This window comes from Gluconacetobacter tumulicola (assembly GCF_014174215.1).
Classification (GTDB): domain Bacteria; phylum Pseudomonadota; class Alphaproteobacteria; order Acetobacterales; family Acetobacteraceae; genus Gluconacetobacter; species Gluconacetobacter tumulicola.
On the sequence record NZ_JABEQL010000007.1, the window covers coordinates 57,239 to 114,909 of the forward strand.

General features: G+C 65.1%; 47 protein-coding genes, 1 pseudogene and 1 riboswitch (2 of these 49 running past the window's edge). Of the genes and pseudogenes, 26 read left to right on the forward strand and 22 right to left on the reverse strand.

Translation table 11 applies throughout. The annotated features are described in order from the left end of the window. The 7 genes from HLH29_RS07185 to HLH29_RS07215 form a co-directional block, all read left to right on the forward strand. Nucleotides 1-140: the final stretch of a heme-degrading domain-containing protein gene (locus HLH29_RS07185; RefSeq protein WP_182965263.1), read on the forward strand. 397 nt of this gene lie to the left of the window's left edge; only the last 140 of its 537 coding nucleotides appear in the window; its start codon lies beyond the left edge, outside the window; the stop codon is at nucleotides 138-140. Nucleotides 141-452: 312 nt separating this feature from the next. After that, entirely contained in the window at nucleotides 453-1,457 is a 1,005-nt protein-coding gene (locus HLH29_RS07190; RefSeq protein ID WP_182965264.1) for a Gfo/Idh/MocA family protein, read from the forward strand. Continuing rightward, nucleotides 1,454-2,881 carry an MFS transporter gene (locus HLH29_RS07195; protein WP_182965265.1) on the forward strand — a complete coding sequence of 476 codons (1,428 nt, stop codon included), beginning with the start codon at nucleotides 1,454-1,456 and terminating at the stop codon, nucleotides 2,879-2,881. The genes HLH29_RS07190 and HLH29_RS07195 overlap by 4 nt, the downstream gene beginning before the upstream one ends. Before the next feature lie 80 nt (nucleotides 2,882-2,961). Continuing rightward, complete coding sequence (locus HLH29_RS07200) at nucleotides 2,962-3,738, forward strand: 2-keto-4-pentenoate hydratase (RefSeq protein ID WP_220791419.1); 777 nt, start codon at nucleotides 2,962-2,964, stop codon at nucleotides 3,736-3,738. Nucleotides 3,739-3,932: 194 nt separating this feature from the next. Continuing rightward, complete coding sequence (locus HLH29_RS07205; RefSeq protein ID WP_182965266.1) at nucleotides 3,933-4,859, forward strand: 2-hydroxyacid dehydrogenase; 927 nt, start codon at nucleotides 3,933-3,935, stop codon at nucleotides 4,857-4,859. Between the two features lie 197 nt (nucleotides 4,860-5,056). After that, a complete protein-coding gene (locus tag HLH29_RS07210) occupies nucleotides 5,057-6,451 on the forward strand; it encodes a carbohydrate porin (protein WP_246373915.1) in 1,395 nt (464 codons plus the stop codon). A gap of 210 nt (nucleotides 6,452-6,661) precedes the next feature. Next, nucleotides 6,662-7,453 (forward strand): aldolase, encoded by a 792-nt coding sequence (locus HLH29_RS07215; RefSeq protein WP_182965267.1) that lies wholly within the window; start codon nucleotides 6,662-6,664, stop codon nucleotides 7,451-7,453. 27 nt (nucleotides 7,454-7,480) lie between these two features. On the opposite strand, the gene HLH29_RS07220 is transcribed toward HLH29_RS07215, so the two are convergent. Next, nucleotides 7,481-8,428 carry an NAD(P)H-binding protein gene (locus tag HLH29_RS07220; RefSeq protein ID WP_182965268.1) on the reverse strand — a complete coding sequence of 316 codons (948 nt, stop codon included), beginning with the start codon at nucleotides 8,426-8,428 and terminating at the stop codon, nucleotides 7,481-7,483. 89 nt (nucleotides 8,429-8,517) lie between these two features. On the opposite strand from HLH29_RS07220, the gene HLH29_RS07225 reads away from it, so the two are divergent. The 4 genes and pseudogenes from HLH29_RS07225 (at nucleotide 8,518) to HLH29_RS07235 (ending at nucleotide 11,704) form a co-directional block, all read left to right on the forward strand. Further along, nucleotides 8,518-9,420 (forward strand): LysR family transcriptional regulator, encoded by a 903-nt coding sequence (locus HLH29_RS07225; RefSeq protein ID WP_182965269.1) that lies wholly within the window; start codon nucleotides 8,518-8,520, stop codon nucleotides 9,418-9,420. 337 nt (nucleotides 9,421-9,757) lie between these two features. Continuing rightward, nucleotides 9,758-10,297, forward strand: a pseudogene (locus tag HLH29_RS19560) (FAD-dependent oxidoreductase); the annotation flags it as partial. 232 nt (nucleotides 10,298-10,529) lie between these two features. Beyond that, nucleotides 10,530-11,330, forward strand: a complete 801-nt coding sequence (locus HLH29_RS19565; protein ID WP_246373917.1) for an FAD-binding protein — start codon at nucleotides 10,530-10,532, stop codon at nucleotides 11,328-11,330. Then, nucleotides 11,327-11,704 carry a 4Fe-4S dicluster domain-containing protein gene (locus HLH29_RS07235; protein WP_182965270.1) on the forward strand — a complete coding sequence of 126 codons (378 nt, stop codon included), beginning with the start codon at nucleotides 11,327-11,329 and terminating at the stop codon, nucleotides 11,702-11,704. Before HLH29_RS19565 ends, HLH29_RS07235 begins: the two co-directional genes overlap by 4 nt. A 37-nt stretch (nucleotides 11,705-11,741) precedes the next feature. Here HLH29_RS07235 and HLH29_RS07240 read toward each other — a convergent pair whose 3' ends face one another. Then, entirely contained in the window at nucleotides 11,742-14,258 is a 2,517-nt protein-coding gene (locus HLH29_RS07240) for a TonB-dependent receptor plug domain-containing protein (RefSeq protein WP_182965271.1), read from the reverse strand. A gap of 416 nt (nucleotides 14,259-14,674) precedes the next feature. Between HLH29_RS07240 and HLH29_RS07245 the strand changes: the two genes are divergently transcribed. Continuing rightward, complete coding sequence (locus tag HLH29_RS07245) at nucleotides 14,675-15,763, forward strand: LLM class flavin-dependent oxidoreductase (RefSeq protein WP_182965272.1); 1,089 nt, start codon at nucleotides 14,675-14,677, stop codon at nucleotides 15,761-15,763. A 100-nt stretch (nucleotides 15,764-15,863) separates the two neighbouring features. On the opposite strand, the gene HLH29_RS07250 is transcribed toward HLH29_RS07245, so the two are convergent. The 4 genes from HLH29_RS07250 to HLH29_RS07265 form a co-directional block, all read right to left on the reverse strand. Continuing rightward, complete coding sequence (locus HLH29_RS07250) at nucleotides 15,864-16,913, reverse strand: ABC transporter substrate-binding protein (protein WP_182965273.1); 1,050 nt, start codon at nucleotides 16,911-16,913, stop codon at nucleotides 15,864-15,866. 32 nt (nucleotides 16,914-16,945) lie between these two features. Next, nucleotides 16,946-17,494, reverse strand: coding sequence for a flavin reductase (locus tag HLH29_RS07255; RefSeq protein WP_338030197.1), 549 nt, complete (start codon nucleotides 17,492-17,494; stop codon nucleotides 16,946-16,948). Further along, the gene (locus HLH29_RS07260) at nucleotides 17,484-18,182 is read right to left on the reverse strand and encodes a peroxiredoxin-like family protein (protein ID WP_182965274.1); all 699 of its coding nucleotides are present in this window, start codon (nucleotides 18,180-18,182) and stop codon (nucleotides 17,484-17,486) included. The genes HLH29_RS07255 and HLH29_RS07260 overlap by 11 nt, the downstream gene beginning before the upstream one ends. 98 nt (nucleotides 18,183-18,280) lie before the next feature. Further along, a complete protein-coding gene (locus tag HLH29_RS07265) occupies nucleotides 18,281-19,174 on the reverse strand; it encodes a LysR substrate-binding domain-containing protein (RefSeq protein ID WP_182965275.1) in 894 nt (297 codons plus the stop codon). A gap of 155 nt (nucleotides 19,175-19,329) precedes the next feature. Between HLH29_RS07265 and HLH29_RS07270 the strand changes: the two genes are divergently transcribed. The 5 genes from HLH29_RS07270 to HLH29_RS07290 are packed head-to-tail and all read left to right on the forward strand — an operon-like array spanning nucleotide 19,330 to nucleotide 24,509. Beyond that, on the forward strand, nucleotides 19,330-20,421 hold the full coding sequence (locus tag HLH29_RS07270) for an LLM class flavin-dependent oxidoreductase (protein ID WP_182965276.1): 1,092 nt from the start codon (nucleotides 19,330-19,332) through the stop codon (nucleotides 20,419-20,421). Between the two features lie 11 nt (nucleotides 20,422-20,432). Beyond that, the gene (locus HLH29_RS07275; RefSeq protein WP_182965277.1) at nucleotides 20,433-21,443 is read left to right on the forward strand and encodes an NAD(P)-dependent oxidoreductase; all 1,011 of its coding nucleotides are present in this window, start codon (nucleotides 20,433-20,435) and stop codon (nucleotides 21,441-21,443) included. A 36-nt stretch (nucleotides 21,444-21,479) separates the two neighbouring features. Further along, a complete protein-coding gene (locus HLH29_RS07280; protein ID WP_182965278.1) occupies nucleotides 21,480-22,310 on the forward strand; it encodes a class II aldolase/adducin family protein in 831 nt (276 codons plus the stop codon). 5 nt (nucleotides 22,311-22,315) lie between these two features. Next, the gene (locus HLH29_RS07285) at nucleotides 22,316-22,915 is read left to right on the forward strand and encodes a cysteine dioxygenase family protein (protein WP_182965279.1); all 600 of its coding nucleotides are present in this window, start codon (nucleotides 22,316-22,318) and stop codon (nucleotides 22,913-22,915) included. A 4-nt stretch (nucleotides 22,916-22,919) separates the two neighbouring features. Continuing rightward, nucleotides 22,920-24,509, forward strand: a complete 1,590-nt coding sequence (locus HLH29_RS07290; protein ID WP_182965280.1) for a rhodanese-like domain-containing protein — start codon at nucleotides 22,920-22,922, stop codon at nucleotides 24,507-24,509. A gap of 34 nt (nucleotides 24,510-24,543) precedes the next feature. On the opposite strand, the gene HLH29_RS07295 is transcribed toward HLH29_RS07290, so the two are convergent. From HLH29_RS07295 to HLH29_RS07320, 6 genes are all read right to left on the reverse strand, one after another. Then, entirely contained in the window at nucleotides 24,544-25,704 is a 1,161-nt protein-coding gene (locus HLH29_RS07295) for an acyl-CoA dehydrogenase family protein (RefSeq protein WP_182965281.1), read from the reverse strand. Between the two features lie 36 nt (nucleotides 25,705-25,740). Next, nucleotides 25,741-26,706, reverse strand: a complete 966-nt coding sequence (locus HLH29_RS07300; protein ID WP_246373919.1) for an ABC transporter substrate-binding protein — start codon at nucleotides 26,704-26,706, stop codon at nucleotides 25,741-25,743. Nucleotides 26,707-26,854: 148 nt separating this feature from the next. Continuing rightward, entirely contained in the window at nucleotides 26,855-27,850 is a 996-nt protein-coding gene (locus HLH29_RS07305) for an ABC transporter substrate-binding protein (RefSeq protein WP_246373921.1), read from the reverse strand. Nucleotides 27,851-27,861: 11 nt separating this feature from the next. Beyond that, a complete protein-coding gene (locus tag HLH29_RS07310) occupies nucleotides 27,862-28,656 on the reverse strand; it encodes a class II aldolase/adducin family protein (RefSeq protein WP_220791420.1) in 795 nt (264 codons plus the stop codon). Nucleotides 28,657-28,782: 126 nt separating this feature from the next. Next, on the reverse strand, nucleotides 28,783-30,936 hold the full coding sequence (locus HLH29_RS07315; protein WP_182965283.1) for a TonB-dependent siderophore receptor: 2,154 nt from the start codon (nucleotides 30,934-30,936) through the stop codon (nucleotides 28,783-28,785). A gap of 107 nt (nucleotides 30,937-31,043) precedes the next feature. Next, complete coding sequence (locus HLH29_RS07320; protein WP_338030198.1) at nucleotides 31,044-33,122, reverse strand: TonB-dependent receptor; 2,079 nt, start codon at nucleotides 33,120-33,122, stop codon at nucleotides 31,044-31,046. Between the two features lie 675 nt (nucleotides 33,123-33,797). Between HLH29_RS07320 and HLH29_RS07325 the strand changes: the two genes are divergently transcribed. Next, nucleotides 33,798-34,928 (forward strand): LLM class flavin-dependent oxidoreductase, encoded by a 1,131-nt coding sequence (locus HLH29_RS07325; protein WP_182965285.1) that lies wholly within the window; start codon nucleotides 33,798-33,800, stop codon nucleotides 34,926-34,928. Nucleotides 34,929-34,986: 58 nt separating this feature from the next. On the opposite strand, the gene HLH29_RS07330 is transcribed toward HLH29_RS07325, so the two are convergent. The 3 genes from HLH29_RS07330 to HLH29_RS07340 all read right to left on the reverse strand — a co-directional run bounded on the left by HLH29_RS07330 (nucleotide 34,987) and on the right by HLH29_RS07340 (nucleotide 39,656). Further along, complete coding sequence (locus HLH29_RS07330; RefSeq protein ID WP_182965286.1) at nucleotides 34,987-35,991, reverse strand: ABC transporter substrate-binding protein; 1,005 nt, start codon at nucleotides 35,989-35,991, stop codon at nucleotides 34,987-34,989. Next, entirely contained in the window at nucleotides 35,988-37,322 is a 1,335-nt protein-coding gene (locus tag HLH29_RS07335) for an LLM class flavin-dependent oxidoreductase (RefSeq protein WP_182965287.1), read from the reverse strand. The genes HLH29_RS07330 and HLH29_RS07335 overlap by 4 nt, the downstream gene beginning before the upstream one ends. Nucleotides 37,323-37,538: 216 nt before the next feature. After that, a complete protein-coding gene (locus tag HLH29_RS07340; RefSeq protein WP_220791421.1) occupies nucleotides 37,539-39,656 on the reverse strand; it encodes a penicillin acylase family protein in 2,118 nt (705 codons plus the stop codon). A gap of 384 nt (nucleotides 39,657-40,040) precedes the next feature. Between HLH29_RS07340 and ku (HLH29_RS07345) the strand changes: the two genes are divergently transcribed. Together ku (HLH29_RS07345) and ligD are read left to right on the forward strand one after the other, a co-directional pair. Then, complete coding sequence (gene ku / locus HLH29_RS07345) at nucleotides 40,041-40,880, forward strand: non-homologous end joining protein Ku (RefSeq protein WP_182965290.1); 840 nt, start codon at nucleotides 40,041-40,043, stop codon at nucleotides 40,878-40,880. A 3-nt stretch (nucleotides 40,881-40,883) separates the two neighbouring features. Next, nucleotides 40,884-43,397: a DNA ligase D gene (ligD, locus tag HLH29_RS07350; protein ID WP_182965292.1), complete on the forward strand. Its 2,514-nt coding sequence runs from the start codon at nucleotides 40,884-40,886 to the stop codon at nucleotides 43,395-43,397. 6 nt (nucleotides 43,398-43,403) lie between these two features. On the opposite strand, the gene ku (HLH29_RS07355) is transcribed toward ligD, so the two are convergent. Next, the gene (gene ku / locus HLH29_RS07355) at nucleotides 43,404-44,204 is read right to left on the reverse strand and encodes a non-homologous end joining protein Ku (RefSeq protein WP_182965294.1); all 801 of its coding nucleotides are present in this window, start codon (nucleotides 44,202-44,204) and stop codon (nucleotides 43,404-43,406) included. Nucleotides 44,205-44,299: 95 nt separating this feature from the next. On the opposite strand from ku (HLH29_RS07355), the gene HLH29_RS07360 reads away from it, so the two are divergent. Continuing rightward, a complete protein-coding gene (locus HLH29_RS07360; protein ID WP_182965296.1) occupies nucleotides 44,300-44,608 on the forward strand; it encodes a DUF3175 domain-containing protein in 309 nt (102 codons plus the stop codon). Between the two features lie 27 nt (nucleotides 44,609-44,635). Here the strand turns inward: HLH29_RS07360 and HLH29_RS07365 are convergent, their stop codons facing one another. Then, entirely contained in the window at nucleotides 44,636-44,941 is a 306-nt protein-coding gene (locus HLH29_RS07365) for a plasmid stabilization protein (RefSeq protein ID WP_182965298.1), read from the reverse strand. Nucleotides 44,942-45,396: 455 nt separating this feature from the next. On the opposite strand from HLH29_RS07365, the gene katE reads away from it, so the two are divergent. The 5 genes from katE to HLH29_RS07390 are packed head-to-tail and all read left to right on the forward strand — an operon-like array spanning nucleotide 45,397 to nucleotide 51,082. Beyond that, nucleotides 45,397-47,466 carry a catalase gene (gene katE, locus HLH29_RS07370; protein ID WP_246373955.1) on the forward strand — a complete coding sequence of 690 codons (2,070 nt, stop codon included), beginning with the start codon at nucleotides 45,397-45,399 and terminating at the stop codon, nucleotides 47,464-47,466. Continuing rightward, nucleotides 47,463-48,599: a glycosyltransferase gene (locus HLH29_RS07375; RefSeq protein WP_182965302.1), complete on the forward strand. Its 1,137-nt coding sequence runs from the start codon at nucleotides 47,463-47,465 to the stop codon at nucleotides 48,597-48,599. The genes katE and HLH29_RS07375 overlap by 4 nt, the downstream gene beginning before the upstream one ends. Next, nucleotides 48,596-49,732 (forward strand): acyl-CoA dehydrogenase family protein, encoded by a 1,137-nt coding sequence (locus tag HLH29_RS19980; RefSeq protein WP_220791422.1) that lies wholly within the window; start codon nucleotides 48,596-48,598, stop codon nucleotides 49,730-49,732. The genes HLH29_RS07375 and HLH29_RS19980 overlap by 4 nt, the downstream gene beginning before the upstream one ends. After that, nucleotides 49,726-50,475 carry a PIG-L deacetylase family protein gene (locus HLH29_RS07385; RefSeq protein WP_182965304.1) on the forward strand — a complete coding sequence of 250 codons (750 nt, stop codon included), beginning with the start codon at nucleotides 49,726-49,728 and terminating at the stop codon, nucleotides 50,473-50,475. The genes HLH29_RS19980 and HLH29_RS07385 overlap by 7 nt, the downstream gene beginning before the upstream one ends. Continuing rightward, a complete protein-coding gene (locus HLH29_RS07390) occupies nucleotides 50,468-51,082 on the forward strand; it encodes a class I SAM-dependent DNA methyltransferase (protein WP_182965306.1) in 615 nt (204 codons plus the stop codon). Before HLH29_RS07385 ends, HLH29_RS07390 begins: the two co-directional genes overlap by 8 nt. Before the next feature lie 64 nt (nucleotides 51,083-51,146). Here the strand turns inward: HLH29_RS07390 and HLH29_RS07395 are convergent, their stop codons facing one another. From HLH29_RS07395 to rfbD, 5 genes are all read right to left on the reverse strand, one after another. Next, complete coding sequence (locus tag HLH29_RS07395) at nucleotides 51,147-52,607, reverse strand: phosphomannomutase (RefSeq protein WP_182965442.1); 1,461 nt, start codon at nucleotides 52,605-52,607, stop codon at nucleotides 51,147-51,149. Nucleotides 52,608-52,857: 250 nt separating this feature from the next. After that, on the reverse strand, nucleotides 52,858-53,286 hold the full coding sequence (gene crcB / locus HLH29_RS07400) for a fluoride efflux transporter CrcB (protein ID WP_182965308.1): 429 nt from the start codon (nucleotides 53,284-53,286) through the stop codon (nucleotides 52,858-52,860). Further along, the gene (locus HLH29_RS07405; protein WP_182965310.1) at nucleotides 53,283-54,131 is read right to left on the reverse strand and encodes a universal stress protein; all 849 of its coding nucleotides are present in this window, start codon (nucleotides 54,129-54,131) and stop codon (nucleotides 53,283-53,285) included. The genes crcB and HLH29_RS07405 overlap by 4 nt, the downstream gene beginning before the upstream one ends. 147 nt (nucleotides 54,132-54,278) lie before the next feature. Beyond that, a riboswitch (Fluoride riboswitch) is annotated at nucleotides 54,279-54,359 on the reverse strand. A 69-nt stretch (nucleotides 54,360-54,428) separates the two neighbouring features. Beyond that, complete coding sequence (locus HLH29_RS07410; RefSeq protein WP_246373923.1) at nucleotides 54,429-56,741, reverse strand: TonB-dependent receptor domain-containing protein; 2,313 nt, start codon at nucleotides 56,739-56,741, stop codon at nucleotides 54,429-54,431. 242 nt (nucleotides 56,742-56,983) lie between these two features. Continuing rightward, nucleotides 56,984-57,671: the 3' portion of a dTDP-4-dehydrorhamnose reductase gene (gene rfbD, locus HLH29_RS07415; RefSeq protein ID WP_182965314.1), read on the reverse strand. It continues 221 nt past the right edge of the window; the window shows 688 of its 909 coding nt (coding positions 222-909); its start codon lies beyond the right edge, outside the window — the gene reads right to left on this strand; it ends in the stop codon at nucleotides 56,984-56,986.

Here is a 57,671-nt window from a genome sequence, read left to right on the forward strand (position 1 = left end):
CCCTGCGCGTGCGGGGGGTGGGGGTGGTCGGCACGCTGTGCGTTTCCGGCCTGCCGCAGCGCGAGGACCACCGGCTGGCGGTCGAGGCCCTGGCGGCGTTCATCGACATGTCGCCCGAGGCGATCCAGATCCCGCCCTGAAGCGGAACGGATGATCTTGCAGTGCACGAATACGAATTTGTGAAGTGGCTGAAGAGACAAGTTCTTGCTTGGACGAGGGTGATGGCTTCTATGATCGGATCTTGTGCCCTGCCGGGCTCAGCGGAGGCGCTGTGCGGGCACGGGCGGATCATCAGGGCAGCCGATCGTCCGGACGGGACATGCCGATGGAACATCGTTCCGTCCGCGCCGTTCCGTTTCGCCGCGCGGTGTCCTGCAGGTTTTTTATCCGATCTCTACGACAATCAATAAGACGAACAAGGGCCGGAGTCTCTGGCTCCGGGGGAGGGCGGAATGACGCATCCAACCGGGTGGGGTCTGATAGGTGCAAGTAATGTCGCGCGGGAATGGATCATCGACGCGATCCGTGCCCAGCCCGGCGGAGAGGTTCGCGCGGTACTCAGCAACGATGCCGGGCGCGGGGCGGCATTCGCCCAGGCCAACGGTATCGCCCATCACACGACGTCGCTACAGGATCTGCTGTCCAGGCGGGACATCGACGCGGTCTATATCAGCACCGGCAACCGGCTGCATGTCGAACAGACCATCGCGGCGGCACGGGCGGGCAAGCATGTCATGTGCGAAAAACCGCTGGCCCTGTCGGTGGAGGACGCAAGCGAGATGGTGCGCGTCTGCAACCATGCGGGCGTCGTCCTGGGGACCAACCATCATCTGCGCAATGCCGCCACGCACATGGCCATTCATGGCCTGATCGAGGACGGGCGGATCGGCGGGCTGATCGCGGCGCGGGTGTTTCATGCCAATTTCCTGTCCGCCGCCCTGCAGGGATGGCGCGTCAACGACCAGGATGGCGGCGTGATCCTGGACAGCACGATCCATGATATCGACACGCTGCGTTTCCTGTTCGATGAAAATCCCGTCAGCGCCTTCGCCATGACGCAGAGCGGGCGCCTGGCGCGGGACGGGATCGAAGACGGCATCATGGCCGTCCTGCGTTTTCCCGGCGATGTGCTGGTGCAGATTCATGGCGGCTATACCACGCCGTTTTCGCCCGGCGGCATCGAAATCATGGGCGAGCGGGGCATCATCGTCGGTCGCGACTGCATGAGCCAGCGGCCGATCGGCACCGTGTCGGTGCGCGACGCCGATGGCGAGCATGAAATCCCATTGAAGCATCATAATCTTTACCATCGCGCCTTCGGCCTGTTCACCAGCGCCATCCATGGCGATGGCCGGCCCGCCGCCACCGGCGAGGATGGCGTTGCCTCGCTTGCCATCGCGCTGGCCCTGCGCGAGTCCGCCCGGACCGGGCGCGAGATCGGGATCAATGTGCCATGAAGCAGCCAATTTTTGCCGGCGCCGCCCATGCTGGCGCCCCCGTTATCCGGTCGCGCGCGCCGCAGCGTGAGGCGGCGCTGGTGCACCCCGAGATCACGGTGGCGGACCTGCGCCGCGCGGCCTGGACCAGTTCGCTGGGCAGTGCACTGGAATATTACGATTTTGCGTTGTACAGCCTGGCGTCGGCGCTGGTGTTCGGCCCGCTGTTCTTTCCGCACCAGAGCAAGAGCGTCGGGTTGATCGCCAGCTTCGCGACCTATTTCCTGGGGTTTGCCGTCCGCCCCATCGGCGGTGTCGTGTTCGGCATGATGGGCGACCGTTTCGGGCGCAAGCTCGTCCTGCTGATCACGGTGACGCTGATGGGCGGCGCCAGCACCGCCATCGGCCTGATCCCCACCTACGCGAGCATCGGCATCTGGGCGCCGATCCTGTTGATCATGATGCGCCTGCTGCAAGGTCTCGGCGCCGGGGCGGAACAGGCCGGGGCCGCCGTGCTGATGACGGAATATGCCCCGACGGGCAAGCGGGGTTTCTATGCCGCCCTGCCGTTCCTGGGCATCCAGATCGGCACGGTCATTGCCGCCATCGTCTATTTCGCGTTGCTGTTCCATGTGTCCGACGTGCTGGGAAGCTGGCTGTGGCGCCTGCCGTTCCTGCTCAGTTCCGTCATCCTGCTCGTTGCCCTCTATATGCGTCTGACGCTCAAGGAATCGCCGACCTTCGCGGGGATCGAGGAGGAGGAACGCGCCCAGTCGATGTCCCTGCCCGAGGTGGTGCGGGAATCGTGGAAGACGATCCTGCTGGGCATGGGCCTGCGCATGGCCGAGAATGGCGGGTCTTCGATCTATCAGGTCCTGGCCGTCAGCTATTCGGTCAACGTGGTGGGGATGCGCAATGCCACCGGCGCGCTGTCGCTGCTGTGCGCGGCGGTCGTGGGGGCCTGCGTGATCCCGGTGGCGGGAATGCTGAGCGACCGGTTCGGGCGCATCGTCGTCTATCGCGGGTTCGCCATCCTGCAACTGGTGGCCGCCATTCCGGTCTGGTACGCGCTCAGCTTCGGCTATCTGCCGCTGACGATCGCGGCGCTGTCGCTGGCGCTGGGCTGCGCCACCTGGGGCATGTTCGGCACCCAGGGCGCGCTGCTGCCGGAAATGTTCGGCTCGCGCCATCGATATCTGGGCGTTTCGCTGACGCGCGAGGTTTCGGCCGTGCTGTCCGGCGGGCTGGCGCCGCTGGTGGGGTCCGTCATCATCGCGATGGTGAGCCGTCATGAGACGGCGGCGGCCCATCCCGGCCTGATCTCGTGGCTGCCGCTGGCGCTGTACGTGATGGTGCTGGCGGCCATCACGATCGTGACCACGCTGTTTGCCCCGGAACCGCGCAACCGCGACCTGCAGGACCGGCGGGACATGCTCAATAGCTGATAGTCGTGAGCTGATAGTCGTGCGCCGGTATCCGTGGGTATCGGCAGAGTGTGCGGGCGGGACATGCTGCCTTGGGGAGTATGGGCGTGAGCGTTTTCTCCGGTCGGTCGACCGACCTGTTGACTGAATCCTTCCTGCGGGTCCGTGCCGGTGCGCCCCTGCTGGAGCATGTGCCCGACGGGTGCGACGTGCCTTCGGCAGAGGCGGCCTATCGGGTGCAGCATGCGACCATTCGCGCCCTGGGCGGGCGGATCGCGGGGTGGAAGGTCGGCGCCCGCACGCCGGAATCCGAACCGTTCGCGGCCCCGATCCTGGCCGCGACGCTGTTCGATGGCGGGACCATCCTGCCGCCCGGCCTGTGCCGGCATATCGGGGTCGAGGCCGAAATCGCCTACCGGTTCGGACATGCCCTGCCGCCGCGCGACGTACCCTATACGACCGGCGAGGTCTGCGACGCGATCGTGTCGGTCCATACCGCCATCGAGATCATCGATACGCGCTTCGCCGTTCCCGGCAGCCAGCCCGCGCTGGACCATCTGGCGGACCAGCAGAGCCATGGCGCCCTGTTCGTGGGCCCGGGCACCACCGACTGGCGGTCCCTGGTGCCGCTGGAGGAACGGGTGGTGCTGGCCGTCGGCGACCGGGTGATGGCGGATCATGTCGGCGGCAATTCCGCCGGCGACCCGATCCGCACCCTGGTCTGGCTGGCCGGGCACGCGGCCCGTCATGCTGGGGGGCTGGCCGCCGGTACGATCGTCACGACCGGATCGGCCACCGGCACCCTTTTCGTCGACCCCGGCACGCATGTCCGCGCGACCTTCGCGCATCTGGGCACGCTGTCGCTGACCTGCGGCTGATCCTGGAGGCGGTTCAAAAGCCCCGCTGGTGGCGGCCTGACGGCGATTTTCCGTGCTTCGCGGCGGGCGGCCCACAAGGCCGCTCCGCTCCGATGCTTGAAAATCACCGCCAGCCGCGCGGCCGGCGCCGCGCTTCCCCTCGCCAGCGGGGCTTTTGAAGCAGCCTCTTATTCCACCTGAACTGGAGAGCCTGAATGAAACCTGACATTCTCTTGATCGAGCCGATGCTGCCGCAGATCGAAAAGGCCCTGGACGATGCCTATGTCGTGCATCGTTTCACCGATGTCGCGTCGCTGACGGGCGTGGCCGGGTCGATCCGCGGTATCGCGACCGGCGGTGCGACCGGCGTGCCCCCCGATGTGATGGCCGCGCTGCCCGAACTGGGGATCATCGCGATCAACGGGATCGGGACCGACGCGGTGGACCTGAACACGGCGCGCGCGCGCGGTATCCGCGTCACGACGACGCCCGGCGTGCTGACCGCCGATGTCGCCGATATGGCGCTGGGGCTGATCCTGATGGCGTGCCGGGGGCTGGGCACCGGCGACCGCTATGTCCGTGCCGGATCGTGGGGCAGGGAGCCGATCGCGCTGGGTCATGCGGTGACGGGGAAGCGGCTGGGCATTCTGGGCCTGGGGCAGGTCGGGCGCGCGATCGCCGCGCGGGCCAGGGCCTTCGACATGTCGATCGCCTATCACGACATCCGTGAAATTCCCGAGAGCGGCCATACATATTTCGCCGACCTGACCGAGCTGGCGCGGCATAGCGATATCCTGGTCGTCGCGGCATCCGGCGGCGCGCAGTCGCGCAACATCGTCGACAGGAGCGTGCTGGAGGCCCTGGGCCCCGACGGCGTGCTGATCAACGTCGCGCGCGGCAGCGTCGTGGACGAGGACGCGCTGGTCGCGGCGTTGCAGGCCGGCACGCTGGGGGGTGCGGGGCTGGATGTGTTCCAGCACGAACCGCATGTCCCCGACGCGCTGAAGACGATGGACAATGTCGTCCTGCAACCCCATCGCGCCAGCGCCACGGTGGAAACGCGCCTGGCGATGGGCGACCTGGTGGTCCGCAACCTGGCCGCCTGGTTCGGCGGGGAGGCGCTGCCGACCCCGGTCGTGTAGCCGTCATGGAGCCGCCAGGCCCGGCATGTTCTGCCGGGCCCGGCTGCCGTCCGGGATGGGGATATCGTTTCTATTGTTCCACGTGATCCGATGGACCGGCGCGGCGGCGAAGCGTCTGCCGCGCCGATCCGCATGGCGTTCATCCGATCAGAGAAAAAACAATGCGCTCCTCAATGTCGCATGCGTGCCGCTGCCTTATGCGGTCTATGTGGATCGTGGCGGCCCTGGCCGTCCTGTGCTGCCATCCGGCCCGCGCGCAGTATCGCGGTCCGGTCGCGCTGACCGCGCCGTCCTTCTCGCTCGATACACCTACGGCTTATGCGAACACGCCGTTCACCCCGCCGGTCGAACATATCGTGCCGGCCTGGGGCAATGTCATCCAGAATCTGAATCGCAAGGGGATTGGCCTGGTCATCGACTATACCAGCGAAAGTGCGCTGGCGCTCGATGGCGGCAACCCCGGCGACGCGGGTTATGCGCACCAGATCGGCGTGCAACTGGACCTGGACTGGCAGAAGCTGGTCGGCTGGCGCGGCTTCGTGACCCATGCGGTGATCGTCAATCGCGCCGGGCATAACATGGCGGCCGATTTCGGCGACAGGTCGCTCAACGGATTCCAGGAAATCTATGGCGGCGGCGGCAATACTGCCGTCCACCTGGTCTATGTCTACGGCACGCAGAACCTGTTCCAGGACCGCCTGCAGATTGCGATCGGCAAGATGCCGGTCAATATCGATTTCTCAGCGTCGCCGCTCTTCTGCACGTTCATGAACAAATCCATGTGCGGGAACCCCAAGTCGCTGACCCGCGGCGCCGCGGGGTTCGGTACTTATCCGGGTTCGACCTTGGGGACGCGGGTGCGATACTGGCCGATGCACGGGGTCTATGCGCAGGCAGGGCTGTACGGCGTCAATCCGTACCTCAATACCAACCGCTACGACCGCACCGGATTCAACTTCAACACGAACCTCTATACGGGCATTTATATTCCGGTCGAAGTCGGCCTGATTCCGTCCTTCGGAAAAAACCAGCTCGTCGGCCACTACAAGCTGGGCATAGCCTATGATTCGGCGAATTATGCCAATAATTATTATGACATCAACGGCAATCCGCTGGCGCTGACGCACAAGGCGGCGCAGATGGACAACGGCAAGACGCAGATCTGGCTGGAAGGCGACCAGATGCTGATCCGCAACGGTCATGGTCCACTCAACGGGTTCTATGTCATGGCCGGGCTGGTACGCAATACGCCGGAAAGCGGCCCGTATCTCTACGAATATTATTTCGGGGTGGTGGACCGGGGTTTCTGGCGCGCGCGGCCCGACGACACGTTCGGCATCGAGGTCTCGCGCACCACGGCCAGTCCCGAACTGGTCGCAACGCAATGGCTGGATTACGATGCGGGGCGTTCATTGCCCGCCAACGCAACCTATCCGCAAAGCCATATCAGCGTTCTGGAAGCCACCTATAACATCCATGTCTGTCAGGGGCTTTCGATCCAGCCCGACTATCAGCGGATCATGCGGCCCAACCTGCAACGCAACAAGCCCGTAATCGACGCGATCGGCCTGAAGATCCACGCGACGCTCTGACCCTGGCTGAGCGTGACCCGGAACGTGAACGGCCGCCGGGAGACCGTCACGTCCGGCACGCACGGCCGAGGCGGATTGTCCCTCGCTCGAGCCCGGGAGCTGTGCGTAAGCATGCAGTGCGTCGAACTCACCCGGCTGGACGACGGTCCCGCTTTGCTTTCGAATGCCGGCTGGATGTGATGAGGCGCTCATTCTGGCGGAGGTGCGATCGTGGCTCATGAACTCAATCGCGGGCGGGTGCCGCCGGCAATCCTGCGCAATGCCGATCTCGACACGGAAGAGATCTGGCGGGCCCGCGTAGACCTGGCCGCCTGTCTGCGGGCGGCGGCGCGGCATGGACTTGAAGAGGGGATCTGCAATCATTTTTCCGCCCTCGTGCCCGGACATGCCGATCTGTTCCTCGTCAATCGCCTCGGCTGGGCTTTCGAGGAGGCGACCGCGTCCAGCCTGCTGATCTGCGACTTCGACGGCAACGTCCTGTCGGGCGACGGCGAACCGGAGGCGACGGCCTTCTTCATTCACGCCCGGCTGCACAAGACGGTGCCGCGTGTCGGCGCCGCGTTTCATACGCACATGCCCAATGCGACGGCGCTCAGCATGATCGAGGGGGAACCGCTTCTCTGGGCCGGGCAGACCGCGCTGAAATTCTACGGGCGCACTGTGGTCGACGAGGATTATAACGGCCTTGCGCTCGATGAGCGGGAGGGTGATCGCATAGCCGCCGTGCTGGGGGACAACGACATTCTGTTCATGAGAAACCATGGTGTCATGGTCTGCGCGCCGAATGTCGCGGAGGCCTGGGATGACCTCTACTATCTCGAGCGGGCGGCGGAAGTGCAGCTCAAGGCCATGAGTGCCGGACGGCCCCTGGTTCCGGTCAGGCCGGATGTTGCCGCCGCCGCGGCAAGACAGATGCGGGCAGGCGATCCGGAAAGCGCGCGCCTGCATCTTGAAAGCATCAAGCGCGTGCTGGATGCCCAGGCACCCGCCTACAGACTTTGAACCCGAGATAGCAGCGAGGGGCTGCCGTCATGATGCGGCCAGCGTCGTGGCAACGGCCTGATCGAGATCCGTGTGTGGCTCCGTTCCCAGAAGTGTGACAAGACGGGAATTGTCCAGCCGTACCGCATGGTTCCAGAACGGGAGGACTTCCATGACCTCGCGCGGGAATCCGCCGAACGGCGAGAGCGCGCGCATCAGCCACCAGGGAAAGCGACGGACGGGCAGACGTGGCGCGTGGGCTGCCCGCCGGATCGCGGCGACCATGTCTGAACCGTCCGCATCCCAGAATCCGGCGAACTGGACACATTCAGCCGGCAGCAGGCGGCCGGCCGGTAATTCCAGCAGACGCACGATGGCCTCGGCCAGGTCCGGAACATAGGCCCAGGCGTGCCCGATGCCGGATGAGCCGGGATTGATGATCCGCTTCAGGGGCGGCTTTGCCATGGCCTGGGCGAACCAGCTCTGCCCGACATCCGGCCCGAAGAAATCGCCGGCCCTCGCGATCAGGCTCGGAACATCAGGCGCCGCATGGGTAAGGCGGCTTTCGAGTTCCACCCGGATCGCGCCCTTCTTGCCTTTGGGACGCTGCGGGGTCTCGCCATCGACCAGCGAGATTTCAGCCGGGTCGTAGTTGTAGATCGTGCCCGGCAGCACGATGCGCGCGCCTCCTGCCGCCCGTGCCGCGGCAATCGTGTTGTCGATCATGGGCAGGACCGTATTCTCCCAGTCCCGGTAGCCGGGCGGATTGACGCCGTGAAAGATGACGGAGACGCCCCGCGCCGCCCGGGTGACGTCGTCGCGCGACATGGCGTCCCCCTTGATCCAGTGCGGAGCCTGCGCGTCCTTCCATCCCGTCGCTGCCCGGTCGGGCGTGCGGACCAGTGCGCGCACCTGCCACCCCCGTTTCAGCATCGCACGCGTCACGGCGCCGCCCACCCCGCCGGTGGCACCGAGAACAAGCATTGTCTTCGTCATGTTGGAGACTCCCGTGTTTTCGGGAAGGATCAGTGATTCCGAGCCTGGTGGAAATTGACAGAAAAAATCATTCCGCTCATCAGAAAACGATGAGCAATGCGACACCAAACTGGGAAGACCAGCGTGCCTTCCTGGCCGTTCTCGACACCGGCAGCCTGTCGGCGGCGGCGCGATTGCTCGGGCTGACACAGCCGACGGTGCGTCATCGGATCGAGGCGCTGGAACAGGCCGTCGGGCAGCCGCTCTTCGTGCGCGGCGTGAACGGCCTGACGCCCACCGAAAACGCGCGGGACCTGGCAGGCTATGTCCGCCGCATGGATTTCGCTTCGGCCGCCTTTCATCGTGCGGCGGCCGGCGTTGCCGGAGAGGTGGCCGGAACCGTGCGGATCAGCGTGGCGGAGTTCATGGGCATAGAGGTGCTGCCGCCGATGCTGACGTCTCTTCGCGCACGCTATCCGGCGCTTGCCATCGAACTGGTGCTGAGCAACGAAACCGCCGATCTTCCGGGCCAGGAGGCGGACCTGGCCATCCGCATGCATCGTCCCCGCCAGGACGCGCTTGTCGCGCGGCATGCCGGCCGGATTCCTCTGGGTTTCTTTGCGACGTCCGCCTATCTGGAGCGGCACGGCACGCCCCGCGGCACGGCGGATCTGGCCCGTCATGCCCTGATCGGTTCCGACCGCTCACAGGCGGACCGGGCTTTTGCCCGTATGCTGGAAGAGAGGTTGGGCCAGACATTGCCCTTCACCTTCCGGACGGACAGCCATCCCGCGCAACTGGCGGCGATGCGCGCCGGCCTGGGGATCGGCGTGACGCAGATCCCGATCGGGGAGCGCGATCTCATTCGGGTGATGCCGGACCTGGTCGTCGCCGAACTCGACACCTGGATCGTCGCGCACGAGGATCTGCGTCACAGCCGCCGGGTTGACGCGGCGTTCCGGCATCTCGCCGGGGCTCTTGCCCGCTATTGTCGGGATGGCGTGGTTTCGTGATTCGGGGCGTGTTGGTGGCGCGCAGCAGGCCGATCAAGGCGTGCAAGGATGGCGCCCCGAGGGCAGGGCGGTCTGCACGGTCGCGGCCATGATCGCCAGCGGGGTCGGCAAGACCGGGAATGATTGCAATCGGTAAAGCCTTGCTGAGCAAAAACTCGTTTGTGCCTTGGTCGGCCCTCATCAAGAATTGGGGCGGCCCGACCTGCTGCCACAACCGGCCCGAGGCAGTCCGTTGCCGGATGTTCACGCCGGCTCCAATGGTCTCGCCCGAAAAAAAATGAAGGCAAACAGCCGCATGATGGAAATAGAGGCCGACGTGCTGGTCATCGGCGGTGGCATGGCCGCCGGTTGGGCGGCGGTTGCCGCCGCGAAGACGGGCGCGTGCGTGGTCGTGGTGGACAAGGGCTTCATGGGGGCCAGCGGTGTCACCGCCCCCGCCGGTCCGAACCATTGGTGGGTTCCCCCCGATGCGCCGCTGCGGCAGGCAGCGATCCGGCGCAGGCTGGAAACCGCGTTCGGGCTCGCGGACCCGGAATGGATGGAACGGATCATCGACGTGACGTGGCGATCCATTCCCGAACTCGATCCTTATTATCCGTTTTCGGGCGACGGCAGGGGCGGCGTATTCCGTTCCGGCCTGCGCGGGCCGGAATATATGCGCGCCCTGCGCCGTTATGCGACGGATCTGGGCGTGCGCGTGCTGGACCACCATCCGGTGCTGGAACTTCTGGCGCGGCCGGACGGTTCGATCGGCGGCGCGGCGGGCCATGACCGCCTGGGTGCCGCGCCGTGGCGGGCGCGCGCGGGGGCGGTGATCCTGGCGACCGGAGGCTGCGCCTTTCGTTCCGGCCTGATCGGCAGTTATTCCAACACCGGCGACGGTTACCTGATGGGTGTCGAGGCCGGTGCCGACCTGTCGGGCATGGAATTCTGCGTGTCTTATTCCATCTCGCCGGCCTGGCTGAGCACGCGCACGCTGCCCTATACCGGTGCGCGCTATTTCGATGCGGCGGGCACGCAGATCGACGTTCCGGGCTGGGACCAGCCACGGGCGTATCTGTGCGCGCTGGCCGACGCGTTTCGCGCCGGGCCGGTCCATGCGGACCTGCATGAGGCACCGAAGGGCCTGCCCGCCGTGGTGCGAGGCACCGAAGGGCCTGCCCGCCGTGGTGCGCCAGATCCAGCCGGCGACGGTCGCGGCCTTCGAACGCAGGGGGCTGGACATGTTCCGGGATCGGTTCGAGGTGAAGCTGTTCGGGGAAGGCACGATCCGCGGCACAGGGGGACTGCGGATCGTCGATGCGGGTTGTGCGACCTCGGTGCGCGGTCTGTTCGTGGCGGGCGACGCCGCGACGCGCGAGCATATCGCCGGCGCGACCAGCGGTGGCGGCGCGCAGAACGCGGCCTGGGCGTTGGCGTCGGGTGTCCTGTCCGGCCAGGCGGCGGCAACCCTGGCCCACCGTACGACGGGCCAGGGCGCGCGGACGGCCGCGTTGACGCCTCTGGGGCAGGCGGGGCTGCGGCCCGCTGCCGGCGCACGCCCGGTCGACCGGGCATGCGCGACGCGGGTGGCGCGGGAGGAGATCCTGGATCTGGACCGGGCCCTGTGGCGCCGCGCGGACCGGCTGGAGGCGGCGGCGCGTCGATTGGAGGACACGTGGAGAGAGGTCGGCGATCACCTGCACGGCGCGGGTGGCGACGCGGTCGCCGCCCGCGAGACGGCGGCGATGGTCGCCACGGCCCGCTGGTGCAATGCGGCGGCGCTGGGCCGGGCGGAAAGCCGTGGCATGCATGTGCGCGAGGATTGTCCCCATACCCTGTCGGGTTTCGCCCATCGGCAGGTCGTGGGCGGGCTCGAACGGGTTCTGACCCGGCTGGAACGTGCGCCGCTGGAGGAAGCTGCCCAATGAGCGTGGAAATCCTGTCGCAGCACTGCACCGGTTGCAACGAGTGCGTCGTTGCCTGTCCTGACCATGTCCTGGACCCTGGCGTGGCGGGCGCCGCGCCGGTCGTCGCGCGCCCGGAGCAGTGCCAGACATGCTTCATGTGCGAACTCTATTGCGCCCATGACGCCCTTTATGTCGCTGTGGACGGGCCGGGGGAGGGGGCTCCCCTGCGCCATCCCGGCGCATTGATCGGGCGTCTGCGCCATGATTATGGCTGGGATGGCGGCATGGACGATCCCCTGCGCGATTTTTGGCAATTGGGGCCGCTGCTGCGCGCAGGAGTGGAGATATCGTCGGCGCGCCATGCCCGCCAGGCCGACTCTCCGGACACGCCCTGAGCGCACCCACCGCGTGCACGCGGTGGGTGCGCCGCCGTCAGAAGCTGACGTTTACGCGGCCATAATAATAGCCACCCGTGATTGGAATGCCGGACGAGTTGACGTCATACATCCTGGGGCCAAGATAGTTATTGATCGGGTTCACGCGACGCGGGCGTACGTTGAAGATATTGTTGGCGCCGACGGCGAGGTGCCAGTGCGCATTGATCCGATAGCCGATTTCGATATCCGTCAGCCAGGCAGGGGTATTCGTGAACGGTGCGAACGTCGTCGTCGAATAGCGGATGGAGGACGGGGCCAGATCCGAATAAGACAGCATTCCTGACATCTGCCCGTAGCGCGTCTGGCGGATGTTCACGTCCCAGTCATGATACGTCCAGTACGCGTTCAGTACGATCTTGCTGCGGGGGGATTCCGTCGTCAGATAGGCAAGCGTCTGGGCATTGACCAGCGAATTGCCGTACGCATTCGTGTTGACGTGGTGAATGCGCGTCCGGTTCAGGTTCAGTTGTAGCGACAGGTTCAGATTGCCGTATCGATGCAGCCTGAAATCATAATCGGCGGAGATATCCAGTCCCTGCGTGCGCGTGCTGGCCGCGTTGGCGAAATAGTTCGCGGAGATGCCGCTGAGTTCGACCCCCGGTCCGCTCGGCACGGTCACGCCTGTCAGCGCGATCGCGTCATAGGCGGCCTGTCCGTTGATGCTGGCCGCGCCCACGATACGGTCGCGGATATTGATCTGGTATACATCGACCGAGACATGGAAACCGTCGACGGGTTCGACGATGATGCCGCCTTCGATGCTGGTCGACCGTTCGGGCTTGAGCGGCTGCGCCCCGATGGATCGGCCCGCGGCGCTGGTCGTGGAGAGCAGGCCGGACGCGCCGGTCGGCGATACGTTCAGGGCGCTGAAATGCTCTTCCGGCAGGGTGGGGGCGCGGAAACCGTTGCTGATCGTGCCGCGAACCGCGATCCGGCGGGTAATGTCGTAGCGCGTGGTGACCTTGCCGGTCTCGGTGTCGCCGGCATCGGTATAATGTTCGAAGCGGCCGGCGAAATCGAGGTCCCAGTGTTTCAGCGGATGGAAGTCGCCGTCGATATATCCGGCCCAGACATTGCGCTGCCAGTTCCCGGCATTCTGCGGGGTCAATCCCGCATAGCCCGCCGTGCCGCCCAGCAGATAGGAGGGCGGATTGCCTGCCGTGACGTCGTATATTTCCAGCCGATGCTCGGCCCCCATTGCGAATGTCACCGGGACGACATGACCGATGCTGAAATTGCGGCGCATGTCGAAATTGCTGGTCCATTGCGCGAGGCTGTAGCTTTCGGCCAGAACGGTCGTCGGCGACCAGCCATAGGCGGCATAGTAGTTGGGGTTGAAGGTGTTCTTGTTGCCGATCTTGTCGGCATCCTCGCCATAAAGCGTGCTCAGGTCCCAGTTGAACCCGAACAGATTGTCCCCCTTCAGCCCGATATTGGCCTGGAAATCGTTTTCCTCGATCGTCTCCAGCGGTGAAAAACCGTAAGGATAGGTGCTGGGGGCGATGGAAGGCAGGCGGTAGTTTTCATAGGCCTCCGAGTGACGGTGCGCATAGGTGATCAGGCCATAGGTCTCGATGCCCTCGGTTATAGGCTTGCCCCATTCGATCGAGAGATTCTCACGGGTTTCCTCTGGCGTCATCAGGCTCTGGTTCGAATTGGCGGGCCAGGCCGAGGCCGGGGTCCAGCGATGATCGTTCGTGCCGGTCGATTTCGATACGAAATGATCCGCGTGATAGACTTGGCCGCTGAGGTGCAGGAATCCGTCACTGCCCAGTTTCAGGCCGCCATCAGCGCCGACCAGGTACTGCCAGCCATCCCCGTTATAGGCATTCGCGCCGGTTTGCGCGACGGCATTGAGCCCATGGTCTCGCTTCCTGGTGATGATGTTGACCACGCCGGCGATCGCGTCCGAACCGTATAGGGCCGCCGCGCCGTCGCGCAGGACCTCGATATGGTCGATCGCACCGGCGGGAATCATGTTCAGGTCGACCGGGGTCGAGCCCTGCTGCGGTCCGCCATCGGCATAGATGTTCGCCGTCGTATTCCTGCGCTTGCCGTCGACCAGAACCAGGACCTCGTTCGGGTTCAGGCCGCGCATGCGGATGGACGAGGTCAATGCCCCCACATCGTTCCCCATGGCACCCAGCGTAATGGATGGGTCGATCCGGGCGATGGCGTCCGCCAGGTTGAGTTGTCCGGAACGCTGTAACTGGGCGTTGGAAATAACGGAAATGGGCGCCGAACTATCCCGTGCCCTGCGATTGAAGGCATGGGTGCCGGTGACGATCACCGCCTCTGCCGCGTCACCGGATGCGTCGCGGCGTGATGGCGCGGCGGCCACCGGTTTCACCGTGACGGTGGGAGAGGCATTGGCGCGCCCACGCGTCACCGGCTTCGCGGGCGTAGTCTTGCGGGGGGAATGCGCTCTGTCCGTCTGCGAAGTGGCCGCGTGCGCATGGGCGATGGAGCTTGCCAGGATCGTCACCGCCAGGAGATGGTATTTCCTTAGCATATACGGATCTTCCAATAATTCGATTTGGTGATGAACGAACTCCTACGTCAGATTCCGCGTTCATCAAATATGGAAAGATGTATTGAAATATAAATGCAAAATTCTAGTGCAAAAATACAACAGTTTAAGATATTAAAACAGAATAATTTCGAATTTTAATATGACTGTGCGATAAGAATGTCTATAATTTATTTCTGTAATGGAATTATATATTTCGATCGATACTGAAATTATTTTCATATCGCCATGGTTTATGGAATGTCGATGATAGAAAAGGGATTTTCGGTCTGGAGGCCGCCGGTGAGCCGGTGACAGGTGACTGGCGATGGATCGAGACTTGATCCTTTCTCGTATGACAGGGACGGCATGGTCGCCGATACTTCCGCCATTCTCATGCCGTGGAAGGGAGGCTTGCCGTGCCTGTGAATTTTATCGGCTATATCGGCTTCAACAACAGTTCGGAACTGCATGCCGGCGTGCGCAGCCGGTCGCTGGATGGCGATTACGTGCGGGCAGCTTTGCGGGTGCAGGAAGATGGCGGGTTCGATCGGGTGCTGATCCCGTTCGGGTCGAATTCTCCGGAAAGCCAGCTTGTCGCCGCCTATGGCGCGGCGCTGACGACCCGGCTGGGATTCCTGGTGGCCCACCGGCCGGGCTTTACCCAGCCGACGCTGGCGGCGCGCCAGCTTGCCACGCTGGACCAGCTTTCCCAGGGGAGGGTCGCGGTGCATATCATCACCGGCGGCGCTGATGAGGAAATGGCGCGGGACGGCGATGTCGGCACCACCAAGGCCGAGCGTTATGCGCGCAGCGACGAATATCTGGGCATTTTGCGGCAGGAGTGGTCGGCGCCCGCGCCGTTCGATCATGACGGCCGCTATTACCATATTCGCCAGGCCTTCAGTTCGGTCCACCCGCAGAACCTGCCCGTCTTCTTCGGCGGTACCTCGACGGAGGCGATCGAGGTGGCGGGGCGGCATGCCGATGTCTATGCCACCTGGGGCGAAACCCTGGATGCAACGCGCGAGATCGTGGCGCGTGTCCGCGCGTCGGCCGCGCGCCATGGCCGGTCGATCGGATTTTCCCTGTCGCTGCGGCCGGTAATCGCGGACACCGAGGAGGCTGCGTGGAAGCGCGCGGCGGATATCGTGGAACAGGTACGCGCGAACCGCGAGCGAGCGGGTCTGCCGACCAGTGGCCACACGCCGCCCAATGACGGATCGCGTCGCCTGCTGGAAACGGCATCCGGCCTGCGGCGCGACAAGCGCCTGTGGACGGGCATCGCGCAACTGACCGGGGCTGCCGGCAATTCGACCGGACTGGTGGGCACGCCCGAACAGGTGGCCGACGCGCTGCTGGATTATCATGCCCTGGGGATTGAAAATTTCCTGATCCGGGGCTTCGAGCCGCTGAAGGATGCCGAACGCTACGGGCGCGAGCTGATTCCGCTGGTACGCGAACGCGTCGCCGCCCTGGATGCGCGGGCGAACGCCGCTGCCGGATAATCCCGTCGCGCCTGCCGGGGCCGATACCCGTGCGAACTGGCGGCCCCGCGTCAGGCAGACAGGGCTGCCGCGGCCGTCAGGCCAAGCCCGTTGGAGCCGGTCACGCCGCGAAGAGATCCTGCGTGACCCGCTGGGCATAACGGGACGTATCGAGCGAGGGGCGGAACACGCCGATCTGTTTCAGCGCATCGGCGTAACGCACGATGTCGTCGCGGAAGGATGATCCCAGGGTCTGGTGGTGATGGCCCTGGACCCGGATCATCTGGGCAAGATCCTCCGCGCTGGCGTGGGCGGCATAGGGCTTGAAGATCTGGCCGGCCTCTTCGGGATTGCAGGCGAGCCAGGCCCCGGCCTCCAGGATCGCGCGGGTCACCGCCATCGCGACCGTGGGTTCGTTACGGATCAGGCTGCCGCGCAGGCCGATGACGCAGCAGGCGATATGGGCCCATTCGCCATGCATGTTGCTGTCGATCTCGACCAGTCCGAACTGCCGTTTCTGCAGATAGGAAAATGGGTCGCCATCGGTGATGGCCTGCACCTCGCCCCGTTGCAGCGCGACGGGCAGCAGATCGGCCGGATATTGCCGCCATTGCACGTCGGATTCCGGGTCCACGCCTGCTTCCTTCAGCCGGATGCCGAAGAAATTCCGGTCCGGACCGCCAATATCCGTCACGCCGACGGTCTTGCCCCGCAGGTCAGTCAATTGCCTGATCCCGCCATCGGGCGGGGCCAGCAGATACATGCAGCCCGCGTGCAGGCCGGCGACCAGCTTGACGTCGAAGCCCTGCTGCAACGGTTTGAGCCAGCGCAGCGCCATGCCCGGCGCGCCGTCGGCCTTGCCGGTCGACAGGGCTTCCAGCAACTGGTCGGTGGCACCAGCGAAATTCACGTAATCGACGTCCAGATTGTAGCGCGCGAAAAAGCCCTTCGCCTTGGCCACCGGCACCGCGGCGGTGCAGATCGCACTTTGGTTCCAGGCGATGGTCAGCTTGCGGGTCGGCCCGGCCACCGGCGGCACGTCGCTCCTGCCGGCGGCGGCGCAGCGGGCCCCGTCATCCGCCCGGGCCAGGCCCGGCACGAAGGGCAGCGATGCAACGCCCAGGGATGCCCCCAGCAGCGTACGGCGGGACAGGCTGTTCATATCGGACATTGATCTGGCCTTGAATGACGACATCCCGCGCGTTACTCGGCGGGCAACAGGTGAAAGCGGCGGGAGAACCAGGCCAGGCCGTGGCGTGCTCCGGAATGCAGGCCGATCGACCGGACCCGGCAGAACAGCACGTCATGGCTGCCCGATGCGTGCAGCGCGTCGATCGTGCAATCCAGCGTAACCGGCGCGTCCGCCAGCAGCGGCGCACCGGTCACGTCGTCGCGCCATGTGCCGTGGCTGAATTTTTCCTCGGCCGACAGGCGGCTGCTGGCGAAGGTGCCGGCGAGCGCATCATGCCCCCGGCCCAGGATGCTGATGCCGATGATGCCATTGCGCAGGAAGGCCCCGTGCGAGCGATTGGCCCGGTTGAGGCAGACCAGCACGGTCGGCGGGTCGTCACTGACGCTGGTGATCGCCGATACGGTCAGCCCATGGCACCCGGCGGCACCGTCCGTGGTGACCAGGACCACAGGCGCGCCCAGCAGGCTCATGGCGTCGCGGAAGGCGTCGCGGCTGACGTCCGTTCCAATATCCGTCACGATAGTCTCGCTGGCCAGCGCCAGGCCCGTGTCACGCGGCACGGGACGCGCCCCCCGCCGACAGATCCAGCGCCGCCAGGATTTCGGCCGCCTCGGTCCGGTCCATCCAGTCCGGTGAAATGTCCACGAAGCGCGCGACCCGGCCGGGATCGACGATGACGATCGCCGGCTTGGGCAATTCCCACGATCCGGTGCCGTTGAGCTGCTGGCTGGTGCCGCCCTTGGCCTCGGCCGCCGCGCGCGAGGCATCGTCGAAGACATAGGTGATGCCCAGCGCGCGGGATAGCGCCAGACCGGGATCGCTCAGCACCGGAAAGGGCAGGGCATGCCGGGCGACAATCTCGCCCAACAGGGCTTCCGGCTGAGGCGAGATCGCGGCCAGGGCGATACCGGCCCGCGCCAGCGCGGTCCATAATGTGTCCCTGTAATAGGGCAGGGCGATGTTGCAGGCCGGACAGGTGGCGAAGCGGAAGAAGATCAGGACCGCCGGCCCGTTCGCGACCAGCGCATCCAGTTCGACCGGGCCGCCGTCCGTTCCGCGCAGCGTCGAGGGCGGGAGGATGTCGCCGGCCTGGACATGACGTGTCGCCGCATGCTCGCGCACCAGCGTCTGCCGCTGATTGACGTTGATCGCCAGGGCTTCGGGCGCCCAGCTTCGCCGGCGCTCGTCCTCGAGCGTCTGGAAACGTTCGCGCAACGTCGGGGCAGTATCGGAACCGGAAAGGCCCATGGGAAATGTCCTGCGAAGGGAAAGGAATAGCTGAACTTATGGATCAGGGCGGCTGATCCATTCCAGGGAGTTTCCCTAAAGCGAGAGTTGGGCATTCCTTATGGATGGTCGGCGGCCTCGGACAGAAGGTCGCCGAGATCGCGTGCCGCGTCGCTCAACTTGTCCCGCTGGACCAGGATGGTTTCGATGTCAGGAACATCGGGCAGGATCCCCGGCGGAATGGTGGGCAAGCCTTCGGCCGTCGCGAAGCGGCGCGTGCGGCAACTGGCACCCAACTGCCCCCTGATCCCGGCGCGCAATGCCGGAAGATTGGGGGTTTCCAGAACGATCCGATAATTCCGCCGCGCGCCGGTCAACGCCCGCAAGGCGGCGTCGCGGAAGCGGCAGGGCGGTTCGAGCAGGACCAGCGGCAGTTCTTCCTGCTCGGTGGCCGCGGGATCGCCCAGCCAGACCATCCTGTCATGGCCGACGACTTTCCAGGTGGCGCCCGGCCGGTCGCCATGCTGGCCCAGGCACAGCACCAGGTCGAGGCGCGAGCGGTCGAACATCTCCAGCAGTTCGGCGGTCCCTCCCACGCGGATGACCAGGCGGGCACGGGGATGTTCCATCCGGAAGCGGACGAGCACGTCGGGCAGGATCGTGTCGGCGAAATCCTGCACCATGCCGATCGTGATCGGCTCGGGATCATCGGTCAGGCCGAGATTGTGCACGATCTGGTCATTCAGCGCGAGCAACTGCCGCGCGTAGCCGACCAGATCCTCTCCGGCCGCCGTCAGGGTCAGCCGGCGGCCGTCGCGGCGGAACAGCTTCTGCTGCAACAGATCTTCCAGCCGTTTCATCTGCAGGCTGAGCGCGCTCTGGGTCAGGAAGATGATGTCGGTCGCCTGCGCCATGGAACCCGCCTCGGCAATCGCCACGAACGAACGCAGCAATTCAGTAGGGATATTCCGCGTTGCTCGATGTGGCGCCGCCACCGTGGCGGTCTGGGACATGGCGGGAAATCTCCACTGCAATGAGAAACCGCAAACGCTCATATTAACGATTCAAAAGCGTTTGATGATCATTTCTGACTTGATGAAGATCTGATTGCAAGTGTTATATATCTCAAATAACGTAAATAAATCGTTCAATTTCCGATGAGGTCAGGATGACTGTGGAGTTTATCGGCTTTGTCAACGGCCGGAACCAGTCGGAAACCATCCCGCCATCCGGTCCCGTCATTGACCTGGCGCATGTCGAGGCTACGGCGAAGATCCATGAGAATGGAGGGTTCGACCGGACGCTGATCGCCTTTCATTCCAATTCGCCCGACAGCCTGCTCCTGGCGCAGCATGTGGCTGCCGTGACACGCGATCTGGGCGTGCTGATCGCGCACCGGCCCGGCTTTACCGCGCCGACGCTGGCGGCGCGGCAACTGGCGACGCTGGACCATCTGACGCGCGGGCGGGTGGCGGTCCATATCATCACCGGTGGCAGCGATATCGAATTGCAGGCCGACGGCGACCACACCACCAAGGCCGAGCGCTATGTCCGGACCGACGAATATCTGGAGATCGTCCGGCGCGAATGGTCGGCCCAGGCGCCGTTCGACCATCAGGGCCGCTTCTATGATGTCCGGGGCGCGCATTCCCTGGTCCGTCCCTATCGCGAGGTCGGTATCCCGGTCTATTTCGGCGGCTCGTCGGACGAGGCGATCGCCGTGGCGGGCCGGCACGCCGACGTCTATGCCCTGTGGGGCGAGACCTACGAACAGGTGAGCGAGACCGTCTCCCGCGTGCGCGAGGCGGCGGCGCGGCACGGGCGCACGCCCCGCTTCTCCCTGTCGCTGCGGCCGATCCTGGCGGAGACCGAGGACGAGGCGTGGCGCAAGGCCGACCGGATACTGGAGACCGCACGCGCCTTGCAGGAGCGCACCGGATACGCGCGCCCGGCGGTGATCCCGAACGAGGGGTCGCGCCGCCTGCTGGCGGCGGCCGAACAGGGGGCGCGGCTGGACAAGCGCCTGTGGACCGGCATCGCCGCCCTGACCGGCGCGCGGGGCAATTCGACCGCGCTGGTCGGCACGCCGGACCAAGTGGCGGACGCGCTGCTGGATTATTACCGGCTGGGAATCTCGACCTTCCTGATCCGCGGTTTCGATCCGTTGCTGGATGCCTATGTCTACGGACGGGACCTGATCCCGCGCGTGCGCGCCCTGGTCGCGGCCGAGGACCGTGCCGCGCCGGGTCGCGCGGCATAGGGCGCGCGGTCATGCCCGCTGATGTCTCGCCGCTTGTCGTCGTCAACCATCTGGGGCCGGAGGTGGGCGACGCGCTGGGCCGGTTCGGCGATCGCCTGCGCGTCGTCGCGGGCAGCCGCGAGGCCGAGGCCCCCTGGGACTGGACCGCGCTGGGCGCCGAGCGGGCCGACATCCTGCTGACGGGCCCGTCGCGCAACTGGAAGCAGGCCCCCACCGAGCAGCCGGTCGCATGGGCGTCCGGTCGCCCCGGGGGGCCGCTTTGGGTGCAGATCGCCTCGGCGGGGGTGGACGGGTTTCCGCCCTGGCTGCTGCGCGGGCGGATCGTCACCTGCGGGCGGGGCGATGCGGCGGTGCCGATCGCCGAATATGTGCTGACGGCGCTGCTGCTGCGGGCAAAGTGGCTGGACGCGCTTCGTCCCACGGAGCCGGAGGACTGGACCCGGAACGCCATCGCGACCCGGGACCTCACGCCGCTGGGTTCCCTGGAGGGGCAGGTGCTGGGGGTGGCGGGCTATGGTGCCATCGGCCGGGCCGTCGCGGCGCGGGCGCGCGCCTTCGGCCTGTGCGTCCTGGCCTGGCGGCGCAGGGCGTGGGCCGGGGACGATCTGGCCGAACCCGTCGGCAGCCTGGCGGAACTGGCAGCCCGGGTGGATCATCTGGTGCTGGCGCTCCCCCTGACGCCCGAGACGGCGGGGTGCGTGGATGCCGAGGTGCTGGCACGCGCCCGGCCGGGGCTGCATCTGGTCAATGTCGCGCGGGGGGCGCTGGTCGACCACGCGGCGCTGCTGTCGGCCCTGGACCGGGGGCAGGTTGGCTTCGCGACGCTGGACGTGACCAGCCCGGAGCCGCTGCCGGCGGGCCATCCCTTCTACACCCATCCGGCGGTGCGGCTGACGCCGCATATCTCGTGGTCCGGTCCGGCCGTGCGGGCGAATTTCGCCCGGAAACTCATGGAAAATATCGAATCATTCCTCGATGGCCGGCCATTGCGCGACGTGGTCGATGCGACCCGTGGATATTGAGTTGACAGTGAAGCGAACGAAAGGGGACTCCCCGACATGAATGCTCCGGTTCTCACCGGTCGCGCGCGCGGCGCGGCCCCGCCGGCACCGCCGGTTTCCACCCAGGCGCGGGAGCGTCGCCTGGAACCGCGCCCGCCGGCGGCATCGTTCGCGGAAGAGCGCCTGCATCGCAAACAGCGGCTGGCCGCGACCTTCCGCCTGTTCGGCCGCTATGGTTTCGATCAGGGCCTGGCGGGGCACGTCACGGCGCGTGATCCGGAATTTTCCGACCAGTACTGGATCAATCCGCTGGCCGTCCATTTTTCGCAGATCCGGGTCTCCGATCTGCAACTGGTGGACCATGACGGCACGATCCTGATCGGCGACCGTCCGATCAACACGGCCGGCTTCACCATCCATTCCGCCTTGCACAGGGCGCGACCGGACGTGATCGCGGCGGCCCATACGCATTCGACTTATGGCAAGGCCTTTTCCGCGCTGGGAACGGAGCTTTTGCCGATCACCCAGGATTCCTGCGCATTCTTCGAAGACCATGCCGTATTCGATCCGTTCAGCGGCGTGGTGCTGGACGATAGCGAGGGCGAAAGGCTGGCCGCGACGTTGGGCGATCGCAAGGCGGTGATCCTGCAGAATCACGGGCTGCTGACCGTCGGGCCGACGGTCGAGGCCGCGGCCTGGTGGTTCATCACCATGGACAATGCGGCGCATGCCCAGCTTCTGGCCCAGGCGGCGGGACCCGTCAGGCCCATCGCGCCCGAAATCGCGCGTCTGACCGCCAGTCAGGTCGGCACGCATCAGGGCGGCTACCACTCCTTCCAACCCCTGTGGGACTGGATCGTCGCACAGGAACCCGATCTGCTGGATTGACCGACATGACATCGATTGCCCGACTGAGAGACTTCGTCGTCCGCTTCACGGTATTGCACGAGCGCGGCCTGGACCGCGACGCCTTGCAGCAGGAAGGGGCGGGACTGCTGCGCAGCCTGGTGGCGCAGGACGACTGGCTGCCGGAGGAATTCGCCCAGCCGCATCCCGAACGCTACAGCCAGTACCTGCTGCATTGCGATCCGCTGGAGCGGTTTTCCGTCGTCAGCTTCGTCTGGGGACCGGGGCAGAAGACGCCGCTGCATGACCATCGCGTGTGGGGGCTGATCGGCATGCTGCGCGGGCGCGAGAGCGAGACGCAGTTCGTCCGCGACGCAGACGGCCGGTTCCGCGCGGGCGAGACCAGCTATCTGGAACCGGGCGAGGTCGCGCTCCTGGCCCCGGGCGTGAACGACTACCACCAGGTCGCCAATGCCCTGACGGATCGGACCTCGATTTCGATCCATGTCTATGGCGACAATATCGGCGGCGTGTCGCGCGCGACCTACGACCCCGAGACGGGGGCGGAGAAGAGCTTCATCTCTGGCTATTCCAGCGCGGTGGTGCCCAATCTGTGGGACCGCTCGAAGAACAAGGGAGCCGATTAGGGCCATGACGTACCCCGCAGCGCCCACGCTGTCGCCGGACGACGTCCGGCGCCGCCTTCGCGAGGGCGAGGAAATCGCCCTGCTCGATCTGCGTGAAGAAGGTCCATTCGCGGCCGGCCATCCGCTGTTCGCGCTCAACCTGCCGCTGGGGCGGATCGAGGAGCGGATCGCCGGCCTGATCCCCCGCCGCGACGCGCCGGTCGTGCTGTATGACGACGGGGAGGGGCGCGTGGCGCGGGCGCTGCCCGTGCTGGCGGTGCTGGGCTACAGCCAGGTGGCCGTCCTGGAAGGCGGGTTGGCCGGCTGGCGGCAGTCGGGCGGCGAGATCTTCATCGACGTCAATGTGCCGTCCAAAGCCTTCGGCGAACTGGTGGAGCATGTCCGCCACACGCCGTCGATCCCGGCGCGGGAGCTGCACGACCGGATCGCGCGTGGCGACGATCTGGTGATTCTCGATGCAAGGCGCTTCAGCGAATACACTGTCATGTCGATTCCGGGTGGACGTTCGGTGCCGGGGGCGGAACTGGCATTGCGCGTGCGCGATATCGCACCCTCGGCCGAAACCACGGTGGTGGTGAACTGCGCGGGCCGCACGCGCTCGATCATCGGCACCCAGTCGCTGGTCAATGCGGGCATCCCCAATCCGGTCGTGGCGCTGCGCAATGGCACGATCGGCTGGACGCTGGAAGGGCTGGCGCTGGATCGCGGCGCGACCCGCCGCGCGGGCGACGCGACGCCCGGCAACACGGCACTGGCGCGGCAAGGCGCCGCGGCACTGGCGGAGCGGACGGGTGTGCGGGCGATCGACGCCGGCGGCCTGCGTGCCTTGGCGGCGGACCCGGCGCGCACGGTCTATCGTCTCGATGTTCGATCGCCCGAAGAATACGCGCACGGCCATCTGGCGGGCTTCCGCTCGGCCCCCGGCGGCCAGCTTGTCCAGGCGACCGATGAGTGGATCGGCGTGCGGCACGGCACGATCATCCTGACGGACGATGACGGCGTGCGCGCCCGCATGACCGCCCACTGGCTGCGTCAGCTTGGCTGGCGTGAGGTGTACGTGCTGGATGACTGGTCCAGCCTGCCGCGCGAGACCGGGCCGGAGCCGTCGCTGCTGGCGGCCCCTCTGCCGGAGGTGGAGACGATCGCACCATCCGACGTCGCGGCGCTGGGCGACGGGGTATGGGTGATCGACCTGGCCACCAGCCCGGAATTTCGCAAGGGCCATGTGCCGGGGGCACGCTTCGCGATCCGTGCCGACCTGCCGGGCCACCCTGCGCTGACGGATGTGCGGGATGTGGTGCTGACATCGCCTGACGGGATCGCCGCGCGTTTGGCAGCGGCGGAACTGGTGCGCGCCAGCCTGCGCGTGCGGGTGCTGGAGGGAGGAACGCAGGGCTGGCGCGATGCCGGCCTGGAACTGGAAAGCGGGTTCGATCCCGCGACCGCCCTGTCCGGCACCGACGATGTCTATAAGCGCCCCTATGAGGGGACGGATAACGCCGCCGCCGCGATGCAGGCCTATCTGGATTGGGAATTCGGGCTGGTCGCGCAATTGGAGCGCGACGGAACCCATGGATTCAGCGTGCTGGAATGACCCTGCGATCCTGATACCCGGCAGGGCCGCCCTGTCAGCTCAGGGCGGCCCTGCCGGCGGTGCTGAGCGCGCTGTCGCCCTGCGGCGTATGGATCCGGCCGCAGAGCACGTCGCGATAATGGCGTTCCAGCGGATTGTCCTGGCTCAGGCCCGGATTGCCGATCGCCGCCACGGCCTTGCCGACGGCGGCGATGGCGTTTTCGGTCACCAGATGTTTGACCAGCCCGGCATCGCTGTCCGCGTGCTCGCCGCTGTCCTCGCGGGCCAGCGCGTGGTCGATCAGGGCGCGGTTGGTCAGCAGCAGGGCGTCGATCTCGCCGATCAGGGTCTGGAAGCGCGGCAGGGTGGCCAGCGGCGCCCCCAGATTGCTGGGCGCGCGCTCGTGCAGGAACCGGACCAGCCAGTCGCGGGCCGCGCGTGCCACCCCGTCATAAAGCGCCCCGATGACGACGGCATGCCAACTGGCAAGCTGCACGGCGTCGTCGGGCGCGGCTGCCGGCGGGTTCAGGTTGACCAGATAGCGTTCGGGGATCGCGACATCCTCGAAGATGATGGTGTGACTGCCGGTCGCGCGCATGCCCATCTGGTGCCAGCTTTTCTCGATCCGCACGCCGGGCAGGTCCAGCGGTACCAGCACCTGCCCGACGCGCGGCGCCTCACCCTCCGTGCGCGCCCACGCCACACCCCAGCGCAGGGCCGTCGAGCCGGTCGAGAAGATCTTGCGCCCGCTGATGCGCCAGGTCGCGCCGTCATGCCGGACGGTGGTGGCCGGCAGGCCGCCGCGCGCCGGGGTCCCCAGTTCCGGTTCCACGCGCAGCGCGTTGATCAGCGCGCCCTCGTGCCGGATGCTGCGGAACAGTTCCGCCTTGACGTCCGCCGGCCAGCGATCCGAGCGGACGACAGCACCCGATTGCAGATACTGCATGGACACGATCAGCGCGGTGGAGGGGTCGCCGCGCGCGATGCGGCTGACGACCTCCAGCACGGTGCGGAGCCCGATCGCGAGGCCGCCATAGGCGCGGGGCAGGGTCAGCGCCAGGAAACCCGCGTCGCGCAGATCCGCCAGATTATCCAGCGCGATGTCGCCCGAACGGTCATATTCCGCGGCGCGCGCCGCGAAACGCGGTACCAGCCGGTCGAGCGCCGCCCAGTCCGGCGTGTCATGCTGCGCCCGCGCGGCCGGTAATGTGTCCATGCGTCCGTTCTCTTTCGTCATGTCCTTCGCCCCGGATCAGGGGGAAGCAAGGGTTTCGTCGAAGGCCGAATCGACGCTGCCGGCCCCCTGCACCAGTCCGGCCTTGCGATAGCTGTCCAATGTCGCCTGTTCCTGCTCCGCGACATGGTGATCCAGCGGCACAGGGGCCGCGATCAGTTTTTCAGCGACGGCCAGGGCCACGTCGCCCGGCAGTCCGGTCTGCCGGGCCAGTATCGTGGCATAGTCGGAAAGATGCGCATGCCCCCAGGCATAGGCCTGGGTCACGCGCCGGTAGAAATCGGCCAGTTGCGCACGCTTGCCGCCCAGCGCCGCGTCATTCGCGACGAAGAAACTGTTGCCGGGCAGAAGGCCGCCGCCATTCACGACCTCATGCCCGTGGGCATGCAGGACTTCCAGCGAGACATAAGGTTCCCACGTCGACCAGGCGTCGAGCGTGCCGGCATCCAGCGCGGCCTTTGCCTGGGCCGGGGTCAGGAACACGATGCGGGGCGCGGGCGGCGGGATGGCGCCGCTCTGGATCAGGCGCAGCAGCAGCAGATGCCCGATCGAGCCGCGCCCGGTGGCGATCCGCTTGCCGGAGAGCCCGGCGGCATCATGGATCGGCGAGCCGGCCGCGACCACGACGGCCGTTGACCGGCCACCGCCGCGCGGCGGCAGCAGGAAGGCGGCTTTCACCGGCAGGCCGGAGCCCCAGGCGAACAGGAACGGGCCATCGCCGGCAATCCCGGTATCGACCGCTCCGGCACCGAGCGCCTGCAACAGGGGCGCCGCGGCTTCGAATTCGGTCCAGCGGATGCGATAGGGCAGGTCCCGGTCGGCGCCGGCTGCCTCCAGCAATGCCTTCTGCTGTCCTTTCTGGTCTGCGACGACCAGTTCGTCCTCGGCATGGGCTGGCGCAATGCGGCAGGACAGACCGGCGGCGACGGCCCCGACAAGGAACATCGTGGTCAGCAGCGGGAAAGGCTGGCGCGTCAATTTCATACCGTGTCTCTGAACGGGCAGGGGGAGGTCCCTCACCCTGCCGCGCGGTCCCGGACAACACAATTAAATCACGACAAAGTTTTGTATGAATTAAAATCACCTGACAATGCCGCGTGGTTCATGAGGTCCTGCCCGGGCCTGATCCTGGTCAGGCCGTCAGGAGCGATGCCAGGGCCGGGGAGAAGACGGCGTTGACCCGGATGCCTGCGGGTAACACGCCGGCGTGGGCGAATGCGTCTGCGACGGACTGGGCGCCGGCGATGTCGGCATCCGTCCAGGCGCGCAGATGATAGGGGCGGTTGTGACCTTGCAGATAGGCCAGCACGATCGGTTCCGGGACCTGGATCACCGGCGACACGATCCGGGCCCAGCCCGGCTTGTCGGCGGCAAGGGTGGCATAGGCGCGGCCCAGGCGGCGAATATAGTCGGCGGCGGCATGGCGGAAGGCCGGATCGTCCAGCCGGCGCGGATTGGCGCCGATGAAATAATGCCCGGACAGGATATCCCTGGCGCTTTCCAGAATCCGTGCGGTGCCGTCATTCTCCAGCGTCTGGATGGCATAGCCGTAGGTCGCCCACGCATCCAGACTGCCCGCCTTCATTGCGGTCAGGCCCTCGCTCATGCCCAGCGCTACCGGATGGATGTCCGCGAAGCTCATGCCGTGCTGTTCGAGCATGCGGATCAGGAAATAATGGGCGGTGGTCGCCTTGATATAGCCCACGCGCCGGCCGCGCAGGTCGGCCACCGAACGGTAGGGGCTGTGCAACGGGGCCAACACCGCCTGATCGGTGGTCGGACCGTCCATGGTCGCGACGACGGCGACCTGTGCACCGGACGCCGCGGCGAACACCATGGGGATCTCGCTCCAGCCGCCCAGGTCGATCGCATCGGCATTGATCGCCTGGGCGATCAGGTTGCCGGAATTGAATTCGCTGAACTGGACCCGATAGGGAAAATCGGCCTGTCCCGTCGCGGGCAGGAGCGTACTGTCCTGCCCGCGAAAGGACGCCACGCGCAGCGTGACGCCCGACAGATCAGGCGCATCGGCGGCGCGCGGCGACGACGGAAGTGCCATGGCCAGGGCGCTGCCGCTGAGCAGACGCGTAAACTGGCGGCGTGTCGGCCGGTGCAGGCTGTGGAACATGACGGCCTCCTTCAACTGTCGAAACCCGGTGCGTGGCGCGCCACGCGGCGCAGCGCCGCCTCCCAGATCAGATCGTCCAGCTCCCGCTTGCCCTCGACCGGCTGCCGGCTGCGGTCGATCTGCTGGCGCACCGTGTCCTGCGCGGCCTGCGGGGCCAGAAGCACATTGTCCCGGCCGATGGACAGGGTCCGGACCTGCGCCGTGCAGGCCGTTTCGAGCTGATGGATCCGTCGCCATGCCCGGCCCGGGCTGTGGCCGAGGGCGAGCGTGCCGTGATTGCGGAGCAGCATGAAATGCCCATCGCCCAGATCGGCGACCAGACGTTCCCGTTCGTCGAGATCAAGGGCGATGCCTTCGTAATCATGATAACGCAGGGACGGAATGACAGTCAGTGCGCGCTGGTTAAGCGGCAGCAATCCTTCGGCATGGGCCGAGACGGCCATCCCGTCCGCCGTATGAAAATGAATGATGAAGCGGGCGTCGGGACGCGCGGCATGAATGGCCGAATGGATCACGAAGCCCGCATAATTGATGCCGTATGCGCTGGGTTCGACGATGGTGCCGTCCAGGTCGACCTTGACCAGGCTGGATGCCGTGACTTCCTCGAACAGCAGGCCGAACGGGTTGATCAGGAAATGATGCGCCGCGCCGGGCAGGCGTGCCGAGATATGGGTTGCCACCAGATCGTCCCAGCCATGGAGGGCAGCCAGACGATAGAGCGCCGCCAGATCCACACGCAGCGCCCATTCGCTATCGGAAATGCCGTTGACCGGAGCAGACAAGGCGGGACGGGAAAGAACGGTCATCGGAACCTCGCGATCATGCATATGCATGATCATTCTAGATGCCGGCCCGACGGGAACGAGTGAGAAAAAATCATGATTCCATCGATTTTTTCTCGATAATATGGTGGCCCCTGGTTCAGGGGCAGGTCAGAGATCCAGCCGCGCGCTGAGAGCGACCGTGCGTGGCGCCCCCGGGAAAAGCTGCAGTGCGCCCCGGCTGACCCAGTAGCGTTCGTTGCCGATATTCTCGACCGCCGCCCGGAAGGTCAGACGGTGCCGGTCGACGCGCGTGACATACTGGGCGCCGACCGTACCCAGCATATAGGATTGCAGTCGGAAGCTGTTCGACGGATTCAGCCATCCGGCGGATACGTAGTTCATTCCGCCATGGACGCTCAGGCCCTTTACCCACGGCAGGGTGTAGTCTGCGGCGACATTCGCCTCGAACGGCGAGGTGGATTCGGCCTGTTTGCCCTGATAGGGTGTGCCCGCGCCATAGCGTGCGTCCAGATAGGTCAGGCTACCGGTCAATTGCAGGTCGCGCGTCGCCTGGACCGTTCCGCCGGCTTCCACCCCCTGGTAGCGGACAAGGCCCCCTTGCTGCTGCACATTATTGGAATCGACATAGGCCGCGATGCTATCGAGCCGGTAGAGCGCCAGCGTGCCGCTCCACCGGGTTTTCTGCACCTTCACGCCCAGTTCGTATTCCTGGCTGCGCATCGGCGCGAAGACCTGATACGCATTCCCTGCCGTCGCGGCAGCCTGGGTGCCTGACTGCATGGCCTCGACATAGCTGAAATAGGCGTTGATATCCGTCTCGGGCTTGTAGGAGAGCGAGACGACGGGTGTTACGGGATTATTCTGTCGGGCTGCCGTCCGTCGTCCGCTGCCGTCGGTCGCGTAATCGTTTTCGATATAGTCCGTATAGCGTGCTCCTGCCAGAAGGGACCAGCGATGCCACGTGATGGTATCGCTCCAGAAGGGCGCGACCTGCGTGTAATCGACGTAGTTGTAGAGCTTCGGATTATAGAAATGCGCGTTGGTGTTGGTCGGCCGTGCGGTGTGGATATTCCCGTATTGATAGGGCTGGTAATAAGCCGCGTTGGCGTCGGCGTCGAATTTCTGGTACAGCCACATGATACCCGCGACGACGTCATGGTGCAGAGGTCCGGTTTCGAATCGCCCTTCTGTGGTCTGCTGTACCTGGTGGTAGGTGAAGACCCGCGTCATCTGGAACGGGCGGTTCAGGTAGTCGCCACGATTGTCAAGGAAGGTTATGGCATTCGACGGAAAGCGCTCGTCGAGATGCGAGTAGGCATAGGCCAGGCGGGAAGTCCAGCGTGGTGCGAACTGCCAGTCGAAGCCGGTGTTGAAATGCTTGAGGTCATTGCGTTTCCATGAATCCGGGGCGCCAAGCTCCGCCCGGCCGCTGATCGGGGTCAGCGATGTCAGTCCGCTGCTCACGGTCACCCCGTTGACCATGCCGGTCTGCAGGGTGTTGAGGTAGAAACTGTCGAAATGCCAGTCGAGCGCGTCGGTGATCTTCACCTTCAGCGCGCCCGATATCGATGTCGAGCGGATATAGCTGCCGTTATACTGGTTGCCGATCTCGTTCGCAGCCACGAAGCGATAGGTTACCCGATCTGACGACCCGATCGGGCCGCCGGCGTCCAGGCTCTGACGGAACGCGGCATCGGACCGATAGCCGGCTTCGATCCCCAGTTGCGGCGCATCCACCGGCTTCTTCAGCTGGAAATCCAGGACCGCGCCGGGCGAACCGAACCCGTAGAGGAAGGCCGACGCACCCTTGGTCAGCTGGAACTGGCCGAAATTGGCCATCGGCAGGTCGATGAACCAGTACGGGATTGCGAAACCGTCGATCTTGTATCCGTTGGTCCAGTCGAGATCGAGGCCGCGGACGCGAAAGCTTGCACCCGACGCAGTCGATCCGCCGTTCGAATTTTCCTGCACGCCAGGCTCGGCGCGGAAGACATCGTTGATATCGACGGCCTGCATCTGTTCGACCTTCGCGGCCGATACGATGCTGAGAGAGAACGGCGTGTCGAATTCCGAACGCGACCCCAACGCGCCCATCGCAGCATGGGCCGCCAGGCGCGGACGATGCGGATTGGCATGCACCGTGATCGCTTCAGCTGTCGCCCTGGCGCCGGCCGTGGGCGCGGCCTTTGCTTTGTGCCCGGGGGGCGCCGCATGCGCGTGCTGGAGCGCCGTATGGGGCAGGAGTACGAACATCGTGGCGACGATGCTGGTGCCTGTCGTCAGGTGGAAGGTCCGTATCATGAATTTGGGCCCTGTCCGGCGTGGCGCCCACGGCCGGGATGCATTGGGGATGGTGATCGGCCGGAGCCGTCTCATGAACTGGGCTGTCACCTGGCCCGAAGGGCGATTCAGAATGACATCTTCGCAGAGACGAAGATCGTGCGCGGGTCGGCGAACTGGGCCGACTCATAGATCGGCACGCCACCCGACTGAACGAAGCTTTCGCTTTGCAGGTATCGCTTGTCGAGCAGGTTGCGGCCCATCGCCTGGACGGCCCAGCGCTTGTCGGTGCTGGTCCAGCCTGCCATGGCATTCACATAGGTCTGGGGCGGGAGGCGTGTCTGGGGATTGATGGCCGAACTGATATAGGTGGCGCTCTGATAGGACACGTCGACGCCGACCTCGAAACGGCCCGGCAGGTTGACGGGAATATGGTAGGTCAGAGAGCCCATCGTCTGGAATCGCGGGGAATAGGGCAGCGCAGCGCCATCATAGGGCGTGTTGCTGTAGATCTGACCGCTGGCCAGTTGCGTCCTGCTGACGACGCCCCTGAACTTGTCCAGCACGGCATAGAGGTAGGACGCGGTATAATGGAGTTCGAGATCTTTCGTGATCTGGACAAATGTTTCGATTTCCGCGCCGGCGGAGTGTCCCGTCCCGGCATTGAACCGGTGCGACAGTCCGTTGGACGGGTCCATCACGGTCAGCTGGATATTGTCGAACTGGTTCCAGAACAGGGCACCATTGAAGCGGATGCGTCCGGGGAGCGGTTCCGATTTCAGGCCGATTTCATAGGTCGTGACGATTTCCGGATCATAAGGCGTGGTCGCCTGCAGGCTGCCGAGCGCCGTTGGCGTCTGGGCCCGGAAATCGTAGCCGGCGGATTTTCCACCCTGGGAAATCGACGCGTAGGCCATCAGGTTGGGAAGGGCCTGCCAGTTCAGGACCCCCTTGGGAAGAAGCTGGATCCAGCTGTCGCGCGCCGAGGTCTGCCAGGCCAGTGAAGTGGGCACGCCCCAGTTGAGTGCCGCCAGCGCGGCCGCGGGCGTGGCCAGGTGGGAACCTGGCGCCAGATAGGACAGCGTTTCGGCGTTGGCATGATTTTCCCAGTTGAAACGCAGGCCCGCCGTAAAGGTCAGCTTTGGCGTGATATGATAGCTGACATCGCCATAGACTGCCCAGTTACGGTTGATCTGGTTGATGACGGCCAGGACGGGCATCGTCAGCACGTTGGGCGCGGTGTTGTAGCTGCTCTGGTTGTTGGCCCACCGCTGGGTGAACCAGTTTTCGTACATGAAATACGCACCCGTGTTGAAAGAAAGCCCGTCATAGTCTCCGTGGAGGCGGATTTCCTGCGAGTACATTCTGTCCCGATAATAAAGGTTCTGGCTGACGCGCGAGTAGTAATCACCGTAATTGTCGTACATGCCCTTGTCGTCATATCCACGTATCCCCGTTATGGCGTAAAGGGACAAATGCGGGGAGAGCGTATAGCGAACGTTTCCCGTAAAGCCGGCTTCGCTGTAATTGTTCTTTGGGTAAGCCCGGTTATAGTTGCCGTAAATGTAGGGATTGAGCAGGTTGCCGACGCCCCGGTTGGTGCTGCCGTCCACGGTGCCGTCGAAGGCGATCGTGATCTCCAGATCGTCGGTCGGTGTAAAGCGAAGTTTCCCGCGCGCCTGGGAATAGTCGATATTGTTGGTGTCCTTGCCGACGGTATAGTTATGGTCGATGCCGCCTCTGGCATGCCGTCCGAACGAGAGACTGGCATAGAGCTTGTCGCGAATAAGCGCGCCGCTGACGGTGGCACCGATCTGGTATTCGTTATAGGTGCCGTAGCCTGTCTGAAAAACGGCGTGCCGCTGATTGGTCGGAGTCAGTGTATTGATCCGTATGCCGCCTCCTTCGGACTGATGTCCGGCAAAGACGACGGGGCCACGATCGACCTCGATATCGCCGATATCGAGAAGTTCCTGCATTGTGCCCATATTTCGCGGCAGATAGACGCCGTCGAGATAAGTGCCCACGGAAGGTTCACCCTGCGGGTCGATTTCGCCGATCCCGCGAATGAAGTAGTTATTGACCGAATATCCCGGCATGTTGTTCGGCACGTACAGGTTCGGCGTCAGGCGGGCCAGCTGCCTGGTGTTCTGCACGCCGAGCCGCTCCAGCGTCTGCGCCGTCAGAAGCGACGTAGAGGCGGGCACTTTCTGCAAGTCCTTCGTTCTCCGCGCGCCTTGCGACAGGCCGGTCACCTGTACGGTTTCGGCGGCCTGTCTCCGTGTGACCTCCGGCAGGTGTCTTTGCGTCTGGCCGACGGGGGCGGGAGAAAGGTGATAGGCATGTGCCGTATGCTGTTTGTGCAGTGGCGTTTTCTGTGGCGCTGCATACGCTTTATGGCCCGTGATCGCCAACAGAATGACGCAGCATGTCGTACCCATGCGTTCAGGACCGCACGCAGCCGGATGGCTGCGGAGAAGGGTTTTGAAGCTGGGGCGGCTGCCAGGTGACGACATCACGGATCCTGAAGATTTTATGGATACGAATTGAATCTTGATTGTGTTTTTCAAATGTAGTCACCCTCATCTCGACCGGGCAACGGGCAGGTATATGACTTATTGAAAACTATCCGATAAGGAATATTGAAATGGCGTTTCTGCCTTATGTTCAAGAAGCAGCGCGCATTTGCATTCGTTTGATGCTGTCTTTTCTTTTTTCAAAAAATCACGTTTTTCCTTGGACTTGAAAAGAAATTCAAAAACTGATGTCGAAGATACTATCCTTGAGGAATTTCAATTCCAGACTTGTGTCGTACTATCGGGACAATCCGGTCCTGGGTGACGTATTCTGGAACACCGGAATCCGGTGTCAGGAAATGCGACATGTCTGTGGAATTTATTGGTTATGTCAGCGGGCGCAATCAGTCGGAAACCATGCCGCCCGTCGGCCCTGTGGTCGATCCCGACTATATCGCGGCGACGGCCACCCTGCATGAACAGGCCGGTTTCGATCGGGTCCTGGTAGCGTTTCATTCCACATCGCCCGACAGCATCCTGATCGCGCAGCATGCCGCCGCCGCCACACGGCGGCTGGGGGTGCTGATCGCACACCGGCCGGGCTTTGTCGCCCCGACATTGGCGGCGCGGCAGTTCGCAACGCTGGATCATCTCACGCGGGGACGGGTCGCCGTGCATATCATCACGGGCGGTAACGATGTCGAGTTGCGTGCTGATGGAGACGACACGACGAAGGAGCTGCGCTACGCCCGAACCGACGAATATCTGGAGATCCTCCGGCGGGAGTGGACGTCCCGGGCGCCGTTCGATCACGAAGGCGAATTTTACCGGATTCATGGCGCGCAGTCGCAAGTGGGGCCCTTTCGTCCCTCCGGTATCCCGATCTATTTCGGCGGGGCGTCCGATGCGGCGATCCGTGTCGCGGGGCGCCATGCCGATGCCTATGCCCTGTGGGGCGAAACCTATGACGAGGTTGCGGGAGTGATCGCGCGCGTGCGCGCCGCTGCGGCAGAGCATGGCCGGCCGTCGCCCCGCTTCTCACTGTCCCTGCGCCCCGTCCTTGCCGATACCGAGGACGAGGCCTGGGCGCGGGCCGGGCAGATCCGCGAACGGATTGTTGCGTTGCAGGCCGAGGCGGCGCCGTCAGGCACATCGGCTGTGCTGGATATCGCGGGGAGCAGACCCACGGTGGACAGCTTGCCGACCAACGAGGGCTCGCGCCGCCTGCGTGCCCTGGTCGCCCGGGGCGAGCGGCTGGACAAGCGGCTATGGACCGGCGTCGCCGCCGTGACCGGCGGGCGATGGAACTCGACCTCGCTGGTCGGCACGCCCGATCAGGTGGCCGACGCCCTTCTGGATTATTACCGGTTGGGCATTTCAACCTTCCTCATTCGTGGGTTCGATCCGCTCGCCGATACGTATGTCTATGGACGCGAACTGATTCCGCGCGTACGGGCCCTGGTCGCGGCGGAGCAGACGGCGCAATCGGTTGCCTGAACGGCGCAGGCGCCGAGGGCGAAGGAACATCCGGGAGCGGTCATGGCGCGGGTGCCGTTCAGGGCTGGAAGGTGAAGCTGGAATCGACGATGCTGGCGGTGTCGAGCCGCCGCGGGACCATGCGGGTCTCGGTCATGAAATCGGAGACATGCTGCTGTTTGGCGATGATGTCGGGGGAAAGGGGCGCGACGGTGCCGGCCAGGCCCCTGACGACATCGCGGGCGACGGGAAGCGGCAGGCCGACATCGCGGCCCCAGACCTCGGCATAGATGTCCTGATGCGTCAGCATCCACCGATGCGCGGCGCGGAAACGGCGAAGATAGGTCGTCAGGCTTTCCCGTCTGCCCCGCAGCGCGGCTTCGGTTGCCACGACGTAGCTGAGGCCGCTCATCAGGCTGCCGCCATTGACGATCTCACGCGCGCCATCGGCGATCTTCGCGTCCGAGATATAGGGGCCCCAACTGGCCCAGGCATCGACGGCACCGGTCTGAAGTGCCAGCTTGGCCGAAACCGGCGGGATGAAGACGAATGCGACGTCATCATCCTTCATGCCCGCCGCGCGCAGGGCGGCCAGGGTCAGGTAATGGCCGGTCTGGGCGCGCAGGGTCGCCACGCGCTTCCCCTTCAGGTCGCGCACGTTCCGGAGCGGGCTATCCTTCGCCACGACAATGGCGGTGGTCGTGCCATCGGTCTGGATGCCGGCAATCGCCTTTACCGGCACGCCACCCGCCTGGGCGAAGACAAGGGGCGCGTCTCCAATCACCCCGGCGTCCACGGCATTCGCGGCCAGGGCCTGTATCAGCATCGGCGCACCGGCGAACAGGCTCCATTGCACGGGCAGGGTGCCATTGGCCGTCTTGCCTGCCGCCTCCAGCAGCGAACGCGCACCGCCTTTCTGGTCGCCGATCCGCAGCGGCGTGTCCGCCCATGCGCGAGGCCGCTCCAGTACCAGAGAGGGAAGGAAAGACGCGGCGCCCAGCGTGGCGAGGACCTGTCGACGGGTCGGAGTGGTGGACGCACATGTCTCGATCGTGCCGGTTCCGGTCGCCTCCGGCACGGTCATCCGGCCCGTTTCTTTTTGTCCACCGCATGACGGTTGATCGGATATGACAGGCCGAGATTGCCGCGCAGCGTCGTATGCGCATAGTCGTGGCGGAGGAGCCCGCGTTCCTGAAGGATCGGGACGACCAGGTCCACGAAGGCTTCAAGTTGCCCGGGCAGCGGCTCGAACAGATTGAAACCGTCCGCACCGCCCTGTTCCACCCAGCGTTGCAGGGCATCGGCCACAGTCTGCGGACCGCCGACGAAATCGCCCCGTGGGGTCGCCAGTTCCCTGGCGATCTGCCGGATGGACAGGTTGCCGTGCCGCACGCGCGCCAGGATGCGCTGCGCGGCGCTCTGATTGCTCTGCTGCCCGATCGCGGCAACGTCGGGAAACGGGTCGTCCAGGTCGTAAGCGCGGAAATCATGGTCGCTGAAAGCCCGCGACAGGAAACCGAGCCCGGTGTCCAGCGAGGTCAGGGCGACCAGTTCCTGGTAGAGCCCTTCGGCGTCTTCGTCCGTCCGGCCCACGATCGGCGCAATGCCGGGCAGGATCAGCGGCAGGCCGCCATCCTGCCGCAACCGTGCAGCCCGTGCCTTGACGTCACGGTAATAGGCCTGGGCTTCCTCCAGATCCTGCGGGCCGCAAAAGACCACCTCGGCATGCCGGGCCGCGAAATCGCGCCCGTCCTCCGACGCACCCGCCTGGAAGATGACCGGCTGCCCCTGCCGCGAGCGGCCGATATTCAGCGGGCCCCGCACCTGGAAATACGGGCCGGCATGGTCCAGGCGATGCAGCTTGGCGGGGTCCAGAAAGACGCCGTGTGCCTTGTCACCCACCAGCGCGTCATCTTCCCAACTGTCCCATAGCCCCTGCACCACCGCCAGATGTTCGGCGGCAATGCGGTAGCGGTCATGGTGGGACGGGTGGGCGGCACGGCTGAAATTGGCGGCGGTGTCCCCCAGCCAGGAGGTCACGACATTCCATCCGGCCCGGCCGCCGCTGATATGATCCAGCGAGGCGAATTGCCGGGCCACGTTGAAGGGCTCGGAATAGCTCACGCTCAGCGTGCCCACCAGGCCGATATGCTCCGTCGAGGCCGCCAGCGCCGAGAGGATGGTCAGCGGCTCGAACCGGTTGAGGTAATGCGGGCTCGATTTCTCGTTGATCGACAGGCTGTCGGCAACGAAGAGGAAATCGAACTTCCCCCGTTCCGCCGTCTGCGCCTGCTGGCGGTAGAAACGGATGTTTGTGCTGGCGCGGATGTCGCGGTCAGGGTGGCGCCAATCGTCCCAGGTCCGTCCGACCCCATGGAGGATGAAGCCGAGCTTGATGTACCGATCCTGAGCCATGTCTTGTCCTGGTCTGGTGTCGCGTGCAGCGTGGGCTGTGCGTGACGGCAGAACCAGCGAGAAATCGTCAATGACGTGATGGGTGAAGTTAATCGATCATGCCGTCTCCAACACGTCGCGGCCTGTGACAGGCGTGGCCTTGCCGGGCAGGGGGCAGCCGGTTCACCCGGCCGCCCTGGCCGTTTCTTTCCGTGAAAACAGGGAAGGAAAAGCGCGTCAGCGGAGTTGATCGATATATTCGACGTGCTTCTCCACCTCGTCGCGCGTCAGCCACAGGTCGCGCAGGGTCTTGTTGCTGAGATAGGACAACTGGTCGGTGTGATGTGGCGAGCCCGGCTGGCTGGAATTGCCGTAGCTCAGCAATCCCTTTGCCCTCATCGGGGTGGAGAAGCTGACGAGAGACACCCAGGTTTCGCCATGGAACGGTGTCCGTTCACCGTCTTTCATCGGCCCCCAGGTGATGGTGCGGAAGATTCCGGTGTTCCCGAACCCTCCATTGCCCGGCAGGTTCACATTGCCCAGATGAAAGCGCGAGACCTCCCCCAGGGGCCGATCGATCGCACCATAAAGCCGTCGCGTCTCAACGGCAGCCTGTGCGAGCAGGTCCACGGCCTGCGCCGGGTTCTTCAGGCCCGCCGGGGTGTGGATCGGGTCCTCCAGCGACCATGGCGTTGCGAAGTTCCGGAGGTCGGAAAGTTTCGGGCCCATGAACAGGCGGGCCCAGGTCTCGAACAGAAGGGCGCCTTTGCTGTCGGCGTCATCCGCGCCATCCCAGGCACTCAGGACCCGGACGGCGTCCCTGACATCGCGGCGATTGTCGTGCGCGGCGGCGGCCAGAAGGTCGGGCAATACGCGCTGCGCCATAAGCGCGTGCGTATTGAGCTTTTTCGACACGATATCATCGAACGACATCTTGTCGTTGCCCGCCAGCATCGTCGCCGACATCTGGGCACGGAACGTCATCGGTCCCGTCACGGCGACATAGGCCGGATAGGCCTGAGGGTATAATACGCGCGGATAGGTTGCCACCCACGGCGGGTCGTTGGCATTCTGGACGAAACCGGTCGACGGATCGATGATTTTCGGAAGGTCTTCGTAGCCGACGATGCCCTTGGGGATGTTATCGGATGTGTCGCCGCGAACGTAGTCGTTCCAGTCATTGAAATCCCCGCTTTCATGCTTCGGCAGGATTCCATTGTCCAGATACATGATATGGCCGTCGCGATCCGCATAGACGATGTTGAACATCGGAATCTGCAGCTTCTTGAGCGCCGTCTGGAACTGGTCGAAATCATGCGCCAGCGCCATGTCCCAATATTGCCGGAGCATGCCGGGACGGTCGAGGCCGGCCACATACAGGGCGAAGGAACTGCCATCGGCCCGTTTGAAAACCGGTCCCTGCACGGCGTAATGCTGCGCGAAGCTTTTCGTCGCGACCGTTCCGTCCGGCATCTTCACTTTGTAGGACAGGGTCTTCGTCGTAAAGGCGTGCTTCCTGCCATCCAGACGATAGCCGTCGCCATCGGGCGTCAGCGTATAGCGGGTGGCGCCCAGGATCGTGTTGACGGTGTTGGTGAAGGCGACATCCTGGGTAAACGCGAAGCGCAGGATCGGCAGCCCCACCTGTGTCGCGCCGTAAATGCTGAATCCCGGTCCGCTGATCTGGGCTTCGTAATAGGTGTAGAAGGCCGTGGCCCACGGCAGATGCGGGTTGGCCAGCAGCACCGCGTGGCCGTCGGTGGTGCGTGAGGGGGCGATGGCCCAGGCGTTCGATCCGCCCGCCGCGCGCGCGGGCGGGTCGGGCAGCATCTTCTCTTCGGCGGCGATATAGACGTAATTCATCAGGCGAAGGGCGTGGGCAATGACATCCACGCCGCTGACCGGCAGGACGGGTTTGACGTCGCTGACGATTTCGTTCGGGTGGCTGGCTGCGTAATCGTTGATTCCGCGCGCGAAGGCATCCATGTCCTTGCGGAAATCGGGTGTCTGCTGCGTGTACCAGATCTTCGCGCGGTCATAGACACCATTGGCAAGCAGCCAGCGGTCGGACTCTTCCTCTTTCGGCCCCCAATATTCCGCCGCCCGCCCACGGGCCGTTCCATAAAGGCGCAGCAGGATGTCGGCGTGGCTATGGGCCTGCGCCCATCCGAAACCGTAGAAGGCCCCGGCCTGGGTCCGGGCATAGACATGCGGGACCCCGAACGTATCCCAGAGAATCTCGCCCTGGCCCGTTCCCGTCGCGGGGGCGGCCAATCCCCGGCCGCCCATGGCCAGGGACGAGCAGACAGCACCGAGATAGAGCGCGGATTTCCACTTTTTATGAAGGGAAGGCACAAATATGCTCCTGAACATCATCTGCATGCGTCGTCTTTTGTGTCTGTCGGAGGCAACCCGGACCGGCTGTCAGAAAATCACCCCGACGCGGTCGTAACAATATCCTCCGGTGGAGTGGAAAGGAGAAATCCCGGTATACTGGCCCCGGCCTGGCAAGGCATTGAAGATCCCGTTGGCCGCGAGATACTGATTGAAGAGAGCGTTGGCACTGATCCGATACTGACGAATGTATTGAGATTCAGGGTGATGTCCATATCGGCGATCGGCCGGGGCCGAAGCGCGTCTGGAGCGGCACGCCTGTCCGGCGATCCGCTCGGGCGGCCCGCAACGCTTGTCTGCCCTGGTGCGTTGTTCTGGTGTCCATCTGGACAGGAGGATGTGGCCATGGTTCCGCGGGCAAGCTGGAAGGGCGCGCTCAGGATCGGGAAGCTGACCTGCCCGGTTGCGCTCTTTGCGGCGGTGTCGACGTCCGAACGGATTGCCCTGCACCTGATCAACCGCGAGACGGGGAACCGGGTGCATCGGCATTATGTCGACAGCGAAACCGGTGACGACGTGGATCGGGACGTTCAGGTCAAGGGATACGAGACGAAGAACGGCGACATCGTTCTGCTCGATCCGGAAGAGGTCGCGGCCGCCGTGCCCGACAGCGACAAGATGCTCGCAGTCTCCGCCTTCGTCCGCTGCGAAGAGATCGACGACGTCTATCTGGACCGGCCCTATTACCTCAGCCCTGCGGACCCCGCGGCGGAAGAGGCGTTCGCGCTGATCCGGGCGGGCCTCGATCAGCAGAAGGTCGCGGCACTGGCCCAGACGGTTCTGTTCCGGCGTGTGCGCACGCTGCTCATCAGGGCCTATGGGGACATCCTGATCGCGACGACCCTGAATTTCGATGACGAGGTGCGCTCGTCCCAGGACGCCTTCAAGGACATTCCCGACCACCATATGCCCCAGGAGATGCTGGATCTGGCGGCGCATATCATCGACACCAGGAAGGGCCATTTCGACCCGTCGGCATTCGAAGACCGGTACGAGGCGGCCCTCGCCGCGCTGGTCGAGGCCAAGCTGAAGGGAAGGAAGCCCGCGCCGCCGCCCCGCCCGGCCGAGGGCAAGATCATCAACCTGATGGACGCCCTGCGCGAGAGTGCCGGCGCGGCACGCCCCCCTGCCGGGAAAAAGACCCGGTCGCGTTCCGGGCACACGCCGGGCCGCAAGGCGGGCTGACCCATGGCACTGGAGACCTACCGCCAGAAGCGCGACTTCACCCGGACCCGGGAGCCGGCGGGGGAGGGCAGCCGGGCCGAGGGGCACCGTTTCGTCGTCCAGAAGCATGACGCGCGGCGGCTGCATTACGATTTTCGCCTTGAACTGGGCGGCGTCCTGAAAAGCTGGGCGGTGACCAGGGGGCCGAGCCTGATTCCGGGCGAAAAGCGCCTGGCGGTCCATGTCGAGGACCACCCGCTGGATTATGGGGATTTCGAGGGCACGATCCCCAAGGGGCAATATGGCGGCGGGACGGTGGCGGTGTGGGACCGCGGGACCTGGACGCCGCTCGAGGACGCGGAAAAAGGGTTGTCCAAAGGCCATCTCGACTTCGAACTGCACGGCGAGAAACTCGCCGGGCGCTGGCATCTGGTGCGGATGAAAGGCCGGCCAAGCGACAAGCGCGACAATTGGCTTCTGATCAAGGGCGACGACGAGGCGGCCCGGAGCCCCACCGATCCGGACATCCTCGAAGAGCAGCCCAATTCCGTCAAAACGGGCCGGACGATCGCCGAGATCGCCAACGGCGCGCCGCCAACCGAGCGGACGAAGACAGCGCGAAAAGCAACCGAACCGGCACCGAAAACGCAGAAAGATGCGCCGTCCACCATTCAGGACCCGCAGCAGATCAGGGGGGCAAAGCCCGGCGATCTGCCGGCGTTCGTCGAGCCCGCCTTGGCCACCCTGGTCGCCAGACCACCCTCGGGGCCGCGCTGGATTCACGAAATCAAGTTCGACGGCTATCGGCTGGAGGCCCGGATCGAGCAGGGCATGCTCAAGCTCCTGACACGGAGCGGCCTGGACTGGACCGCGAAATTCGGTTCCGCCGTTTGCGACGCGCTGGCGGCGCTGCCGGTCCAGACGGCCCTGATCGACGGCGAACTGGTGGTCGAAATCCGCTCGGGCGCCAGCGATTTTTCGGCGCTGCAGACCGATCTCAGCGAAGGGCGGACGGACCGTTTCGTCTTCTATGCCTTCGACCTGCTTTACCTGGACGGGCAGGACCTTCGTGCGGCGACATTGACCGACCGCAAGACCGCGCTGCGCCGCCTCATGCCGGAAACGCCCGGTATCCTGCGGTTCAGCGAGGATTTTGCCGATGATGGCGCGCTGGTCATGCGCCACGCATGCCGCCTCGGCCTGGAAGGTATCGTGTCCAAACAGGCGGACGCCCCCTATCGCTCCGGTCGGGGCAGGATCTGGGTCAAATCGAAATGCTCCGCGCGGCAGGAATTCGTCATCGGCGGCTATGTGCCTTCGACCACAGGCCACAAGAGCGTGGGCTCCCTGGTGCTTGGCGTGCATGACGCGCAGGGACTGCGCTATGTCGGGCGCGTCGGCACCGGGTTTTCGGCCCCTGTGGCGGAGGATCTGTTTCGCACCCTGGACGTCACCAGGACGACCGGAAACCCCTTTATCGACCGGCTTTCCGCGGCGGAAGCGCGCGGCGTGCGCTATGTGCGTCCCGAGCGCGTGGCGGAAGTGGAATTCCGCGCCTGGACGGCGGATGGCCGGCTTCGGCATGCTTCCTTTCGTGGTATCCGTGACGACAAGCCAGCAGCGGAGATCGTACGTGAAATGCCCGCGTCGGACCCACCGCCCCGCAGAGCCGGGGCAGAGCAGAAACGCACCGTCGCACTGACCCATCCGGACCGCGTATACTGGCCGGATGCCGGCGTCACGAAGGAAGGGCTGGCCGATTACTATGCCGCCATGTGGCCGCGCATCGCGCCGTTCATCGTCGATCGGCCCCTGGCGCTGCTGCGATGCCCGGAAGGGATCGAGGGGCCACGTTTCTTTCAGAAGAACGCCTGGAAGGGCATGAACGCCCATATCCAGGCGCTGGACGATCCTGCCAGCCAGGAGAAGGAGCATCTGATCGGTATTCACGATCTCGATGGCCTCATGGGGCTGGTGCAAGCGGCGGTGCTGGAAATCCACCCCTGGGGCGCATCCTGCCGCGACTGGGAAAGACCCGACGAACTGGTGATGGATCTCGACCCCGGCGAGGGCGTCGCATGGGCGCAGGTCATCGACGCGGCGCGGCAGGTGCGCGAGCGCCTGGAGGCGTCGGGCCTGACGGCCTTCGTCAAGACCTCCGGCGGCAAGGGGCTGCACGTGGTGGCCCCCCTGAAACCCGAGGCGGACTGGGAGACGGCCAAGGCCTTCTCCCGAACGCTGGCGCAGACGATGGCCGCCGATCATCCGGACCGGTTTATCGCGACCATCACCAAATCGAAGCGTCACGGGAAAATCCTGCTCGATTATCTGCGCAACCAGCGTGGCGCGACCTCGGTGGCGCCTTACTCCACGCGCGCGCGCCCCGGCGCCCCCGTCTCGATGCCGCTGGCCTGGGACGAGTTGGGGGAGATCACCGGATCGGCGCAGTTCACGGTGGGCAATGCGATGGCGCGGCTCTCCTCGCTGCGTACCGACCCGTGGGAGGGATTCCACGCGGCGCGGCATCCGCTCGCGTAACCGGCCCTAGCCTTTATGGCCTTTCGCGGATTTCAGGCTCGCCTTGAGCGCGTCCATGATGTTCACGACGTGATCGGCCGGCGCCGTAGCACTCCGGTTGATCGGCGTCTTCGGCCGGACGCGCCTCTTGGCGTCGATAATCCCTTGCAGGCGCGCCTGTACCGGGTCGCGGATCATGTCCGGGTTCCAGGGCCGCATGCGCTCGCCAATCACTTGCCCGAGCAGGGTGACATCCTGCCGGTCCGGCTCCGGCATCTTGTTCGCCGACACATAGTCGCCCGGGTCGCGAACCTCCTCGCCATAGCGGAGCGTCCAGACCACGATCCCCTTGCCGCGCGGCTCCAGCAGAACGGCATGCTCCCGCCGATACAGCACCAGTCGGGCGATGCCGACCGTGCCCGTATGGCGCATGGCATCGCGAATGACGGCAAATGCTTCCTCGCCGACCTTGTCGTCGGGCATGAGGTAATGGGGCGTATCGTACCAGATCCAGCCGATTTCCCCGGCATCGACGAAGCATTCGATATCGATGACATGCGTGCTTTCGAGGGCAACGGAATCCAGTTCCTCATCCTCCAGCAGCACATACTGGTCGCCCCCGCGCGGGTAGCCTTTCACGAGGTCCTCGTCATCGACCGGCTTGCCGGTCGCGGCGTCACCATATTGCACGACCACACGATGGCCGGTCCTGCGGCTCATCATGTGAAAGCGGATGCGCTCCGTCTCGGTGGTGGCAGGGGTCATGGATACGGCGCAGGTCACGAGGGAAAGCTTCAGATGGCCGGTCCAGAAGAGTCTCGGTGCCATGGCTAGGTCCTCCTTCACACACTGGTTTCCACCACGGGATTGCCCATATCGGAACGGAGGCCACGGCATGCCCGCCTGCGGAAAGGAGCCGTTCCATGACGGCCCGGAAGACTGTCGACCACCCCGCGAGGACGGCACGCTGGTCGGCAGAGGTGACCCACCACAGCGATGCGCTCGACCTCGAGCCCGATATCTTCAAATCCGACGACCCGCACCGCATCGCGGAATCCCTGAAACAGTCCGCCGAGGCCAGCACGCGCCGCAAGGCCACGCCATTTCGTTCTGCCATGTCGATGCTGGTTTTCTACATCAACAGGGCGGGGCGCTCGCTTCCTCCCGAGAGGCGCCGGGTTCTCGACCGCGCCAAGCAGGAACTCCGCCGAGTGTTCGGACACCAAGGCTGAACCCGCACCGCTTCAGATCTCCATGCCCTATTTCTGCGCGTTCTTCCTACGGGTCTCGGCAGCTTTCTTCGCGGACGCCGAGCGTTCCCCGGCCGATCGGTGGGCGGAGGCCGCACCCCCCAGTCTGCCGCCCTTGCGAGACGGCTCGTGCGTCACCTCATGCCCTCGTCCCGAGCCACTCTTCTTGCCGTCACCGGTTTCCTTGTTGACGGTGGCCCATGCCCGGCGCTCGGCTTCCTCCTCGCTGACGCCGCGCTGCTCATAGCTCTGCTCGATATGCTCGGCCTGTCTCTTCTGCTTGTCCGTATAGGCGGACTTATCGCCACGCGGCATGGTTCATGCTCCCGCTCGCAGCAGATCGGCGCCGCCTTCTGCCCTTCGGTCAGGACGAGACGACGTCTGATGACAAGGCCGGAGAGCGGGAAAAGTTCTCTCTGCGGCCTTCGCAGGATGATGGATCGTCCATTCTCCAGCCGATCCGGTAATGATCGAAAATATCGGAGAAGAGGAGGGTCGATGTGAAATATTTTACAATAATAATGAAATATTTTTATTCTATAATGAAAGTATTTTAATGACGAAATATTGATCCGATATAATTTCGGAACCTCTCCCCGCACCGTGCGTAGCAGAGGGACGATGTCGGGCGTTGGCGGTCGATCTCCCGGAACGGCGATCCTGACGCCCCGTCAGCAACGGCGGCGAGGAGAGGGATCATGACCAAGGGTAAGAAGTCGGGAGACGCACCGAAGAAGGCCCCTGGCGCGCCGGTCGGGGCAGGCGCAGAGATGCGGCAGGGTGCCGGTGGCGAAACGCATCAGGTAGCGGGTGGAGACGTCGTAACCCTGACGACCGCACAGGGCGCACCGGTCGCCGACGACCAGAACACGCTGCGCTATGGCGCTCGCGGCCCCGCTCTGCTGGAGGATTTCCACTTCCGCGAGAAGATCTTCCACTTCGACCACGAACGCATTCCCGAACGCGTGGTCCACGCCCGCGGCTATGGCGCGCATGGCTATTTCGAGCTGACCGACAGCCTGGCAGACGTGACGCGCGCGGATATCTTCCAGCGCGTCGGCGAGCGCACGCCGGCCTTTGTGCGCTTCTCGACGGTCGCGGGCTCGAAAGGGTCGTTCGACCTCGCTCGCGACGTGCGCGGGTTTGCGGTCAAGCTCTACACGAAGGAAGGCAACTGGGACCTGGTCGGCAACAATATCCCGGTCTTCTTCATCCAGGATGCGATCAAGTTTCCGGACATGGTCCATGCGGTCAAGCCGGCACCCGATCGCGAATTCCCGCAGGCGCAATCGGCCCATGACAATTTCTGGGATTTCATATCGCTGACGCCGGAAAGCCTGCACATGATCATGTGGGTGATGTCGGACCGCGCGATCCCGCGTTCCTTCCGCTTCATGGAAGGGTTCGGCGTCCACACCTTTCGTTTTCTCGACGCGGACGGGCATTCCACCTTCGTCAAATTCCACTGGAAACCCAAGAAGCGGCTGCAATCGGTGGTATGGAACGAAGCGGTCAAGATCAACGGCGCCGATCCCGATTTCCACCGCCGCGATCTGTGGGACGCCATCACCAGCGGCGATTTTCCGGAATGGGAACTGGGCGTCCAGCTTTTCGATCAGGCATTCGCCGACACGTTCACCTTCGATGTGCTGGACCCCACCAAGCTGATTCCGGAAGAGGAATTGCCGGTGCGGATCGTCGGCAGGCTGGTGCTGGACCGCGTGGTCGACAATTTCTTTGCCGAGACCGAGCAGGTGGCCTTCTGCACCCAGAATGTGCCGCCGGGGATCGATTTTTCGAACGATCCTCTGCTCCAGGGGCGCAATTTCTCCTATCTCGACACGCAGCTCAAGCGGCTGGGCAGCCCCAATTTTACCCACATTCCCATCAACGCGCCCAAATGCCCGATGGCCCATTTCCAGCAGGACGGGCACATGGCGATGCGCAATCCGATCGGCCGCGCCAATTACGAACCCAATAGCTGGGGGGCCGCCGGCGGCCCGCGCGAGGACCCGGTGCGCGGTTTCCGCAGCTTCGCGGCCGAGGAAACAGGCCCCAAGACCCGCCTGCGGCCCGAGAGCTTCGCCGACCATTACAGCCAGGCCCGGCAATTCCTGATCAGCCAGACGCCGATCGAACAGAAGCATATCGGCGACGCCATCACCTTCGAGTTGAGCAAGGTGGAGCGCCCCGACATCCGCGCGCGCCTGGTCTCGCACCTTCGCCATATCGACGAGCATCTGGCGGCGACCGTCGCGAACGGGCTGGGCCTGCCACTGCCCGAACCGGCAAAGGCGGCGCGGCCGACGATCACCGGCCTGCCGCCGTCGGAGGCGCTCAGCATCGTCAAAAACGGTCCCGACAGCTTTGCCGGCCGCAAGTTCGGCATTCTCCTGACCGATGGCGCGGATGCGGCCCTGTTCGATGCGCTGGTCGCGGCGGCGGACAAGGAAAAGGCCGTTCATGAAATCGTCGCGCCGAAGATCGGCGGCGTTACGCTGTCCGACGGCCGGGCCGTGGCGGCGCAGCAGAAGATCGATGGCGGCCCGTCCGTGCTGTTCGACGCGGTGGCGGTGATCGCCTCGCCAGAGGGGGCGGCGCTACTGGCCGGCGATGCGGCGGCCAAGGATTTCGTCACCGATGCCTTTGCCCACTGCAAATTCATCGGCTACGCCGAGGAGGCGATCGCGCTGTTCGACAAGGCGGGTCTGACCGCCGATCTCGACGAAGCCTGCATCGTTCTGGAGACGGAGAGCGATGTCCAGGATTTCGTCCAGGCATGCCGCGCGCTTCGCTTCTGGGATCGTGAGGCGAAGGTCGATCTCGACGCCAAAGCGTGACGATCTTGGCTGCGGCGACCGTTCCGGACGTGCGGCCCGCCTACGCCTACGCCATCGGCATCCCGGCGCGGGACGAGGAACGGTGTATCGTCCCGTGTCTCGAAGCATGCCGCATAGCCATGGCGCGATGGCCCCAGCCGGGAGTCATCGCCCTCCTGGTCAATAACAGCCGCGACCGCACCGTGGCGCGCGCCCTTGCATGGGCGCGTCGCACCGGCGCGCCGCTTTGCCTGGCGGAACGCTGCTTTCCCGACGAGGCGGCCCATGCGGGCACCGCGCGCCGTGTCGCCTTCGATCTTGCCCGTGCCCGGGTCGGGACGGGCGGATATCTGCTGGCAACGGATGCCGATTCCCGGCCCGACCTGGACTGGCTCCGGGCAAGCCTGGGTCCGCTCGAAGCCGGCCGGGCGGCAATGGTGTGCGGCACCATAGAGCTCGACCCGCTGGAATTCGCCCGGCTGCCCGCCTGGGTAACCCACAACGGCGCCGTCGAGGACCGTTACCGGCGCGCCGCACTGGAACTCACCAGCCTGCTCGATCCCGATCCCGTCAATCCATGGCCGTCCCACGGCACGATATCGGGCGCCAATCTCGCGCTGTCGGTGGCCGCCTATGACCGGGTCGGCGGCGCGCCGATCGTGCCATATGGCGAGGATCGCGCGCTTGTCCGCCGCTTTCTCGATCATGACCTGCCCGTTCTCTATAGCGATGCCTCGCGCGTCGTGACCTCATGCCGGCTGGAGGGCCGGGCGCCGGGCGGCATGGCGGATACGATCGCCTCCCGCCTTGCCGGCGGCCAGCATTGGTGCGACGAGAGCCTGGAACCCGCCCGGCAGACATGGTTCCGCGCCCATGCGCGCGCGCAGCTTCGCCGGACATTTCGCGACTGTCGACAACGGGATGCGGCTCTGACCGAGGCCGGATTGTCCTGCGAGCAGCGCCGGATGGCCCCCTCCTTTACCGGCTTCGGCGCCTTGTGGGCGTTTGTCGAAGCCACCAGCCCTCGCCTCGCGCGGCGGCGCATGTCGTGGGAAGAGATGGCGGCCGAGCTGCCCGCTCTGGAAAGGCTGCGAGACGATTGGGCGGCTTCCGTCGCGACCGCGCGGATCAGGCCGGCGGAGGAGATCGCGTGAGCCGCCCTCTCGCCATCTCCCTGCGATGCCATGAAGCCGGCGAATATGATGCGCTGATGGATTGGCTCACGGAACGCGCCGACATGGCGGAGACCGACCCGGCGGGGCTTGCCCCCGAGATGGAGGCTCTCCGCCAGGCCGGCCTGCTGGCAGCCTGCCTGCCTGATGCCGAGGGAGGGCAGGGTCTGGGGCTCGGCGCGGAAACCGCGATCACCGCCTTCGAACTGCTGCGGCGGATGGGCCGCGCGAACCTCTCGGTCGCCCGGCTGTTCGAAGGGCATATGAATGCGGTAAAGCTTCTGCACCTTTATGACGGCCCGGGGGCACGTGTCGCGCCGGCCGTGCGGAACGGTGCTTTGCTCGGCGTCTGGGGCGCAGACGGGGCGCGTCCGCTTCGTGGCTTTGCGACCGGCGGCGGGCTGCGGCTGGAGGGCGAGAAGATCTTCGCCTCTGGTCTGGGGCTGGTGCGCTTCGCCATCGTGACCCTGCGCGACGGCATTGCCGATGATGGGCCCGACCGCCTGGCCCTGGTCGACGTGTCCGATCCCGCGCGTCAGGACCCGTCGGCATGGAAAGCCTCCGGAATGCGCGCCACGGTCTCGGGCCGCTTCGATTTCAGCGGACTGGAGATCGACGCCGGCCATATCATCGGCCAGCCGGGCGATTATGTGCGCGAACCGCATTTCGAGGGCGGGATCTGGCGCTATTGCGCGGCGCATCTGGGCGGCGCCGAGGCACTGGTCGCGCTGTGGCGCGACGCCCTCGCCACACGCGGCCGGCTGGACGACCCGATGCAGCTTGGGCGCTATGCGCGGGCGGTGTCGCTCTGCCGGGCCATGGCAAGCCTGCTGCGCGAGACGGCCCGGACCGTCGAGGCGGCGACGGACGAGCGGGAGGCCATCGACGCAGCGGTCGCCGCCGCCCTTCTGGCCCGCCAGTTCGTCGAGGAAGGCTGTGTCGAAATCCTGCAGCTTGCGGAAAAATCGCTTGGGACCGCAGCCTATATGACAGGGACCCCGATCGAACGGGTCCGGCGCGACCTCTCGATATTCCTGCGCCAGGCCGCGCCGGATGCCAAGCTGCTCAAGGCCGGCCGGCTGCTGGCAGGCGCGTCCGATGCCGCGCCATGGTGACGCAATTCGCCGAGGGTGCGATCGTCAGGGCCGGGCGACAGGCCCGCTCCATCGAGATCGCGGCGCTGACCGGGCCCGGCAATGTGCTGGTGCTGACGCCACATCCCGATGATGAATCGCTCGGTTGCGGCCGCGCCATCGCGGCGGCCAGCCGCGCGGGCAGGGACGTGCTTGTCGTGGTCCTCACCGACGGCCGGCTGTCACATCCCCATTCGCGGCTTTTCCCGGCAGACAGGCTGATCGCCCTCCGGCAGGCGGAACTGGTCGAAGCGACGCGGCTGCTGACGCGGGGCACGGGCGAGATCATCACGCTCGGCTTCCCCGACCAGGGCGTGCCGGAAGCGCAGGCCGATCGCGCGGCGGTGCGGGACCAGTTGCTGCACCTGATCGACGCCCGGAATGTGACCTCTCTCTGGACGACATGGGAGCAGGACCCCCATCCCGACCATCGCTGCGCGGCCGCAATCGCGCGCCAGGTCGCGGATGCAAGAGCGGGGCTCGGATTCTGGCGCTACCCGGTCTGGGGGCGCTTCATCGAAGATGCGCCACGGGCAGGGGATGTCCTCTATCGCTTCGATGGCGCGCCCTTCCGGCCCGAGAAGCGGGCGGCCATCGACGCCTATCGCTCCCAGATGACGGACCTGATCCCGGATGATCCCGACGGGTTCGTCATGGACGCCCGCGCCCGCCGCCATTTCCTCGAAAGCCCGGAATTGTTCATCGGGGACGGCAATCATGTCTGAACGTGCCGCGCGGTTCGACCGGCTCTATTCGGGTGATATCGATCCGTGGGGATTTCGCAGCTCGACCTATGAGAGAGACAAATATCGGGCGACCCTGCATGCCCTGCCGCGACCCCATTATGCCGTCGCGATCGAGGCCGGATGTTCGATCGGCGAGCTGACCCGGCTGCTGTCCTGGCGCTGCGATCGCGTCATCGGTCTCGATCTTTCCGCTGTTGCGCTGGACGAAGCGAGGCGACGGAATGCCGACCGGCCGAACATCGCGTTCCGCGAGGGCGAATTGCCGGGCGCCTGGCCCGACGAAAGCGCGGTCGACCTGCTTGTCCTGTCGGAAGTCCTGTATTTCCTCGCGCCGGACGAAATTCGAGATCTCACGCAGCGGGTCGCGACGAACTGGTCCCCCGGCGGCGACTGTGTACTCGTCAATTATCTCGGACCAACGGGGGAAGGTCTGCAAGGCGGCGAAGCTGCCGAGCTTTTCATAACATCCATGAAGGCACTCGCCGGAATCCGGCAGGAAGTACGAATCACGAAAAGCCGTTACCGGCTCGATGTCCTGACGCGTGACCCTTCGCTGTCCATGATGCGGCAGGGGAATGGGCCGTGATGGCCCTGCCTTCTCTCCATGGAGAAATACAGATCACGCGTTGCTGCTGTCCCGTCGGTTCTGATCAGGCTCCGCGATCTTTCCAGACGCTGACGGCATCAATGCCGGTTCTCAGCAACTCTGCCGCACGGGCCTGCGTATCGGCCTCGACATAGACGCGCAGTTCCGGGGCGTTGCCCGACGGACGCAGATGGATGATCTCGCCATTGGCGAAAGTCATGCGCAATCCATCCGTCTGGTCGACATGCGCCAGATCTTCGGGCGTCCGGATAAAGCCCAGTGCCATCGCGCCTTCGGCGGGATGGCTGGCGAGCTTTCCGATTTCCGCCAGACTTTGCGCGGTCGGCATGTTCTCCAGCCGGTCGCTGAGCGTGAAACGCGGCGGCAGCGTGGCGACGAGGGCGGCAAGGCCGGTCTTTTCCCGGCGGGCTGCGACCAGGGCACACAGCATGGGCAGCACGGAGTCGCGCGTCGGCAGCGCATGCAGTGTCCGGCCGTCCTTCTGGATATCCGTCGCCAGCAGGAAGCCGCCATTGGCCTCATAACCGACGGAGGGCGTGATGCCGGCCTCGGCGGCGTCGGTCATGGCGGCGACGACGAACGGCGAGCCGATGCGGGTGCGCCGGACATCCCGCGCGAAGCCGCTCTTTTCCAGTGCCGTATTGCTGCTGACGGGCGTGGTGACGGCAGCGGCGCCGAGAAAGCGCGCGGCCAGGATGCCCAGCACATCGCCGCGCAGCCAGTTGCCCTGGGCATCGGCCAGCAGGGGGCGGTCGGAATCGCCGTCGGTGGTCAGGATGGCATCAAGCGTGCCGTCCGCCGCCCAGTCGCGCGCCAGCGCGGCATCCTCGGGGCGCACGGCCTCGGTATCGACGGGGATGAAGCTCTCCGCACGGCCCAGGGGCACCGCCGTGCCGCCCAGGGCCTCGACCACCCGCACCAGCACATCGCGGCCGACGGCGGAATGCTGATAGACGCCCAATGTCAGGTCGGACAGCGCATCCGGGCCGAAGAATGCACGATAGCGCGCGACATAGCCGGGCACGACATCGGTCAGCTCGGGCAGTTCGACCGGTGCGACCAGGGCGCCGTCAGCATCGAACCAGCCTTCGGGCAGGTCCACGCCCAGCGTGCGCATGGCGGCTTCGTCTGATTTCAGGAACTCGCCGCGCGCGCGGTTGAACTTGATGCCGTTGCGGTCGGCGGGGATATGGCTGCCCGTGACCATCAGGGACGGATATCCCTGCGCGAACGCATGCAGGCACAGTGCGGGGGTGGGAACATACCCACAGAAGACCGGCTCGCCCTCCATATGCCGGATGGCAGTCACGCAGGCGCGCAGGATGCGGGGCGTGCTGGGGCGCAGATCGCCCGCGACCGCGACCGGCGTGCCGGGCGCGAACTCGCCGAGCGTCGCCAGATGCCGAAGATAGCCGACCGTATAGGCGAAGCAGACCGCATCGGTCATCGCGGTGACAAGGCCCCGGGCGCCACTGGTGCCGAAGGCAACGCCGGACTGAGTCATCCATTCGGCTATCTTCATGAGACACTCTTTCGAAAGAGACGATGATCCATCATCTCATCTTGGGGGGAAACCATCTCCGAGGAAACCTTCTCCGGCAAACGCGCGGCACGGTCTACGTTTCCATGCGTCGTCAGGGTGGTTAAGCGTTCCAAAACAGCTCCGTGGCCCCTGTACCATCAGCATCGAAGATCGTCCAACCCCGATGACCCGGCGTTTTCCCCTCCCTCGCGCAGCCGGGGGGGGGGAGAGGTCATCGGGGTTCTCCCGACCCGGCTGTGGGTCGGGGAGGATTGAGGGCCTGGGCGGCGACATAGCCGGCCGTCACGCTGGCCATACCCAGCGTGACGGACAGCACGATATTGAGCAGCGCCCGCCCGGGCGCCCCGCCGCGCAGCAGGTCCAGCGTCTGGAGCGTGAAGGATGAAAAGGTCGTGTATCCGCCGCAGATGCCCACCATGAACATCAGCCGGGCGGTATCGGGCACCTGGAAGCGGGCATTGCCGACCGTCAGCGTGCCGAAAAACGCAATGGCGAACGATCCGGACAGGTTGATCAGGATCGTTCCCCAGGGAAGGGTCTGGCTGATGCGCGCGGTCGCCAGACCGACCCAATAGCGCATCAGGGTGCCGCAGGCACCGGCCAGGGCGATGCCGAGAGACGTCATGATATTGGAATTCATGCGATAGGGTCTTCGATACCGTGATGACAGGTCAGGATGGGCAGCGTGGCGTGGGCGAGCAGATCGCGCGTCGGGCCGCCGAACAGAAATTCCAGGAAGCGCGAATGCGTATAGGCGCCCATGATCAGCAGGTCGCCCCGCGCGGCCAGCGCATGGGCGCGGATCTCCGCGCCGATCCTGTCACGAGGGGCCACGAAGCGGTCGATCGTGACCGGCACGCCGCGATCGACCAGCATCCGGGCCCGGTCCGGCGGCGCTTCGGCCGTGTCATGCGCCGTGCCGATCAGGAAGGTGACATGCTCGGCCGCTTCCAGAAGCGGCTGGGCCGCGTCCAGGGCCCGGTCGAGGGCGGGTGAGGGATGCCATGCGACGATCGGGCGCCGGCCGACCGTGTCGCAGGCCTGCAAGGGGGCAATCAGGACCGTGGCACCCGCATCGTACAGGGCGCCGGAAAAGGCTTGGCCGATCGTCTGCCGGTCATCCGCACGTGGGCGGCTGATGACGGCCAGATCGGCCAGTCGGGCCTCCCGGGCCACGATCTCGCGGATATCGCCGGCCATTTCGACCCATTCCACCTTGGCGGCGATCGGGTGGCCGGCCGCCCCGATCCACTGGCGGGCAATGTCGTGCAGCCGCTTCGCGCGGCTGGCGATCTCGGCGGCGAAGGCCCTCCGCTGGTCGGGTGTGGGGATGCCTTCGTCCGGCGCCTGGAAAGCCGGGTCGGTCGCCGGTTCGGGATGAAGCAGGCGGATGTCGTGCCCATCCAGCCGCCTGGCCAGTTCCCCTGCGGCCTGAAGCGTGGACAGGGCGGTCTCCGGCCGGTCCAGAATGGCAAGGATGCGCATCGCGGCCCCTTCCGTCAGAGATTTCGGACCGGGACGATATGTAACCCATGCCGGCCATGGGCGCGAGCCAGAGGCGAGGTCACGGGACCATCGTGGAATGAGAGCATCGAGAGCATATGGACGGATTCCTCCCTTCACGCCCTGTCGGGCCGGGTAGGAATCATCAGCCTCGGCGGCGAGGCGGTTCGACCCCCGAAGGGTCAGGCAGAATCCATTGCCGTCCCCAAGAGAGGCATCGGGGACGGCTTTGTGTCAAGCGCGCGGGCTGGCGGCGCACGCGTCCGCCAGCCGCGCGGGTCAGAAACGCTGTTCGATGCCGGTCAGGATGGTGCGGCGCAGCCCGTATTGCGGCGCGCCGACACCGATGCCCGAGCCGCTGCGCAGTTCGTAGCGTTTGTCGAACAGGTTGATCACGTCCAGGCGCAACTGGGTGCGCTTCAGGAACGGGATATGGAACAGATCCTGGAACGACTGGACGGCGGACAGGTTGAACGTCGCATATTGCGGGATCACGCCCCCGTTGGGAATGTCGCTGTCCTGGCGCAGGCCACTGCCATAGACCATCGTCGCCGACAGGCGCAGCGGGTGGCCGGTTCGGTAGAAAGCCGTGTAGCTGCCGCCGGCCGACGCCGTCCAGCGCTGGTCATGGTCCAGATGGACCCAGCGATGCTGGATATAGGCCAGGTCGGCCGGGTCGAAGTTCCATTGGGCGGTGTCGATGTCCTTGCCGATCGCGCGCGACCAGGCAAAATTGCCGTAGACGGTAAAGGGCCCATGTTCGTAATCGGTGGCGAATTCGTAGCCATGGACCTGCCCACGCCGGTAATTGAAGGCGGACAGGATGATGGGCGACCCGAACTGGCCTTCGTCGATCAGATTCTTCGCCAGTTTCACATAGGCGTCGAACGAGGCGTGCCAGCCGGGCAGGATCTCCTGGGCGAAGCCGGCATCGAAATAATGGTCGCGCTCCGCCTTGACAGTCGTATTCTGGAAATTGGCCGGTGCAGCCGATGTGTTGGCGAATTTTCCAAGCTGCGCGCCGCTCAGGAGTTCGAACGGGGGAGGGGTGAAATAGCGCGAGTAACCGGCATGGAACGTGCCGCCATGCCAGGGCTGATAGACGATGTTGATGCGCGGGCTGACCTGCTTGGAATGAGTATATTCATCCACCCCGTCGAAACGCAGCCCGTAATTGATGGTCAGGTTGCGCAAGGGGCGCCATTCATCCTGGGCATACAGGCCGTAGAGCCATCCGGTGCGGCCATTGCCGTCATGGATGGAGACAGGCTGGTCGCCAAAGATCGTGCCGCCATCTTCATCGATGCCGGTCTGCGGGTAGACGGTGGAATCCGTCTTGGAGATCGTGCGTTCGACATAGATCTGGTAGCCGAAACGGACCGTGTGCTGCGCATCGGCATGCCACGTCACGTCGGTCTGCGAACCGGACGAGAAGACCGAGCGCTGGGCGCGCTGGGCGATGCCGTTATAGACCAGATCCCCCAGCGGATCGGGGGAATAGCCCAGCGAACTGTAGCGGACCACGGCCGAACTCTGCAGGCTGATACTGCCGATATCCTTTTGCAGAGACAGGATTCCGAAATCGGTGATCTGCTTCTGGCGTTCGTTCAGGCTGGCACTGTCGACGCTGCCGTACAGATTCTGCGACAGGGCGCTGTCGAGGAAGGACGGGTTGGCAAACTGCCTCTGCTGGCCGGGATTGTTCGGAAGCTGATATTCGGCGTTCGACACGCCGGCCGTCAGGCTGATGCGCGTGTCGTCATCGGCCGTATAGCGCAGATGGCCGAGGAAATGGTACTGGTTCGTCAGATCGTGCAGGGCATTGAAATCCGGCGTCGGATTTTCGACGCCCACGCGATCATGCACGAAATCGGCGGTCGCGAAATAATCCCATCGTCCGGCATGGCCGCCATATTGCAGGGACGGAAAGAAGTAATCGCGTGCACCACCATAGATCGACACGTCCCCGCCCGGATCGGCGCTGCCGGTCTTGGTGGTGATATCGATCACGCCGGCCTGCAGGAAGCCATATTCGCTGGGCAGCGCGCCCGTCGTCAGCGACATGGAATGGGCAAAGCGCGTCATCAGCGTCTGGCCGAAGACGCTCATGCCTTCGGGCAGCTCCACGCCGTCCAGGCGGAACTGCACTTCATTATGGTCGCCGCGAACATGGATCTGCCCGTAACTGTCCTGCGCGACGCCGGGGGCCTGCAACAGGACGGAATTCAGCGGCGCGTTGTCGCCGCCGGGAATGGTTTCGATATCGCGCCGCGTGAAACGATAGGTGGTGGCGCCCGTGGACGATTGGAGTGCCGCGCGCGTCACGTCGAGATGCGCATTGACCAGGATATGTTCCTCGTTGGCGGCGGTCGCCTCCACGCTGCCGTCGGGCAGGATACGGTCGGTGGCGCGTGGGGTGGTGAAGGACGACCGGGACGATGTCCCCTGCTGCGTGGTCGTGTTCGACGTTTGGCCGGACGGAGCGGAAGGCTGGGACTGATCCAAGGTCTCCGCACGGGCTGCCTGCGGCAGGGAAAATGCGGTTCCTGCAAGCAAAACAGCCATGCGAAGCGCGGGTCGAGACGGATTCATCAAGGCGATCCTGTTCGTATGAAAGCCCCCCAGCCTATAAATGGTATGTTATAATGTTGCAATTCATGGGTGGAAAAAGAGCGAATTGCCGGACGATATGTTGTATATCTGCAACAGAAACCGGACTCGCCCGTATGGGCAAGGAGTCCGTCAGTCCTGACCGCAGGCGTTTCGCTGTGATTGAAGCTGCCAGTAAGGCACTGCGATCGCGGCGAAATTCCTGCGTTCGGGCAACGAACTTGTCAGCGTGATGACGTGTCGATCGATCTGGCAACGCTGCGCGCGACACTGTCGCGCCAGAAGGGCAGGCGGATGCCGAACACGTCGTGCAGGCGGGTGCAGTCCAGGCGGGAATCCTGCGGCCGGGCGGCAAGGGTCGGCCAGTCGGCGGTGGTAATGGCCTGGACCTCCGGCATCGGGTGGCCGGCTTTGGCGGCCTCTTGCAATGAAGCGACCGCCAGGCCGTGCCAGGTCGTATCCCCGCTGCCGGCGGCATGGAACAGGCCGGCATATTCATCGCGCCAGCCGTCCCGGCCGATCGTGTCGATGATCGCCAGAATGGCGTCCGCAAGGTCATCGGCGCTGGTCGGGTTGCCATGCTGGTCGCCCACCACCCGCAGGGTTGGATTCTTCGCCCCCGCATTCAGCATGGTACGCACGAAATTCCGGCCATAGGGCGAATAGACCCAGGAGGTGCGCAGGATGATCGCGCGGTCGTGGGCGGCCAGGATCGCGCGCTCGCCTTCCGCCTTGCTGCGTCCGTAGACCGTGCGCGGCGAGATCGGATCGGTTTCGACATAGGGCGCGCCCTTGCTGCCGTCGAACACGTAATCGGTCGAGACATGGATCAGCGGAATGCCGCGCTCGGCGCATAATCGGGCCAGCAGGGCGGGCCCGTCCCGGTTGGCGCGTGCGGCCCCTTCGGGGTCG

Bases quoted from the DNA above. Each gene is read 5' to 3' on its own strand.
- HLH29_RS07190 (WP_182965264.1), top strand. From the start codon at position 453: ATGACGCATCCAACCGGGTGGGGTCTGATAGGTGCAAGTAATGTCGCG.
- HLH29_RS07195 (WP_182965265.1), top strand. From the start codon at position 1,454: ATGAAGCAGCCAATTTTTGCCGGCGCCGCCCATGCTGGCGCCCCCGTT.
- HLH29_RS07200 (WP_220791419.1), top strand. From the start codon at position 2,962: ATGGGCGTGAGCGTTTTCTCCGGTCGGTCGACCGACCTGTTGACTGAA.
- HLH29_RS07205 (WP_182965266.1), top strand. From the start codon at position 3,933: ATGAAACCTGACATTCTCTTGATCGAGCCGATGCTGCCGCAGATCGAA.
- HLH29_RS07210 (WP_246373915.1), top strand. From the start codon at position 5,057: ATGCGGTCTATGTGGATCGTGGCGGCCCTGGCCGTCCTGTGCTGCCAT.
- HLH29_RS07220 (WP_182965268.1), bottom strand. From the start codon at position 8,428: ATGACGAAGACAATGCTTGTTCTCGGTGCCACCGGCGGGGTGGGCGGC.
- HLH29_RS07225 (WP_182965269.1), top strand. From the start codon at position 8,518: ATGAGCAATGCGACACCAAACTGGGAAGACCAGCGTGCCTTCCTGGCC.
- HLH29_RS19565 (WP_246373917.1), top strand. From the start codon at position 10,530: ATGAGGCACCGAAGGGCCTGCCCGCCGTGGTGCGAGGCACCGAAGGGC.
- HLH29_RS07235 (WP_182965270.1), top strand. From the start codon at position 11,327: ATGAGCGTGGAAATCCTGTCGCAGCACTGCACCGGTTGCAACGAGTGC.
- HLH29_RS07240 (WP_182965271.1), bottom strand. From the start codon at position 14,258: ATGCTAAGGAAATACCATCTCCTGGCGGTGACGATCCTGGCAAGCTCC.
- HLH29_RS07250 (WP_182965273.1), bottom strand. From the start codon at position 16,913: ATGTCCGATATGAACAGCCTGTCCCGCCGTACGCTGCTGGGGGCATCC.
- HLH29_RS07260 (WP_182965274.1), bottom strand. From the start codon at position 18,182: ATGGGCCTTTCCGGTTCCGATACTGCCCCGACGTTGCGCGAACGTTTC.
- HLH29_RS07265 (WP_182965275.1), bottom strand. From the start codon at position 19,174: ATGTCCCAGACCGCCACGGTGGCGGCGCCACATCGAGCAACGCGGAAT.
- HLH29_RS07270 (WP_182965276.1), top strand. From the start codon at position 19,330: ATGACTGTGGAGTTTATCGGCTTTGTCAACGGCCGGAACCAGTCGGAA.
- HLH29_RS07275 (WP_182965277.1), top strand. From the start codon at position 20,433: ATGCCCGCTGATGTCTCGCCGCTTGTCGTCGTCAACCATCTGGGGCCG.
- HLH29_RS07280 (WP_182965278.1), top strand. From the start codon at position 21,480: ATGAATGCTCCGGTTCTCACCGGTCGCGCGCGCGGCGCGGCCCCGCCG.
- HLH29_RS07285 (WP_182965279.1), top strand. From the start codon at position 22,316: ATGACATCGATTGCCCGACTGAGAGACTTCGTCGTCCGCTTCACGGTA.
- HLH29_RS07290 (WP_182965280.1), top strand. From the start codon at position 22,920: ATGACGTACCCCGCAGCGCCCACGCTGTCGCCGGACGACGTCCGGCGC.
- HLH29_RS07295 (WP_182965281.1), bottom strand. From the start codon at position 25,704: ATGGACACATTACCGGCCGCGCGGGCGCAGCATGACACGCCGGACTGG.
- HLH29_RS07300 (WP_246373919.1), bottom strand. From the start codon at position 26,706: ATGAAATTGACGCGCCAGCCTTTCCCGCTGCTGACCACGATGTTCCTT.
- HLH29_RS07305 (WP_246373921.1), bottom strand. From the start codon at position 27,850: ATGTTCCACAGCCTGCACCGGCCGACACGCCGCCAGTTTACGCGTCTG.
- HLH29_RS07310 (WP_220791420.1), bottom strand. From the start codon at position 28,656: ATGACCGTTCTTTCCCGTCCCGCCTTGTCTGCTCCGGTCAACGGCATT.
- HLH29_RS07315 (WP_182965283.1), bottom strand. From the start codon at position 30,936: ATGATACGGACCTTCCACCTGACGACAGGCACCAGCATCGTCGCCACG.
- HLH29_RS07325 (WP_182965285.1), top strand. From the start codon at position 33,798: ATGTCTGTGGAATTTATTGGTTATGTCAGCGGGCGCAATCAGTCGGAA.
- HLH29_RS07330 (WP_182965286.1), bottom strand. From the start codon at position 35,991: ATGACCGTGCCGGAGGCGACCGGAACCGGCACGATCGAGACATGTGCG.
- HLH29_RS07335 (WP_182965287.1), bottom strand. From the start codon at position 37,322: ATGGCTCAGGATCGGTACATCAAGCTCGGCTTCATCCTCCATGGGGTC.
- ku (WP_182965290.1), top strand. From the start codon at position 40,041: ATGGTTCCGCGGGCAAGCTGGAAGGGCGCGCTCAGGATCGGGAAGCTG.
- ligD (WP_182965292.1), top strand. From the start codon at position 40,884: ATGGCACTGGAGACCTACCGCCAGAAGCGCGACTTCACCCGGACCCGG.
- ku (WP_182965294.1), bottom strand. From the start codon at position 44,204: ATGGCACCGAGACTCTTCTGGACCGGCCATCTGAAGCTTTCCCTCGTG.
- HLH29_RS07360 (WP_182965296.1), top strand. From the start codon at position 44,300: ATGACGGCCCGGAAGACTGTCGACCACCCCGCGAGGACGGCACGCTGG.
- HLH29_RS07365 (WP_182965298.1), bottom strand. From the start codon at position 44,941: ATGCCGCGTGGCGATAAGTCCGCCTATACGGACAAGCAGAAGAGACAG.
- katE (WP_246373955.1), top strand. From the start codon at position 45,397: ATGCGGCAGGGTGCCGGTGGCGAAACGCATCAGGTAGCGGGTGGAGAC.
- HLH29_RS07385 (WP_182965304.1), top strand. From the start codon at position 49,726: ATGGTGACGCAATTCGCCGAGGGTGCGATCGTCAGGGCCGGGCGACAG.
- HLH29_RS07390 (WP_182965306.1), top strand. From the start codon at position 50,468: ATGTCTGAACGTGCCGCGCGGTTCGACCGGCTCTATTCGGGTGATATC.
- HLH29_RS07395 (WP_182965442.1), bottom strand. From the start codon at position 52,607: ATGACTCAGTCCGGCGTTGCCTTCGGCACCAGTGGCGCCCGGGGCCTT.
- crcB (WP_182965308.1), bottom strand. From the start codon at position 53,286: ATGAATTCCAATATCATGACGTCTCTCGGCATCGCCCTGGCCGGTGCC.
- HLH29_RS07405 (WP_182965310.1), bottom strand. From the start codon at position 54,131: ATGCGCATCCTTGCCATTCTGGACCGGCCGGAGACCGCCCTGTCCACG.
- HLH29_RS07410 (WP_246373923.1), bottom strand. From the start codon at position 56,741: ATGAATCCGTCTCGACCCGCGCTTCGCATGGCTGTTTTGCTTGCAGGA.